The organism is Saccharopolyspora sp. NPDC003752, assembly GCF_053605825.1.
The window spans coordinates 171,882-227,542 of sequence record NZ_JBSGJZ010000005.1 but is presented as its reverse complement, the minus strand read 5'-3'; the positions used below and the strand labels follow the sequence as shown (position 1 = coordinate 227,542).

At 70.5% G+C, this 55,661-nt stretch carries 53 protein-coding genes, 3 tRNA genes and 2 pseudogenes (2 of these 58 cut by a window edge); 27 read left to right on the top strand and 31 right to left on the bottom strand.

What is annotated here, in order from left to right:
* Window positions 1-193, bottom strand: the beginning of a protein-coding gene (locus ACWEV3_RS09130) for an RNA polymerase sigma factor (protein WP_358576027.1). 392 nt of this gene lie to the left of the window's left edge; only the first 193 of its 585 coding nucleotides appear in the window; its start codon is at window positions 191-193; its stop codon lies off the left edge, out of view.
* Window positions 194-281: 88 nt separating this feature from the next.
* A complete protein-coding gene (locus tag ACWEV3_RS09125) occupies window positions 282-1,406 on the bottom strand; it encodes a S8 family peptidase (RefSeq protein WP_452613358.1) in 1,125 nt (374 codons plus the stop codon).
* A 267-nt stretch (window positions 1,407-1,673) separates the two neighbouring features.
* Here ACWEV3_RS09125 and ACWEV3_RS09120 point away from each other — a divergent pair, with 267 nt between their 5' ends.
* A complete protein-coding gene (locus ACWEV3_RS09120; protein ID WP_452613357.1) occupies window positions 1,674-2,390 on the top strand; it encodes a hypothetical protein in 717 nt (238 codons plus the stop codon).
* A 257-nt stretch (window positions 2,391-2,647) separates the two neighbouring features.
* Here the strand turns inward: ACWEV3_RS09120 and yczR are convergent, their stop codons facing one another.
* Window positions 2,648-4,093 (bottom strand): MocR-like transcription factor YczR, encoded by a 1,446-nt coding sequence (yczR, locus tag ACWEV3_RS09115; RefSeq protein WP_452613356.1) that lies wholly within the window; start codon window positions 4,091-4,093, stop codon window positions 2,648-2,650.
* 82 nt (window positions 4,094-4,175) lie between these two features.
* On the opposite strand from yczR, the gene yczE reads away from it, so the two are divergent.
* Complete coding sequence (gene yczE, locus ACWEV3_RS09110) at window positions 4,176-4,802, top strand: membrane protein YczE (RefSeq protein WP_452613355.1); 627 nt, start codon at window positions 4,176-4,178, stop codon at window positions 4,800-4,802.
* Between the two features lie 198 nt (window positions 4,803-5,000).
* Here yczE and ACWEV3_RS09105 read toward each other — a convergent pair whose 3' ends face one another.
* The 3 genes from ACWEV3_RS09105 to abc-f form a co-directional block, all read right to left on the bottom strand.
* Window positions 5,001-5,207 carry a hypothetical protein gene (locus ACWEV3_RS09105; RefSeq protein ID WP_093269367.1) on the bottom strand — a complete coding sequence of 69 codons (207 nt, stop codon included), beginning with the start codon at window positions 5,205-5,207 and terminating at the stop codon, window positions 5,001-5,003.
* 41 nt (window positions 5,208-5,248) lie between these two features.
* Window positions 5,249-5,881 carry a maleylpyruvate isomerase N-terminal domain-containing protein gene (locus ACWEV3_RS09100; protein WP_452613354.1) on the bottom strand — a complete coding sequence of 211 codons (633 nt, stop codon included), beginning with the start codon at window positions 5,879-5,881 and terminating at the stop codon, window positions 5,249-5,251.
* Between the two features lie 90 nt (window positions 5,882-5,971).
* Window positions 5,972-7,615 (bottom strand): ribosomal protection-like ABC-F family protein, encoded by a 1,644-nt coding sequence (gene abc-f / locus ACWEV3_RS09095; protein ID WP_452613353.1) that lies wholly within the window; start codon window positions 7,613-7,615, stop codon window positions 5,972-5,974.
* A gap of 278 nt (window positions 7,616-7,893) precedes the next feature.
* Between abc-f and ACWEV3_RS09090 the strand changes: the two genes are divergently transcribed.
* A complete protein-coding gene (locus tag ACWEV3_RS09090; RefSeq protein ID WP_452613352.1) occupies window positions 7,894-8,604 on the top strand; it encodes a GTP pyrophosphokinase in 711 nt (236 codons plus the stop codon).
* Window positions 8,605-8,741: 137 nt separating this feature from the next.
* Here the strand turns inward: ACWEV3_RS09090 and ACWEV3_RS09085 are convergent.
* From ACWEV3_RS09085 to ACWEV3_RS09065, 5 genes are all read right to left on the bottom strand, one after another.
* Window positions 8,742-8,815, bottom strand: a tRNA-Phe gene (locus ACWEV3_RS09085).
* A gap of 27 nt (window positions 8,816-8,842) precedes the next feature.
* Window positions 8,843-8,919, bottom strand: a tRNA-Asp gene (locus tag ACWEV3_RS09080).
* Window positions 8,920-8,941: 22 nt separating this feature from the next.
* Window positions 8,942-9,014: transfer RNA gene (locus ACWEV3_RS09075), tRNA-Glu, on the bottom strand.
* 316 nt (window positions 9,015-9,330) lie between these two features.
* On the bottom strand, window positions 9,331-9,927 hold the full coding sequence (locus ACWEV3_RS09070; RefSeq protein ID WP_452613351.1) for a ScbR family autoregulator-binding transcription factor: 597 nt from the start codon (window positions 9,925-9,927) through the stop codon (window positions 9,331-9,333).
* 200 nt (window positions 9,928-10,127) lie between these two features.
* The gene (locus tag ACWEV3_RS09065; protein ID WP_452613350.1) at window positions 10,128-10,367 is read right to left on the bottom strand and encodes a hypothetical protein; all 240 of its coding nucleotides are present in this window, start codon (window positions 10,365-10,367) and stop codon (window positions 10,128-10,130) included.
* 245 nt (window positions 10,368-10,612) lie between these two features.
* On the opposite strand from ACWEV3_RS09065, the gene ACWEV3_RS09060 reads away from it, so the two are divergent.
* Window positions 10,613-10,834 carry a heavy-metal-associated domain-containing protein gene (locus ACWEV3_RS09060; RefSeq protein ID WP_358576011.1) on the top strand — a complete coding sequence of 74 codons (222 nt, stop codon included), beginning with the start codon at window positions 10,613-10,615 and terminating at the stop codon, window positions 10,832-10,834.
* Between the two features lie 265 nt (window positions 10,835-11,099).
* A complete protein-coding gene (locus ACWEV3_RS09055; protein ID WP_452613349.1) occupies window positions 11,100-11,573 on the top strand; it encodes a hypothetical protein in 474 nt (157 codons plus the stop codon).
* A 178-nt stretch (window positions 11,574-11,751) separates the two neighbouring features.
* On the opposite strand, the gene ACWEV3_RS09050 is transcribed toward ACWEV3_RS09055, so the two are convergent.
* The 3 genes from ACWEV3_RS09050 to ACWEV3_RS09040 form a co-directional block, all read right to left on the bottom strand.
* On the bottom strand, window positions 11,752-12,909 hold the full coding sequence (locus tag ACWEV3_RS09050) for an acyl-CoA dehydrogenase family protein (protein ID WP_358576009.1): 1,158 nt from the start codon (window positions 12,907-12,909) through the stop codon (window positions 11,752-11,754).
* A gap of 3 nt (window positions 12,910-12,912) precedes the next feature.
* Window positions 12,913-14,970, bottom strand: coding sequence for an ATP-binding protein (locus ACWEV3_RS09045; RefSeq protein ID WP_452613348.1), 2,058 nt, complete (start codon window positions 14,968-14,970; stop codon window positions 12,913-12,915).
* A gap of 119 nt (window positions 14,971-15,089) precedes the next feature.
* Window positions 15,090-16,703, bottom strand: coding sequence for a carboxyl transferase domain-containing protein (locus tag ACWEV3_RS09040; protein ID WP_452613347.1), 1,614 nt, complete (start codon window positions 16,701-16,703; stop codon window positions 15,090-15,092).
* A gap of 87 nt (window positions 16,704-16,790) precedes the next feature.
* Between ACWEV3_RS09040 and ACWEV3_RS09035 the strand changes: the two genes are divergently transcribed.
* On the top strand, window positions 16,791-17,363 hold the full coding sequence (locus ACWEV3_RS09035; RefSeq protein WP_132489911.1) for an SACE_7040 family transcriptional regulator: 573 nt from the start codon (window positions 16,791-16,793) through the stop codon (window positions 17,361-17,363).
* On the opposite strand, the gene ACWEV3_RS09030 is transcribed toward ACWEV3_RS09035, so the two are convergent.
* On the bottom strand, window positions 17,269-17,889 hold the full coding sequence (locus ACWEV3_RS09030) for an MFS transporter (RefSeq protein ID WP_452613346.1): 621 nt from the start codon (window positions 17,887-17,889) through the stop codon (window positions 17,269-17,271). The two genes, ACWEV3_RS09035 and ACWEV3_RS09030, sit on opposite strands and share 95 nt — an antisense overlap.
* Window positions 17,890-17,951: 62 nt before the next feature.
* Between ACWEV3_RS09030 and ACWEV3_RS09025 the strand changes: the two are divergent.
* The 3 genes and pseudogenes from ACWEV3_RS09025 to ACWEV3_RS09015 form a co-directional block, all read left to right on the top strand.
* A pseudogene (locus ACWEV3_RS09025) lies at window positions 17,952-18,590 on the top strand (AraC family ligand binding domain-containing protein); the annotation flags it as partial.
* Window positions 18,591-18,794: 204 nt separating this feature from the next.
* Window positions 18,795-20,513, top strand: a complete 1,719-nt coding sequence (gene ctaD, locus ACWEV3_RS09020; RefSeq protein WP_452613434.1) for an aa3-type cytochrome oxidase subunit I — start codon at window positions 18,795-18,797, stop codon at window positions 20,511-20,513.
* A 21-nt stretch (window positions 20,514-20,534) separates the two neighbouring features.
* Window positions 20,535-21,002, top strand: a complete 468-nt coding sequence (locus tag ACWEV3_RS09015; protein WP_452613345.1) for a MarR family winged helix-turn-helix transcriptional regulator — start codon at window positions 20,535-20,537, stop codon at window positions 21,000-21,002.
* Between the two features lie 375 nt (window positions 21,003-21,377).
* Here the strand turns inward: ACWEV3_RS09015 and ACWEV3_RS09010 are convergent, their stop codons facing one another.
* On the bottom strand, window positions 21,378-22,784 hold the full coding sequence (locus tag ACWEV3_RS09010) for an arylsulfotransferase family protein (protein WP_452613344.1): 1,407 nt from the start codon (window positions 22,782-22,784) through the stop codon (window positions 21,378-21,380).
* 395 nt (window positions 22,785-23,179) lie between these two features.
* On the opposite strand from ACWEV3_RS09010, the gene ACWEV3_RS09005 reads away from it, so the two are divergent.
* The 3 genes from ACWEV3_RS09005 (at window position 23,180) to ACWEV3_RS08995 (ending at window position 25,742) form a co-directional block, all read left to right on the top strand.
* A complete protein-coding gene (locus ACWEV3_RS09005) occupies window positions 23,180-24,388 on the top strand; it encodes an MFS transporter (RefSeq protein WP_452613343.1) in 1,209 nt (402 codons plus the stop codon).
* 130 nt (window positions 24,389-24,518) lie between these two features.
* A complete protein-coding gene (locus ACWEV3_RS09000) occupies window positions 24,519-25,349 on the top strand; it encodes an aldo/keto reductase (RefSeq protein ID WP_452613342.1) in 831 nt (276 codons plus the stop codon).
* Between the two features lie 45 nt (window positions 25,350-25,394).
* Window positions 25,395-25,742, top strand: a complete 348-nt coding sequence (locus tag ACWEV3_RS08995) for a hypothetical protein (protein ID WP_452613341.1) — start codon at window positions 25,395-25,397, stop codon at window positions 25,740-25,742.
* Window positions 25,743-25,939: 197 nt separating this feature from the next.
* On the opposite strand, the gene ACWEV3_RS08990 is transcribed toward ACWEV3_RS08995, so the two are convergent.
* Both ACWEV3_RS08990 and ACWEV3_RS08985 read right to left on the bottom strand, forming a co-directional pair.
* On the bottom strand, window positions 25,940-27,085 hold the full coding sequence (locus ACWEV3_RS08990; protein ID WP_452613340.1) for an FAD-dependent monooxygenase: 1,146 nt from the start codon (window positions 27,083-27,085) through the stop codon (window positions 25,940-25,942).
* Between the two features lie 211 nt (window positions 27,086-27,296).
* A complete protein-coding gene (locus tag ACWEV3_RS08985) occupies window positions 27,297-27,494 on the bottom strand; it encodes a hypothetical protein (protein WP_093269316.1) in 198 nt (65 codons plus the stop codon).
* A gap of 154 nt (window positions 27,495-27,648) precedes the next feature.
* Between ACWEV3_RS08985 and ACWEV3_RS08980 the strand changes: the two genes are divergently transcribed.
* The 7 genes from ACWEV3_RS08980 (at window position 27,649) to ACWEV3_RS08950 (ending at window position 33,553) form a co-directional block, all read left to right on the top strand.
* Entirely contained in the window at window positions 27,649-28,269 is a 621-nt protein-coding gene (locus ACWEV3_RS08980; RefSeq protein WP_452613339.1) for a YigZ family protein, read from the top strand.
* A 120-nt stretch (window positions 28,270-28,389) separates the two neighbouring features.
* Window positions 28,390-28,869 (top strand): hypothetical protein, encoded by a 480-nt coding sequence (locus ACWEV3_RS08975; RefSeq protein ID WP_452613338.1) that lies wholly within the window; start codon window positions 28,390-28,392, stop codon window positions 28,867-28,869.
* Window positions 28,870-29,358, top strand: a complete 489-nt coding sequence (locus ACWEV3_RS08970; protein WP_452613337.1) for a hypothetical protein — start codon at window positions 28,870-28,872, stop codon at window positions 29,356-29,358.
* A complete protein-coding gene (locus tag ACWEV3_RS08965; protein WP_452613336.1) occupies window positions 29,358-31,493 on the top strand; it encodes a putative T7SS-secreted protein in 2,136 nt (711 codons plus the stop codon). Before ACWEV3_RS08970 ends, ACWEV3_RS08965 begins: the two co-directional genes overlap by 1 nt.
* A 3-nt stretch (window positions 31,494-31,496) precedes the next feature.
* A complete protein-coding gene (locus tag ACWEV3_RS08960) occupies window positions 31,497-31,754 on the top strand; it encodes a hypothetical protein (protein ID WP_452613335.1) in 258 nt (85 codons plus the stop codon).
* A gap of 385 nt (window positions 31,755-32,139) precedes the next feature.
* On the top strand, window positions 32,140-32,319 hold the full coding sequence (locus tag ACWEV3_RS08955; protein WP_452613334.1) for a hypothetical protein: 180 nt from the start codon (window positions 32,140-32,142) through the stop codon (window positions 32,317-32,319).
* Window positions 32,320-32,770: 451 nt separating this feature from the next.
* Window positions 32,771-33,553, top strand: a complete 783-nt coding sequence (locus ACWEV3_RS08950) for a hypothetical protein (protein ID WP_452613333.1) — start codon at window positions 32,771-32,773, stop codon at window positions 33,551-33,553.
* Here the strand turns inward: ACWEV3_RS08950 and ACWEV3_RS08945 are convergent.
* Window positions 33,511-34,122 (bottom strand): TetR/AcrR family transcriptional regulator, encoded by a 612-nt coding sequence (locus ACWEV3_RS08945; protein WP_452613332.1) that lies wholly within the window; start codon window positions 34,120-34,122, stop codon window positions 33,511-33,513. The two genes, ACWEV3_RS08950 and ACWEV3_RS08945, sit on opposite strands and share 43 nt — an antisense overlap.
* Before the next feature lie 117 nt (window positions 34,123-34,239).
* On the opposite strand from ACWEV3_RS08945, the gene ACWEV3_RS08940 reads away from it, so the two are divergent.
* Window positions 34,240-35,388, top strand: coding sequence for a DUF418 domain-containing protein (locus tag ACWEV3_RS08940; protein ID WP_452613331.1), 1,149 nt, complete (start codon window positions 34,240-34,242; stop codon window positions 35,386-35,388).
* 75 nt (window positions 35,389-35,463) lie between these two features.
* Here the strand turns inward: ACWEV3_RS08940 and ACWEV3_RS08935 are convergent, their stop codons facing one another.
* The 3 genes from ACWEV3_RS08935 to ACWEV3_RS08925 all read right to left on the bottom strand — a co-directional run bounded on the left by ACWEV3_RS08935 (window position 35,464) and on the right by ACWEV3_RS08925 (window position 37,050).
* Window positions 35,464-35,658, bottom strand: a complete 195-nt coding sequence (locus ACWEV3_RS08935; RefSeq protein ID WP_452613330.1) for a DUF397 domain-containing protein — start codon at window positions 35,656-35,658, stop codon at window positions 35,464-35,466.
* Window positions 35,655-36,014: a Scr1 family TA system antitoxin-like transcriptional regulator gene (locus ACWEV3_RS08930; RefSeq protein ID WP_452613433.1), complete on the bottom strand. Its 360-nt coding sequence runs from the start codon at window positions 36,012-36,014 to the stop codon at window positions 35,655-35,657. Before ACWEV3_RS08930 ends, ACWEV3_RS08935 begins: the two co-directional genes overlap by 4 nt.
* Before the next feature lie 226 nt (window positions 36,015-36,240).
* A complete protein-coding gene (locus ACWEV3_RS08925; RefSeq protein ID WP_452613329.1) occupies window positions 36,241-37,050 on the bottom strand; it encodes a helix-turn-helix transcriptional regulator in 810 nt (269 codons plus the stop codon).
* A 102-nt stretch (window positions 37,051-37,152) separates the two neighbouring features.
* On the opposite strand from ACWEV3_RS08925, the gene ACWEV3_RS08920 reads away from it, so the two are divergent.
* Window positions 37,153-37,587, top strand: a complete 435-nt coding sequence (locus ACWEV3_RS08920) for a nuclear transport factor 2 family protein (protein WP_452613328.1) — start codon at window positions 37,153-37,155, stop codon at window positions 37,585-37,587.
* Window positions 37,584-38,390: an NmrA family NAD(P)-binding protein gene (locus ACWEV3_RS08915; RefSeq protein ID WP_452613327.1), complete on the top strand. Its 807-nt coding sequence runs from the start codon at window positions 37,584-37,586 to the stop codon at window positions 38,388-38,390. The genes ACWEV3_RS08920 and ACWEV3_RS08915 overlap by 4 nt, the downstream gene beginning before the upstream one ends.
* 82 nt (window positions 38,391-38,472) lie before the next feature.
* On the opposite strand, the gene ACWEV3_RS08910 is transcribed toward ACWEV3_RS08915, so the two are convergent.
* Window positions 38,473-39,012 (bottom strand): phosphatase PAP2 family protein, encoded by a 540-nt coding sequence (locus tag ACWEV3_RS08910; RefSeq protein ID WP_452613326.1) that lies wholly within the window; start codon window positions 39,010-39,012, stop codon window positions 38,473-38,475.
* A 38-nt stretch (window positions 39,013-39,050) separates the two neighbouring features.
* Here ACWEV3_RS08910 and ACWEV3_RS08905 point away from each other — a divergent pair, with 38 nt between their 5' ends.
* Window positions 39,051-40,562 (top strand): sensor histidine kinase, encoded by a 1,512-nt coding sequence (locus tag ACWEV3_RS08905; RefSeq protein WP_452613325.1) that lies wholly within the window; start codon window positions 39,051-39,053, stop codon window positions 40,560-40,562.
* 8 nt (window positions 40,563-40,570) lie between these two features.
* Window positions 40,571-41,230: a response regulator gene (locus tag ACWEV3_RS08900; RefSeq protein WP_452613324.1), complete on the top strand. Its 660-nt coding sequence runs from the start codon at window positions 40,571-40,573 to the stop codon at window positions 41,228-41,230.
* Between the two features lie 144 nt (window positions 41,231-41,374).
* Here the strand turns inward: ACWEV3_RS08900 and ACWEV3_RS08895 are convergent, their stop codons facing one another.
* Complete coding sequence (locus ACWEV3_RS08895) at window positions 41,375-41,977, bottom strand: phosphatase PAP2 family protein (RefSeq protein ID WP_452613323.1); 603 nt, start codon at window positions 41,975-41,977, stop codon at window positions 41,375-41,377.
* Between the two features lie 263 nt (window positions 41,978-42,240).
* Between ACWEV3_RS08895 and ACWEV3_RS08890 the strand changes: the two genes are divergently transcribed.
* The gene (locus tag ACWEV3_RS08890) at window positions 42,241-42,783 is read left to right on the top strand and encodes a chorismate mutase (RefSeq protein WP_452613432.1); all 543 of its coding nucleotides are present in this window, start codon (window positions 42,241-42,243) and stop codon (window positions 42,781-42,783) included.
* Between the two features lie 349 nt (window positions 42,784-43,132).
* Here the strand turns inward: ACWEV3_RS08890 and ACWEV3_RS08885 are convergent, their stop codons facing one another.
* Window positions 43,133-43,963, bottom strand: coding sequence for an NAD(P)H-binding protein (locus tag ACWEV3_RS08885; RefSeq protein WP_452613322.1), 831 nt, complete (start codon window positions 43,961-43,963; stop codon window positions 43,133-43,135).
* Between the two features lie 147 nt (window positions 43,964-44,110).
* On the opposite strand from ACWEV3_RS08885, the gene ACWEV3_RS08880 reads away from it, so the two are divergent.
* A complete protein-coding gene (locus ACWEV3_RS08880; RefSeq protein ID WP_452613321.1) occupies window positions 44,111-45,025 on the top strand; it encodes an LLM class flavin-dependent oxidoreductase in 915 nt (304 codons plus the stop codon).
* Window positions 45,026-45,160: 135 nt separating this feature from the next.
* Here ACWEV3_RS08880 and ACWEV3_RS08875 read toward each other — a convergent pair whose 3' ends face one another.
* The 4 genes and pseudogenes from ACWEV3_RS08875 to ACWEV3_RS08860 all read right to left on the bottom strand — a co-directional run bounded on the left by ACWEV3_RS08875 (window position 45,161) and on the right by ACWEV3_RS08860 (window position 50,216).
* Window positions 45,161-45,403, bottom strand: coding sequence for a hypothetical protein (locus ACWEV3_RS08875; RefSeq protein WP_452613431.1), 243 nt, complete (start codon window positions 45,401-45,403; stop codon window positions 45,161-45,163).
* A 133-nt stretch (window positions 45,404-45,536) separates the two neighbouring features.
* A pseudogene (locus ACWEV3_RS08870) lies at window positions 45,537-45,587 on the bottom strand (hypothetical protein); the annotation flags it as partial.
* Window positions 45,588-45,885: 298 nt separating this feature from the next.
* On the bottom strand, window positions 45,886-49,107 hold the full coding sequence (locus ACWEV3_RS08865) for a BTAD domain-containing putative transcriptional regulator (protein ID WP_452613320.1): 3,222 nt from the start codon (window positions 49,105-49,107) through the stop codon (window positions 45,886-45,888).
* A 236-nt stretch (window positions 49,108-49,343) separates the two neighbouring features.
* The gene (locus ACWEV3_RS08860; RefSeq protein WP_452613319.1) at window positions 49,344-50,216 is read right to left on the bottom strand and encodes an SseB family protein; all 873 of its coding nucleotides are present in this window, start codon (window positions 50,214-50,216) and stop codon (window positions 49,344-49,346) included.
* A 107-nt stretch (window positions 50,217-50,323) separates the two neighbouring features.
* On the opposite strand from ACWEV3_RS08860, the gene ACWEV3_RS08855 reads away from it, so the two are divergent.
* Window positions 50,324-51,994 carry a right-handed parallel beta-helix repeat-containing protein gene (locus tag ACWEV3_RS08855; protein WP_452613318.1) on the top strand — a complete coding sequence of 557 codons (1,671 nt, stop codon included), beginning with the start codon at window positions 50,324-50,326 and terminating at the stop codon, window positions 51,992-51,994.
* Window positions 51,995-52,301: 307 nt separating this feature from the next.
* Here ACWEV3_RS08855 and ACWEV3_RS08850 read toward each other — a convergent pair whose 3' ends face one another.
* Window positions 52,302-52,478: a hypothetical protein gene (locus ACWEV3_RS08850; RefSeq protein WP_452613317.1), complete on the bottom strand. Its 177-nt coding sequence runs from the start codon at window positions 52,476-52,478 to the stop codon at window positions 52,302-52,304.
* A protein-coding gene (locus ACWEV3_RS08845; protein ID WP_452613316.1) for a WXG100-like domain-containing protein crosses the window boundary here: on the bottom strand, window positions 52,468-55,661 show its 3' portion. 7,126 nt of this gene lie beyond the right edge of the window; only the last 3,194 of its 10,320 coding nucleotides appear in the window; its start codon lies off the right edge, out of view — the gene reads right to left on this strand; the stop codon is at window positions 52,468-52,470. Before ACWEV3_RS08845 ends, ACWEV3_RS08850 begins: the two co-directional genes overlap by 11 nt.

Here is a 55,661-nt window from a genome sequence, read left to right as displayed (position 1 = left end):
GGTTTTCCGCCAGCAGCAACCAGGTGGCCTGGTAGATGTCCTCGGCGTCCGCGTTGTTCGTCGTGAACGCCCGCGACACTCCCCAGACCACCGGCGCGTTGCGGTCCACCAGTTCCTGCCACGCCTGCTGATCACCGGATGCCGCGCGGCGCAACAGCACCGCCGACGTCCGGGCCTCCCCGACCTCGTGCACGACCAAGCACCTCTCCCCGTTCGGCGATCTTCTTTCCTCCCGCGTAATAAGAGGAAGCAGAGGTGCTCGTAGATTCACTTCGCGCCGATTACCGCTCGAACGGGTAATGCCGACGAGCAAGATCGCGTGCCTCGTTCGGATTCAGGTCGTCCCGCAAGGCGTTCGCAGCTGCGGCGGCCACCTGCGGCGCGGCGAACGACGTCCCGCTCCAGCGCGCGTAGCCGAATCGGCGATCGCCGCCGGGAGTCATCCGCACGAAGCTGCTGGCCACATCCACCCCGGGCGCGGCGGCATCGACCCACGGTCCGGAGTTGGAGAACTCGGCGACCGCGCCGTCGGCCCCGGTCGCTGCCACCGCGACCACCGAAGGCAGCGCCGCAGGCCAGAACGGCCTGGTCTGCGCGTGATTCCCAGCGGCGGCGACAACGACGGTGTCCGGCCAGTTGCTCAGCTCCTCGCGCAGGATCGGCGGGCACTCGTCGTCCGCGGTGTGACAGCCGGCGGTCAGCACGGCAACACCGATGCGTTCGCCGCGCGCCTCGGCCGACCGCCGCAACGAACGTAGTCCGATCGCGACGGTGCAGTCATCGGTGAACCCGAGCGACGAAAGCACCCGGCGCGCACGGATCACCGCGCCCGGCGCGTGTTGCAGCACCACGCCGCTGACGAACGTGCCGTGGCCTGCCTGGCGGTCCTGGCCCGCGTCGCCGTCGGCGTCCAGCACCTCCGGCACTGCCTCGAACCACGGCCGGTCCTGGAACCACGGGTGCGGGTCGCACCCGGTGTCCAGCACCCCGACCACGACCGGCGGATCCCACTGCTGCGACGGCGGTTCCGGAAGTGCCGGGCCCGCCTGCGCATCCGCCCCGGTTCCCCACATCACCGGCATCCCGTACATGATCGAGCAGCCGAAGTGCACGTGGTTGGCGGCGACGCCCGCCTCCCGGGCGAGATCGACGCACCGGTCCCGCTCCGCGCCCCGCAGCCGCACCCTGGCCAGCAGCAGGTCGTCGTCGTGCTGCACGTCGTCGACCCAGCGGCGGTAGCGGTCGAGGACCGGATCCAAGTCGCTCGCCGGCGCGACGAGCTCGCCCCGCCGCACAAGGCATTCGCCGCTGCCGCCGGGATCGTGCAGCAGCAGATCGTGCCCGTGGGAAGCCCAGAACTCCTGGAGTTCGCCGATGCTCAGCCGGATTTCGCGCGCTTGATCCACAGCGGACACTGTGCCGGGCACCCGATCTGTCCACTGCGGACACGCCGTCGCCGGCCGCCGACCTCACCCGGACGACGACGCCGGAGATCTTTCCTGGTCGCCCGATTCCGTGGAGAATGCGAGGGCGACCGCCGCACCCGTCGCGGTCGATGCCCCGAAACCGCCACCTCAGGTGGTTGAATGCTCACACCGCGCCGATCACCCCGGCGCACCCGACGCCAGCGCCGCGCCCGGCCGCGCGGACCCGACCGACAGGCGGTGGTGACCGTGACGGGAGCCTGCGCGCAGCGCAGTCCCTGGTCCCGGCTCCGCGCGCTCGCGACGCGGGCGGCGTTCATCGGCGGCCTGGGCATCGGCGGGTGGCTCGGCATCACCGGCGCCGCCGAGGCAGTCGAGCTCGATCCTCCCCGGGTCGAGGTGGAGCAGGTCGTCGTCGACCTGGTGGCGAAGCCCGACGCCGAGCTCGATCCGGTGGCACGGCCCGTGGTCGAGCCGCCCGAACCGGCAGCACCCGCGATCGAACCACCTCGAATCGACCGCCCGGTCACGCCGATCGGCGAAGCCGACCAGCCCACCGCCATCGCCGACGACACCGACGATGTCCCGTCGGCTCCGGCGACGTCCGCGCCACCACCGCACGAGCGCGCCGCCGCGCCGGCCACCGACGACAGGGCGGCTCTGCTGCCGAAGCGGTCGCCGGTACCCACCACGGCGGCCCGGACCCTCCCGGAACCCCGGGCCCCGGCCGCCTCGTCCCACATCACGCCACCGACCAGCCCGGCGCCGGAACCACCGGCGCCCCCGGCACCGGCCACATCGCTGTCCGCAGGAACGACCTCCTGGGGCGGCGGGCTGCGAGGTCAGCTGGCGATCCTGCCGACCGGCCCCGACCAGGCCGGATCGGCCAACGCCGGCGTCGCCAGCCCGGAAGACCGGTCGGCGACCGGCGTCCCGTCATTCGAACCATCTACGTCGCCCGACTGACGCTGCACCGAGCCGCTCCGGCGGCAATCCTGGGGAACGTTCGCACCCACCAGCTCCGAGCCGGCCGTCTGCGCCCGGCCGGATCGGAATCGGGGCGCCCCGGCCTGTCCCCCGGCAAAGTCGGTGACCTGCCGGAAAGCCGAGGACTGGGCCCCCGGAGCCCCGGTGCCGCAATGCCCCTGCGGCACCGGGGCGGCGCCCGAGGTCGAACCGCCCGTCGGCACGACGAGGGGCCGTGCCGACGGGCGGTCGGCTGTTCAGGCGAGTGGCGCCGTCAAGGCGGTCGGGCCGGGCCCGTCCGGCATCGACGACGCCGCCGCCGCGAGACGGCGGATCGCCTCTTCCAGCTGATCGCCCGGCAACGTGTACGGGACGCGCACCCAGCGCTCCAACGAACCGTGCACCGAGAAGCGCACTCCCGGCGCCACCCGCACGCCGTGCTGCTCCGCAGCCACCGAGAGCCTGCTGCTGACCGGTGCGCCGATGTCGCACCACAGCGAAAGGCCGCCGTCCGGGACGCGGAAGCGCCAGTGCGGCAGGTGTTCGCGCAGGGCCGCGATGAGGTGGTCGCGGCGCTCGATCGCCTCGGCGCGCCGGCGCTCCAGCAGCCGGTCGGCGTCCCGCAGCAGCTCCGCCAGCACCAGTTGTTCGAGGACCGGGCTGCCGAGGTCCACCGCGGCGCGGCCGACCACCGCGCGCTGCACGAAGTCTTCGGACGCGCGGATCCAGCCGAGCCGGAGGCCACCCCAGAACGACTTGCTCGCCGACCCGACCAGCAGCGCCCGATCGGTGAACGAGGCCATCGGCAGCGGCGCATCGTCGCTGGTCAGGTCGATCTCGGCGAGCGTCTCGTCGATGACCGCGGTGGTGCAGGTGCGCGCCAGCTCCCGGGCGAGCCGCTCCCGGCCGGCCGCATCCAGCCGGATTCCGGTCGGGTTGTGGAAGTCCGGGATCAGGTACGCCAGCCGCGGCGAGGTCTGCCGCAGGCTCGCGGCCAGCAGCTCCAGGTCCCAGCCGTCCGCGACCATCGGCACCGCCACCGGGGCGACGTTGAGCCCGCGGATCGCCTCCAGCGCGTTCGGGTACGTCGGGTGCTCCACGAGCACCCGCTCGCCCGGCGACACCAGCATCCGGAGCAGGAGGGCGAAGCCGTGCTGCGCGCCGCTGGTGACGAGGATCTGGTCCGGGTTGGTCGGCAGCCCCCGTTTCGCGTAGCGCTCGGCGATCTGTTCGCGCAGCTCCGGCAGCCCGTGCGGCTGGTAGCCGTGGCTGGACAGCTGCTCGGCGAACCTCAGCCGCGCCTGATCCACCGCGGCGCACAGCTCCGGCGGCGCGCTCGGCGTGGCCTGCGCGAGGTTCAGCACCTCGCTGTCCGCGGCCGGGAACCACCCGCCGTGGGATTCGTTGCCGCGATCCCGGTCCGGCAGCTTCACCCACGATCCGGCCCCGCGCCGGCTCGCCACGAAACCTTCTTCGCGCAGCCGGTCCAGCGTGCGCGCGACCAGCGTCCGGCTGACTTCGAGGGCGTCGGCGAGCTCGCGTTCCGCCGGCAGCCTGGTGCCCGGCGGCAGTCGCCCGTCCAGCGCCAGCTGCCGCAGCGCCGCGGCCAACGCCTGGGATGACGGGCGCGCCGTGCCGTGCCAGGAACCGAGCAATTCGACGAGCTTGTGGCCGTGGATGTGCGCGGACGGAGTGAACGACATGTGACCAATATAGTTCAATTGGCTATCGACTTTAAGTCCAATAACAGGCTAGAAAGTCCACATGGCGTCAACATCAGCCCCAGTGGACCTCTCACCGCTCCCATTCCGCACCCGGCCGCTGCTCCGGTTCGGGCAGCTCTTCTGCGGCCTGGTGCTCTTCGGCGCCAGCATGGGGTTCATGGTGCGGGCCCAGCTGGGCCTCGACCCGTGGGACGTCCTGCACGAGGGCCTGTCCGAGCGGCTCGGCTGGAGCTTCGGGGCGGTCACCGCGCTGACCGGCGTGGCGGTGCTGCTCGCCTGGTTGCCGCTGCGCCAACGGCCCGGCATCGGCACGGTCGCCAACGTGGTGGTCATCGCGTTCGCGGTGGACATCACACTCGCCGTGACACCACCGGTCGACGCGCTACCGGGGCAAATCTTCCTGATGGCCGCCGCCATCGTGCTCAACGGAATCGCGACGGCGGTGTACGTCGGCGCGCGGCTCGGCCCGGGCCCGCGGGACGGCCTGATGACCGGCCTGCACGCTCGTACCGGCTGGTCTGTGCGCCTCGTCCGCACCGCCATCGAGCTCAGCGTCCTCGCCGCCGGATGGCTGCTGGGCGGCACCGTCGGCGTCGGCACCGTGCTCTACGCGTTGGCCATCGGGCCGCTGACCCAGTTCTTCCTCCGGTTCGCGGCGGTCCGGGAGAAAAAAGATCTCTGCCCCTAGAGACATCTCGGATACCACGAAGTAGCATGGACGCCGTCCACCTGACCCCCAGGGGTGGACCTTGACGCCCCCGCACTCCCGGTAACCCCCAGGCCGGTTGAGCGCGGGGGCGTCCCTACTTCTCCGGACCATCAGCGCTGTTCAGGACGTGGTTCTGCGGGGCCGCAGCCCCGCCACCGCCACGCAGGACGAGCCCTGTCAGGCCGGCGGGTGGAGGCCGGAGAGGTGGCCCTTGCCGCCGCACTGCGGGCAGGTCCGCCATTCCGCCATGGTCATGCCGGTCTGCATGTCCTCGGTGGCCTGCACGACGTAGATCCGCGGCTCGCTGAGCTTGCGGAGTCCGCCGCAGGTGAAGCACAGCGCGTTGGGGCCGCCCGCCAGGTCTGGCTCCTCGTTGTCCGGCATGCGCCGATCCTTCCACGCCCCGGAGCCCGGCCGATCCGCGGTCAGATCGCGGCGATCGTGTCAGGTGCGCGCTCCGCCCGGCTCAGCGCCCGCAGCACGGCCGTCTGCCCGTGCCGCCGCACCGCGAGCTGCGAGAGCAGCGCGAGCACGTGGTCGTAGACCTCCGGCGGCAGCTCCGGCGTGGCAATGCCCACGCTCGACGCCAGGTCGTCGGAGTGCACCGCGATCTCCATCATCCGGGTGATCAGGAAGTCGTCGATGTGCAGCACCCGCCGGGAGAACGCCACCGACCGGTCCACCGGCGTCGCGGGCAGGGCCGAACGAAGATCTCGAAGGGCCGAGTCGACCTCGGCGACCAGGGCCGCGGCCCCCTCGGTCGCGAGGTCCTCGCCCATCTCCCGGAGCCGGACGTTGACCTCCGCGTTGACGTCGGCGCCGATCCACTCGCTCTGCGCGTAGTAGCCGAGGAGGGGCACGGGTCCTTCTTCCGGTTCCGCGGCGGCGAGCACCCTGGGAACGAAGAGGACCTGCGAGGCCAGGTGCCCGGCCAGCCCACGGACGCTGAACTCCGCCAGGGCGCTGGGCTGGTCCCACGCAGCCGCGACCGCCGGATCGCCCAGCACCTTCGCGGTCGATGCGGCTGCCTGCAGATAAGCCTCTCGGATCTTGCTCATCCCAATCCCTTCCCGATACCGACGCCGTTGATCAAGCTATCGGCCGGGTACGACACCGGGACGACCAACACCGGGCGAGCAGGCGAACGCTCACCCCACGAGCTCGGTGAGCTTCCCGCCCGCCATCTCCAGGCGGCGGTTGGTGCGCACCGCGTCGAGCATCCGGCGGTCGTGGGTGACCAGCAGGAACGTGCCGCCGTAGGAGTCCAGCGCCGACTCCAGCTGCTCGATCGCGGGCAGGTCGAGGTGGTTGGTCGGCTCGTCCAGCACCAGGAGGTTGACGCCTCGCCCCTGCAGCAGCGCCAGCGCGGCCCGGGTGCGCTCGCCGGGCGACAGCGTGGCGGCCGACCGCAGCACGTGGTCGGCTTTGAGGCCGAACTTGGCGAGCAACGTGCGGACCTCGGCGGTCTCGGTTTCCGGCACGGCCGCGCAGAACGCGTCGAGCAGCGACTCCGAGCCGTGGAACAGCGCGCGGGCCTGGTCGACCTCGCCGACGACGACGCCCGAACCGAGCACGGCGGTCCCCGCGTCCAGCTGGATCCGCCCGAGCAGTGCGCCGAGCAGCGTCGACTTGCCCGAGCCGTTGGCCCCGGTGATCGCGACCCGGTCCGCCCAGTCGATCTGCAGCGTCACCGGCCCGAACGAGAAGTCGCCGCGCCGCACCTCCGCATCGCGGACGGTCGCGACGACCGCGCCGGAGCGGGGCGCCGCGGCGATCTCCATCCGCAGCTCCCACTCCTTGCGCGGTTCCTCGACGACGTCGAGCCGCTCGATGAGCCGTTCGGTCTGCCGCGCCTTGGCGGCCTGCTTCTCGGTGGATTCGGAGCGGAACTTGCGGCCGACCTTGTCGTTGTCGGTGTTCTTGCGACGGGCGTTCTTGACGCCCTTCTCCATCCACCCGCGCTGCATGCGGGCGCGCGCCTCCAGCGCGGACTTCTTGTCGGCGTACTCCTCGTACGAGTCCCGCGCGTGCCTGCGCGCGACATCGCGTTCCTCCAGGTAGGAGTCGTAACCACCGCCGTAGAGGTTGATCTGCTGCTGGGCCAGGTCGAGTTCGAGGACCTTGTTGACGGTGCGGGTGAGGAACTCGCGGTCGTGGCTGACGACGACGGTGCTGGCGCGCAGCCCGCGCACGAAGTCCTCCAGCAGCTCCAGGCCCTCCAGGTCGAGGTCGTTGGTCGGCTCGTCGAGGAGGAACACGTCGTAGCGGGACAGCAGGAGCGAGGCGAGCCCCGCGCGGGCGGCCTGGCCGCCGGACAGCGAGGTCATGGCCTGGTCGAGTTCGATGATCAGGCCGAGCGAATCCGCGACCCCTTCGGCGCGCTCGTCCAGGTCGGCGCCGCCGAGGTTCAGCCAGCGCTCCAGGCTCGCGGCGTAGGCGTCGTCGGCCCCGGGAGCGCCTTCCGCGAGGGCATCCGCCGCCGCATCCATCGCGCGCTGCGCCGCGGCGACGCCGGTGCGCCGGGCGAGGAACTGGGCCACCGTCTCCCCGGGCTTGCGGTCGGGCTCCTGCGGCAGGTATCCGACGGTCGCGGTGGGCGGGGAGAGCCGCAGCTCGCCCTGCTCCGGGTCGTCGAGCCCGGCGAGGAGCCGCAGCAGCGTGGACTTCCCGGCGCCGTTGGCGCCGACGAGCCCGATCACGTCGCCGGGCGCGACGACGAGGTCGAGCCCGGTGAACAGGGAGCGATTGCCGTGGCCGGCGGCGAGATTCGTGGCGACGAGGGTTGCAGACATCAGGTCGCCGAGAATAACAACCGGCGCCCGACGCACCTGCCGCGAAGCGAAGTAGCCCCCACCGTCCCAGCACCACCCCGCGTGTCGGCGAACCTGCTGCGCACCCGGAGGCCGAGGCGCAGGCGCGGGGCAAGCAGATCCCAGTGCGAGACCGGTCACCAGGGCCGCTCCTGAGGTCGGGAGATCGCGTCTTCGTCCTCACACCCCGCGCCTGAACGCGGGCTCGGTCGTCCGGTCCGGCCTAGGCTGGAGCCGAGCAGCCGGGGGGAGGAGCGTCGATGGGGCCCAGGGACAGATCACCGCGCGGTGGTTCACGCGGGTGGCCTTATCCGCAGCGCAGCGCCATCGAGCAGCTCGGCGACATGGACCGCGAAGACGCCCTCGCCTTCATGCGCCGGACCGGCGACCTGCTGATGGTGCACAAGTTCGGCGTCGACGAGCTCATGACCAAGCTGCGGATCTGGAGCGAGGAGTTCGACTACGCCCACGAGCACGATCCGATCGAGCACATCACCTCGCGGATCAAGCGTCCGGAGGCGATCGCGGCCAAGCTCGCCCGGCGCGGGCTGCCGGTCGACCCGGCGTCCGCCCGCGAACACCTCACCGACATCGCCGGCGTGCGCGTCGTGTGCCCGTTCATCTCCGACGTCTACCTCCTCCGCGATCTCATCCGCCAGCACCAGATCGAGATCGTGCAGACCAAGGACTACATCGCAGCGCCGAAGCCGAACGGCTACCGCAGCCTGCACCTGATCATCAAGGTGCCGGTGCACCTGTCCGACCGCACCGAGCTGGTCGCCGTCGAACTCCAGCTGCGCACCATCGCGATGGACTTCTGGGCCGCAGTCGAGCACGAGCTGCTCTACAAGAGCGGCGGCGAGGTGCCGGAGAGCTTCGCCGCCGAGCTCAAGGCGGCTGCCGAGGCCGCTGCCGGGCTCGACGCTCAGATGTCTTCGCTGCACGAGCGCAGCGAGGGGACACCCGGTTAGGGCTGACGTGCTGCGGACGTCCTTCGACGCGACCTCGCCGACCGGCTGAACGCGCCCTTCTGGACGGGCTGAGACGACAAGTGAGACGAAACAGCCCCCGCCGGTTCCGGCGGGGGCTGTTTCGCAGCTCTTAGCGGTGGCCAGGGGCGGGGTCGAACCGCCGACCTTCCGCTTTTCAGGCGGACGCTCGTACCAACTGAGCTACCTGGCCGAAGCGTCGGCACAATGCCGTTCGCCTTGGCGACCCAGACGGGACTCGAACCCGCGACCTCCGCCGTGACAGGGCGGCGCGCTAACCAACTGCGCCACTGGGCCATGCTCTATCTTCAGTTGTTCGTACCCCCAACGGGATTCGAACCCGCGCTACCGCCTTGAAAGGGCGGCGTCCTAGGCCGCTAGACGATGGGGGCTTGGCCGATTCGAAACCGACCCGGCCTTGCCTCCAACCGGCTTTCCCCTTTCGGAGCGCCCCGTTGGCAGTGATGAAAGCTTACGACACCCCTTCGCGGGCCCCGCAACGGGGGGTCCCTTAAACCGCGCACAGCCCTCGGGCGTCGCCGATCCGGCACGACCCGAAGCCCCACGATAGCCGTTCCACCTGCAGTTTTCATCGATCATGGAGGACCGCCGCCCGGCCGCGACAATGGGCGCTCAACAGCCTCCAGGGCTCACCCGGAAGCCCTGAACGCGACAAACGGGATCAATCGAAAACTTGTGATCCACGCCTCAGGGCTGGCCGGTCAGTTCAACGTCCGCGCGCCAGCCGTCCCGGGCGACTCCGGCGAGCACCACGCGCCAGATCTCCTCGAAGCGATCGACCAGCCCTTCGGGCTCGTCGCCGACCGTGTGCGCGCCCACCAGCGCCGCGTAGAGAACCCGCGCCGCTTCCGCCGGATCGACTCCCGGGCGCAGCTGTCCCGCCTCGGTCGCCTTCACCACCAGCTCGCAGATCGCCTCGTACCAGCCGTCGGACTCCGCGCCGATCCGATTGCAGGCCAGCAGCATGCCGGCCCGCAGGACGACGTCGCGCTCCAGCCTGCGGGCGGCTTCCGAGGTCAGGCCGACCAGCGTCGACAGCGGGTCCAGGGCGCGGCCGGACCACCGCCGCTGCATCGCCGCCAGGTTCAGCAGGTACTGCTGGGCCAGCGCCTCGGCGACCGCCTCCTTGGCCGTGAAGTGGAAGTAGAAGGCGCCCTTGGTGATACCGGAGCGCCGCAGGACCGAGCTCAGCGTGGCGGCTTCGTAGCCGATCAGGTCGAACTCCTCCGCCGCGGCGGCCAAGATGGCGCGGCGCGTGAGCTTGGCCCGATGCTGCTGGGGCATGGCGCGACTCCGGCACGAAGTGGGCGTCCGGGATCCGCCGCCCGAGCGACGCGGTCCACGAACGGTTGATCAACTACGCCACCGGAAGTTACCGCGAATCCGGCCGGTCCGCGCGCCGGGCGCGGCGTGGTGCCGGCTCGCCGGAGCCCTCCCGACGAGCACCCACCGAAGCACGACGCGGCGGCGCGGCCGACGCCCGGTCAGCGGACGACCGGCGGCTGCCCGTCATCGTCCGGTGCCAATCCCAGCATGTCCAGCAGGAGCTTGCAGTCCTCGGCGTTCTCCGCACTGCGGGCGACCGCCATCCTGGCGCGGTGCACCTGCTCCGACGAGATCCGCGAGGGCTCACCGGCGCGCGGCACGGGCACCGCGGACGGCTGCCGCGAGGTCCCGTCGTCCTGCTGCCACAAGAAATTCCGTACGTCCAGCGACCCGTACATGACGCCTCCCCGGCCTCGGGTTCCGGGCGCAGGTTATCCACAGGTTGTCAACAGCCGCAGCCCCCCAGAGAGTGATTTACCTTCGACGGAGAGTAATCATTCGGCGATTCTCGATCCACTTCGGATATTGGTCCCGCCGCCCCCGCCGGGGCTGCCCCCGCCTGGGCCGTCCACACTGGACGTTCGGGACAGTTGCGGCGGTATCCGCATCCGGTCGTGGCAGGAAGTGCCAGGAGGGAACTCGCATGAGCAATCAGACGTTCACGGTGGGCGGCATGACGTGCGGCCACTGCGCCAGGTCGGTCACCGAGGAGCTTTCGGAGCTGCCCGGCGTCAGCGACGTGCAGGTCTCGGTGGAGAACGGCCAGGTGTCCGTGACCAGTGCCCAGCCGCTCACCCTGGAGGCCGCGACCGCGGCGATCACCGAAGCCGGCTACACGATCACGGACTGGCCGAGCCCGAACTGAGCCGGTACCACCTCGGATCGTTGCGCAGGACCGCCGTCCGGTCCTCGTCCGACGGTGCCGGACGCACGAATCATGCGTCGAAGGCTCCCCACCACGACCTACGACGTGTCACAATCGGGTCGCTGACACACCCCCGGTCAGCACCTGTGGAGATCCCCTCCGGCCCCCGCGCACTCCCCCTGGCGCGGGGGCCCTCCGCGTTTCCGGGCCAGTGAGAGGGCTCACAGCGATTCGCGCGTCGCAACACAACCGTTATCGTGGGCCGGTGGCTCTAGGACGAACCAAGACCAGCAGGCGGCAGCAGAAGCCCGCCGAGCCGGCCGAACCGGATCATGAGTTCGAGTCGTACCTGGCTGCGCTGGCCCCGGAGGAGAACGTCGAGTCCACCGGGTCCGGACGCCGCTTCGGCGGCTCCCAGGTCTACCAGCTGCGGCTGCCGCTGATGGCCAACGAGCGCCTCCGGGAGCTCGCGGTCAAGCAGGGCACGTCGCCCGCGGCGCTGGCCCGGGACTGGGTGATGCAGCACCTCGCCGAGGTCGAAGCCGAGCAGGAATCGTTCGGCCAGGCGCCGGGCGGCCAGGCCCCGATGGGTCAGGCACCGGACGGCTACGGGCCCGTGTGGCCCGGCGAGGAGACCCAGCAGGACTTCCGGCCCTTGCCCGAGTACGGCGACCAGGCCGGTTACCCCGGCATCGAGCAGACCGACGAGATCACCGTGCCGCAGAAGCGGTTCCGCTGATCCCTCCGACCGAACCGACCCCCGAACCGAACAACCCCGACCGATGACGTACCGGCCGGCGGAGGCAACCCCCCGAAGCCTCCGCCGGCCGTCTTCGTTCCCGGCTCCGCGCCCGTTCGAAGCGGCGCAGGCCTGAGCCCGTCCCGCGCCGCGGCGCGGGACGGGCCTGGAACGAGCTCTAGGCCGGGAGGCCCAGCTCCCGGGCGATCAGCATGCGCTGGACCTCGCTCGTGCCTTCGCCGATCTCCAGGATCTTGGCGTCCCGGTAGAAGCGGCCGACCGGGGTCTCGTTCATGAAGCCGTAGCCGCCGAAGATCTGCGTGGCGTCCCGGGCGTTGTCCATCGCCGCGTTCGAGGAGGCGAGCTTGGCGATCGCGGCCTGCTTCTTGTACGGCTCGCCGCGCAGCATCCGCGACGCCGCGTCGTAGTAGGCCAGGCGTGCGGTGTGCGCGCGCAGCTCCATGTCGGCGACCTTGAACTGCATCGCCTGGTACTCGCCGATCTTCCGGCCGAAGGCCTCGCGTTCGCCCAGGTAGCGCAGGCATTCGTCGACGCAGCCCTGGGCGAGGCCGACGCCGACCGCGGCGATCGCGACCCGGCCCTCGGTGAGCGTGGCGAGGAACTGGGCGTAGCCGCGGCCGCGCTCGCCGAGCAGGTTCGCGGCGGGCACCCGGCAGTCGTCGAAGGACAGCGCGTGGGTGTCGGAGGCGTTCCAGCCGACCTTCGAGTACTTCTTCGCGACGGTGAAGCCGGGCGTGCCGGCGGGCACGATGATCGTGGAGATCTCCTTGCCGCCGCCCGGCTTCTGCCCGGTGACGGCGGTGACCGTGACGAGGCCGGTGAGATCGGTGCCGGAGTTGGTGATGAACGCCTTCGAGCCGTTGATCACCCAGTGGTCGCCGTCGAGCACCGCCGTGGTGCGAGTGCTGCCCGCGTCGGAGCCGCCGCCCGGCTCGGTGAGGCCGAACGCGCCGAGGATCTCCCCGGCCGCCAGCCGGGGCAGCCAGGTGCGCCGCTGCTCGTCGTCGCCGAACCGGTAGATCGGCATGACGCCCAGCGAAACCCCGGCCTCCAGGGTGATCGCGACCGACGAGTCGACCCGGGCGAGCTCCTCCAGGGCCAGGCACAGCGCGAAGTAGTCGCCGCCCATGCCGCCGTGCTCCTCGGGCACTGGCAGCCCGAACAGGCCCATCCGGCCCATGGTCTGCACCAGCGGGTACGGGAATTCCTCGCGTTCGTAGTAGTCGCCGATGACCGGCGCGACTTCCTTGCGGGCGAAGGTCTGCACGCTCTCGCGCAGGGCTTCGTGCTCTTCGCTGAGCCGGTGGTCCACCATCGATCAGGCCTCCTCTTGAGCGGCGAGGACAGCCAGCGGCTGGTCGAGTCCGACCGACTGCCCCTTCCTGGCGTGCACTTCGGCGACTACGCCGTCGATCGGGGCGGTGACGGTGTGTTCCATCTTCATCGCCTCCACCACGAACAATCTCTGTCCACTCTGGACTTCTTGGCCCGGGCTGACATCGGCGACCAGCACCGTGCCGGGCATCGGGCTGGTCACCACGCCGTCCGACCGGCCGCCGCTGCCGCCCCGGTCGGCGAGCATCCGGTGCTCGGCGAGCGCCCAGGTGCGGCCGTCGGCGGCGAGCCAGGTGGTGCCGTCGACGTGCGCGTACCGGTAGCGGCGGGTGCGGCCTTGATAGGTGACGGTCAGCTCGTCGCCGCGCGCCTCGACCGAGGCCCGGTGGATGGCAGTTTCAATTGAAACTGCGGTTTCCGGTGCTCCTCGGGGTGCGGTTTCAATTGAAACTGCCGCGTCGTGGGCGCGGCCGCGGATGCGCACCTGGACCTCGCCATCGGCCCCGGCGAAGCGCCAGGTGCTCCAGGCCGGTTCGCCGAGGCGCCAGCCGTCGGGGATGTCCCACGGGTCGACGACCTGCGCAGTCGGCTCGGCAGCCAGCAGCCGCTCCAGGGCTGCGGCGACGTAGGCGTCGTCCGGCGTCGTGTTGCTCTCCGCGATGAGTTCGGTCAGGTCGCGCTCGACGAGTCCGGTGTCGAGGCGGCCCGCCAGCACGTCTTCGTGCCTCAGCAGCGCGCGGAGGAACGCGACGTTGGTGTGCAGGCCGAGGACCGCCGTGTCGGCCAGCGCGGCGTCCAGGCGGCGCAGCGCGTCGGCCCGGCTCGGCGCCCACGCGATGACCTTGGCCAGCATCGGGTCGTAGTCCGAGCCGACGCGCCCGCCTGCTCGCACCCCGGAATCGACCCGCACGCCGGGACCGGAGGGCTCGTGCACGGCGAGGACGTCGCCGCCGGTCGGGAGGAAGTTGCGGGCCGGGTCCTCGGCGTAGACCCGCGCCTCCACCGCGTGACCCTCGATCGACAGGTCCTCCTGCGCCCACGGCAGCGGCTCGCCCGCGGCGACCCTGACCTGCTGTTCCACGAGGTCGACGCCGCGGTGCCCGCCGACCGAGGTGACCAGCTCGGTCACCGGGTGCTCGACCTGCAGGCGGGTGTTCATCTCCATGAAGAAGAACTCGTCCGGCCGGTCCGCGGAGACGATGAACTCGACGGTGCCCGCCCCGACGTAGCCCACCGAGCGGGCGGCGTCGACGGCCGCGCCGCCGATGCGGGCCCTGGTTTCGGCGTCCAGCAGCGGCGACGGGGCTTCCTCGATGATCTTCTGGTGCCGCCGCTGCAGGCTGCACTCGCGCTCGCCGAGGTGCACCACGTTGCCGTGCGCGTCCGCCAGCACCTGGACCTCGATGTGCCGCGGGCGGGCCACGAAGCGCTCGACGAACAGCGTGTCGTCGCCGAACGCCGACCGCGCCTCCCTGCGCGCCGAGGCGATCTGATCGTCCAGTGTGGACTCGTCGTGGATCAGCCGCATGCCCTTGCCGCCGCCGCCCGCGGAGGGCTTCAGCAGCACCGGGAACCCGATCTCGATCGCGGCCGCGTGCAGGTCGGCGTCGGTCATGTCCGGCTCGCTGCGGCCGGGCACCACCGGGACGCCGGCGGCGGAAACCGTTTGTTTGGCACGGATCTTGTCGCCCATCGAATCGATCGCCGAGGCCGGCGGGCCGATGAACTCGATGCCCGCCTGCGCGCACGCCTCGGCGAAGCCCGCGTTCTCGGCGAGGAAGCCGTAGCCGGGGTGGATCGCCTGGGCCCCGGTGCCGCGCGCGGCGTCCAGGATGCGCTTGACATCGAGGTAGCTCTCGGTCGCCGGGCTCGGTCCGATGTGGACGGCGGTGTCGGCCTCGGCGACGTGCCGCGCGCCGCGGTCGGCGTCGCTGAACACCGCGACGGAGCGGATGCCCAGCCGCCGCAGCGTCCGGATCACGCGCACCGCGATCTCGCCCCGGTTCGCCACCAGCACCGTGTCGAAGTGCCGCATCGTCATCCCTTCGCCTTGCCGAACGGCAGGATCGCAACGTTCTGCCTGGTCAGTGCCCGTGCGTACTTCGTGTCGCTATAGCAGCACAAAACGCGCACGGGACCTGAGCTGCGGAAACTCATGGCTCACATCCGGAATACGCCGTAGGAGACGGGTTCCAGGGGCGCGTTGGCGGCCGCCGAGATCGCCAGGCCCAGGACCGTCCGGGTCTGCTTCGGGTCGATCACGCCGTCGTCCCACAGCCTCGCCGTCGCGTAGTACGGGTGGCCCTGGTGCTCGTACTGGTCGCGGATCGGCTGCTTGAACGCTTCCTCGTCCTCGGCCGGCCAGTGCTCGCCGCGGGCGTCCAGCTGGTCGCGGCGCACCGTCGCCAGCACCGACGCCGCCTGCTCGCCGCCCATCACCGAGATCCGGGCGTTCGGCCACATCCACAGGAACCGCGGCGAGTAGGCCCGGCCGCACATCGAGTAGTTGCCCGCCCCGAAGGAGCCGCCGATGACGACGGTGAACTTGGGGACCCGGGCGCAGGCCACCGCGGTGACCATCTTCGCGCCGTGCTTGGCGATGCCGCCCGCCTCGTACTCCTTGCCGACCATGAACCCCGAGATGTTCTGCAGGAACACCAGCGGGATGGACCGCTTGTCGCACAGCTCGATGAAGTGCGCGCCCTTGAGCGCCGACTCGCTGAACAGGATCCCGTTGTTGGCGATGATGCCGACCGGGTGCCCGTGGATGCGGGCGAATCCGGTCACCAGCGTCTGGCCGTAGTCGTGCTTGAACTCGGCGAACCGGCTGCCGTCGACGATCCGCGCGATCACCTCGCGCACGTCGTACGGGGTGCGGCTGTCGGTCGGCACCGCGCCGTAGAGCTCGTCGGGGTCGACCGCCGGCGCCTCGACCGGCGCGACGTCCCAGGGCCGGGGTTCGCGGGGGCCGAGCGTGCTGACGATGGAGCGGACGATGCGCAGCGCGTCCGCGTCGTCGACGGCGAGGTGGTCGGTGACGCCGGAGGTGCGCGAGTGCAGCTCGCCGCCGCCGAGCTCCTCGGCGGTCACCTCAGCCCCGGTCGCGGCCTTCACCAGCGGCGGACCGCCCAGGAAGATGGTGCCCTGCTCGCGGACGATCACCGCCTCGTCGCTCATCGCCGGGACGTAGGCGCCGCCCGCGGTGCACGAGCCCAGCACGGCGGCGATCTGCGGGATGCCGCGGGCCGACATCGTGGCCTGGTTGTAGAAGATCCGGCCGAAGTGCTCGCGGTCCGGGAACACCTCGTCCTGCCTGGGCAGGAACGCGCCGCCGGAGTCGACCAGGTAGAGGCACGGCAGGTTGTTGTGCAGCGCGACTTCCTGCGCGCGCAGGTGCTTCTTCACCGTGACCGGGTAGTAGGTGCCGCCCTTGACGGTGGCGTCGTTGGCCACGACCACGCATTCCCGCCCGGACACCCGGCCGATGCCGGTGATGATGCCCGCCGACGGCGCTTCGTCGTCGTACAGGCCGTGCGCGGCCATCGGCGAGAGCTCCAGGAACGGCGAGCCGCGGTCGAGCAGCGCGTCGACCCGGTCGCGGGGCAGCAGCTTGCCCCGTTCGACGTGCCGGATGCGGGCCTTCTCCGGCCCGCCCAGCCGGGCGCGGCCGAGCTGGGTGTTGAGGTCGTCGACGAGTTTCGCGTGCTGCTCGGTGTAGCGGGCGAACTCCGCCGAGTCCGGGTCCACGGCCGTGCGCAGGGCGGGCGCATCCATGCGGGGGCACCTTCCACCGGGAGTTAGTCATCGTTAACGCGACCGATGTTAACGATGACTAACGGCTTGCGTCTAGTATCGACGCTGATGTCCACCGATGCAGCCAAGCCGTCCCGCCGCGAGCAGATCCTCACCGCCGCGGCGGAGAAGTTCGCGCGCTCCGGCTTCCACGGCGTCGGCATCGACGACATCGGCGCCGCCGTCGGCATCTCCGGCCCCGGCCTGTACCGGCACTTCCGCAGCAAGGACGCGATGCTCGCGGAGCTGCTCACCGGCATCAGCGACCGGCTGCTGCTCGGCGGGCAGGACCGGGTGGGCGCCGCCGCGGACCCGCGCGACGCGCTGGACCGGCTGGTGCGCTGGCACGTCGAGTTCGCGCTGGCCAACCCGGCGCTGATCACGGTGCACATGCGCGACCTGGACAGCCTCGCCGAGACCGACCGGCACAAGGTCCGCGAGCTGCAGCGCAGCTACGTCGAGGTCTGGGTGGACGTGCTGTGCCAGGTCCGGCCGGACCTGGACCGCCCGACCGCGCGCGCCGCCGCGCACGCGGTGTTCGGCCTGATCAACTCGACGCCCTACAGCGCCCACCTGGACGCCGAAGCGATGTCCCGGCTGCTGCACCGGATGGCCCTCGCCGCCATCGAGAACGCTGCCTGAGCAGGGTCACGTGCGGGAGCCCTTCCCGCGGCGACGAGCAGCGCGCCGAAGGCGAGGAGCGCGGCCGCGACGGTGAGCGCCAGCGAGAAACCCCCGACGGATCGGCGGTCTGGGCACGTGCGGCCATGGCGACCAGCACCGCCACCCCCACGGCGCCGCCGACCTGCTGGACGGAGCTCAAGATGGCCGAGCCGAGACCGGCGTCCTGCTCGGTGGTGCCCTCGACCGCGCCGATCGCCAGCGCGGGATTGCCCAGGCCGCATCCGAGGCTCGTGACGAGCATGCCGGGCAGCACGACCGTCGCGTAGTCGTCGCCAGGCGCCACGCCGGCCAGCAGGAGCAGGCCGACCGCGCCGATCAGGAATGACGCGACGAGCGTCCGGCGCATCCCGAACCTGAGCACCGCGCGGGACGAGAGCCACAGGCCGGCGAGCATGCCTGCGGCGTAGGGCGAGTAGGCGAGGCCGGCCGTCAGCGGCGGATAACCGAGCACGGTCTGCAGGTGCACCGTCAGCAGGAAGGCCACGCTATGCAGCTGCCAGCCTGTCCGGAATGCGCTACCAGGCCGAATGATGTCGTATTGAGGACATGGCCGAGGCAATCACGGGCGCCGTCCCGCCCGGAGTCGGGGCGATCGTCGTCGGCAACTTCCCGCTGTCATCGGGGCAGTGGTTCGAGGAGCACAGCCATCCGCAGCACCAGCTGGCCTGGACCCGGCGCGGCGTGCTCGGCGTGGCCGTCGGGGACGTCCACTGGGTCCTGCCGCCCACCCTGGCGCTGTGGCTGCCCGCCGGGGTCGTGCACCGGACCGGCGCGACCCGCGATGCGGTGCTGAGCAGCCTCTACTTCGAGCCGGACCGGTGCGCCCTCGACTGGGCCGAACCCACGCCGGTCGGAGTGGACGGGCTGTTGGCGCAGCTGATCGCGTACCTGGGTCGCGACGATCTCGCCGATGACGCGCGGCTGCGCGGCGAGGCGGTCGTGTTCGACCTGCTGCGCCCCCTGCCCACCACGCCCATCGACGTGCCGCGGCCCGTCGACGAACGCGTCCGCACCGTGGCGGATGCGCTGCTCGCCGACCCCGCGGACCAGCGGGGCATGGAAGCGCACGCCCGGGCCGCCGGGGTGAGCCGCCGCACCCTGACGCGGCTTTTCGTCCACGACACCGGCATGTCCTTCGACCGCTGGCGCACCCACGCGCGGCTCCGCGCCGCACTGGCCCTCCTCGCCGAGGGCCAGCCGGTCTCCCGGGTCGCGCACGCCGTCGGGTACGCGACGCCGAGCGCTCGCCGCGTTCAAGCGCACCGTCGGGACGTCTCCGAGCCGCTACCTCGGCGGCGATGCCTAGCCCGGCCGATTGCGGGTGGTCGTGGGCGGGTTGAGACTGGGTTGGTTCCGGCTCCGACGCTCGCGATGCCGCAGGAGACGAGCATGGCCACCGTCAGGATCGAACCCACCCAGGTTCCGACCCGGTCGCGCACCACGCCGCGACCGGTCAAGGGCAGGCACCTGGTCCCGTGGCTGCGCACCACCGATCCCAAGGACATCGGGATCCTCTACCTGATCGCCTCGTTCTTCTTCTTCATCGCCGGCGGCTCGATGGCGATGCTGATCCGCGGCGAACTCGCCGAGCCCGGCCTGCAGTTCCTCTCCCAGGAGCAGTACAACCAGCTGTTCACCATGCACGGCACGATCATGCTGCTGCTGTTCGCCACGCCCATCGTGTTCGGCTTCGCCAACGTCGTGCTGCCGCTGCAGATCGGGGCGCCGGACGTGGCGTTCCCGCGGCTGAACGCGCTGTCGTTCTGGCTGTTCCTGTTCGGCGGGCTGATCGTGCTGAGCGGGTTCCTGCTGCCGGGCGGCGCCGCCGACTTCGGCTGGACCGCCTACGCGCCGCTGTCGCGCGGGATGTTCAGCCAGGGGCCGGGCGGCGACGTGTGGGCGGCCGGGCTGATCCTCAGCGGGGTGGGCACGATCCTGAGCGCGGTCAACATGATCACCACCCTGGTCTGCCTGCGCTGCCCAGGCATGACGATGTGGCGGATGCCGATCTTCTGCTGGAACATCCTGGCCACCAGCCTGCTGGTGCTGATGGCGTTCCCGATCCTGGCCGCCGCGCTGTTCGGGCTCCTGGTCGACCGGCACCTCGGCGGGCACGCGTTCGACCCGGCCAACGGCGGCGCCATCCTGTTCCAGCACCTGTTCTGGTTCTTCGGCCACCCCGAGGTCTACATCGTGGCGCTGCCGTTCTTCGGCATCGTCACCGAGATCCTCCCGGTGTTCAGCCGGAAACCGCTGTTCGGCTACACCGGCCTGGTGTTCGCCACGCTGATGATCATGGGGCTGTCGATGATCGTGTGGGCGCACCACATGTTCGCCACCGGCGCGGTGCTGCTGCCGTTCTTCTCGTTCGCGACGTTCCTGATCGCGGTGCCGACCGGGATCAAGTTCTTCAACTGGATCGGCACGATGTGGCGCGGGCAGCTGACCTTCGAGTCGCCGATGCTGTTCTCGGTCGGGTTCCTGGTGACGTTCCTGCTGGGCGGGCTGACCGGCATCATCCTCGCGGCGCCGCCGCTGGACTTCCACATCACCGACACCTACTTCGTGGTCGCGCACTTCCACTACGTGCTGTTCGGGACGATCGTGTTCGCGGTGTTCGCCGGGGTGTACTTCTGGTTCCCCAAGATGACCGGCCGGATGATGGACGAGCGGCTGGGCAAGCTGCACTTCTGGCTGACCTTCGTCGGGTTCCACACCACGTTCCTGGTGCAGCACTGGCTGGGCGCCGAAGGGATGCCGCGGCGCTACGCCGACTACCTGACCTCCGACGGCTTCACCGCGCTGAACATCGTGTCGAGCATCGGCGCGTTCGTGCTGGGCGCCTCGATCCTGCCGTTCCTGTACAACGTCTTCACCAGCTACCGGTTCGGCGCGGTGGTCGAGGTGGACGACCCGTGGGGGCACGGGAACTCGCTGGAGTGGGCCACGTCCTGCCCGCCGCCGCGGCACAACTTCGCCGCGCTGCCGCGGATCCGCTCGGTCCGGCCCGCGTTCGAGCTGCACTACCCGCACATGGTCGAGCGCATGGACCGGGAGGCGCACGCCAGCCTGCGGCCCGGCGCGAAAGAAGAATCGTTCGGTTCGTGAACGATTCTGTACAGTGTTCGCGTGGCAGCAGACCTTCCCGCGCTCGGTGTTTCGTTCCTGCTCACGCAGCTGGGCGCGCACGCCACGGCGAAGTTCGCCGCCCGCGTCGGCGAGCTCGACCTGACCCCGCCCCAGGTGGGCATGCTGCGGGTGATCGCCGCGCAGCCGGGCCTGAGCCAGCAGGCGCTGGCCGGGAACCTCGGGATGCTGCCGAGCAAGGTCGTCACGTTCGTCGACGAGCTGGAGGGCCGCGGCCTGGTCACCCGCACCCGCAGCACCCGCGACCGCCGGGTCCACGAGCTCACCCTCACCGAGGAGGGGGCCGAGCTGCTGGGCGAGGTCCACGCGGTGGCGGCCGAGCACGAGGCCGACTTCTGTCAGGCCCTCGACCGGGACGAACGGACCCGGCTCAAGTCCCTCCTGGAGCGCCTGGCGAGCAGCCACGACCTGACGCCCGGAGTCCACCCCGGCTACCGCACCATCCGCTGACGCACACCCGACGCACTGCCCCACCCCGACAAAACCCGACCGAGAACGCGCTTCCGGCCCACATCCTGCCCCCGGCTCTCCTACTCCCCTCCCCTCCCGCTTCTCCCCTGTGCCGGTACCGGAATCCCGCAATTTCAATGGAAATCAGAGGTCCGATTTCCATTGAAATTGCGGGAGTTGTCCACAGGCGTCGGCGTGTCGGGGTGCGACACGCCGGTGATCCGCAAGTTCCATTGAAATTGGAGGTTCGATTTCAATGGAAATTGCGGGACACCGGACACCGGACATCAGGCACCAGGCACCAGGCGCCGGGTACCAGGCGGCGGGTACTGGGCGGCGGGTACTGGGGTGGAGACGTGGGTTGTGGGGGTTAGGTCATTCGGGTTGGACTGGTTCGGAGCGGGATAGGACCTGGCCGGCGGCGTCGAGGGCTTCGACTGCGGCGAAGGCCTCTGGGGCCGGTAGCGCAGCTTCGGTTTCGAAGCCGGTCCTGGGCACTTCGGTGATCGGCCGGAGTTGGTCCGGGGCCGGGCCCGCCAGGATCCTCCAGGCTCGGACTTCGGTGGCTCCGTTCCAGCTCGCGTACACCGTCGCGACGCCGTCCGCTTCGCGCAGCGCCGCCACCGGCGGCTCCGCGGGCGCTCCGGTCCAGCCCAGCCGGAAGGCCCGGTAGGAGGGCATGCCGTCGCCGAACGAGCCGTGCAGTGCCACCGCCCCGCTCTGGTCGAACTCGGTGAACTGCGGCTGCGAGCCCCAGCCGACGAAGCTGTTGCCGCCCGGCAGCACCTGGTGGTCGCCCTGGCTGACGCTGGTGCCGCCGCCGGGGTGCGGGAAGGCTCGCACCAGCCGAGCGGTGCGCGCTTGCTGGTCGACGCCCAGCACGATCGCCCGCGACACCGGGCCGGGCTCGCTGGCCGCGTTGTCGAACAGGCTCATGGTTCCGTCGGGCAGCCAGCGCGCGTCGTGTTGCCTGGCGAACGCCGCGTCCGGATCGACCGCGAAGTCGCTGCGGCTGCCGCCGAGCCGCCACTGCACCTCGCCGGTGGCGCGGTCCAGCAGGTACAGCGCGTCGGTGTGCCGGGCGGAGATCAGCAGGTTGCCCGCCGAGTCCTCGGTGATCGAGTTGAGGTGGATGTAGTCGTACGGCGCGGCGGGATCTTCCGGCAGCGGCGCCGTCGACTCCTCCGGCGCGACGTGGTCGAGGCTGCGCCAGTCGAACAGCACCTCGCCGGTGGCGATGTCGATCTCCTGCACGACGCCTTCCACGACGGGCCGGTCCCGCTGCACCGTGTGGTAGGCGATGATCAGCGCGGTGTCGCGCGGCGTGATGACCATCTCGTGCAGGTCGGCGCGCAGCCCACCGCCGGCGTCGACCTTGCCGATCTCCCGGAAGGAGCGGTCGCGGATGACGTACTCGCCCTCGCCGTAGCCGGGATGCGGCGCGCCCTGCCACCAGGTGAGCACGGGCTCGCCCCGGTAGGTCTGCGCCTTGAAGTCCATTGTGAACAGTCCGGCGCCGTCGCCGACCGGCTCGGACCACACCGGTTGCCCGGTGTCGTCGATGATCATCGGCCCGCTCTGGGCGGCGGTGCCGTGGGGCGCGAGGAAGATGTAGCCGGGCTCGGTTCCGTTCGCCGGGGTGTCGATACGCACCACCGGCGGGTTCAGGTCCGGCCTGGTGACGAAGCGGTGCGGTTCCGGCGGCGCGGCGACGCCGGGTGTGGCGACCGCCACCAGCAGCGCCAACGTCGCCGTCATGACCGCGAGGACTTTCGAGCGCATCGGACCTCCGTCCACCTGGGGATCGGTCCGAGAGCTATCACCGATCGACGGGCGGCCGACAGCCTGTTGCGAAAAGTTTCCACGTTCTGTTTTTTGCCAGAGTGCACAACGCGACCACTCCCCGGATGTGCACCGCGCACCGATTCAGGTCCACTGTGGATGGATGGTTTTCCTTGCCTGCTCGGCCGAACGAGCGGTTTCCGACGTGGCGCGGTTCATAACCGCTTCGGGAACAGCGGGGTGCCGGACTACTGTTGAACACGTCTGGGGAGCGCCACCGACAGTCGACTTCCTGAATCGTTCTCGAAGACCGGAATGCGACGCGCACCGCCGTGCGCCCGACCGGCGAGGACGCCAAGAACCAGTCCGGCACGTTCGTTTCAGGGGAGACTTCCTTGCCCATTGCCCTGTTGGCCCTGGCCATCGCCGCATTCGGGATTGGAACGACCGAGTTCGTGATGATGGGCCTGCTGCCCGAGGTCGCCACCGATCTGCAGGTGTCGATCCCCGACGCCGGCGGCTACATCTCGCTGTACGCGCTCGGCGTGGTGATCGGCGCACCGCTGCTGACCATGCTGGGCATGCGGTTCAAGCGCAAGACGATGCTGCTGAGCATGCTCGTGCTGTTCACCGTCGGGAACCTCTGCTCGGCGTTCGCGCCGACCCACGAGCTGCTGCTCGGCGCCCGGTTCCTCGCCGGCTTGCCGCACGGCGTGTTCTTCGGCATCGGTGCCGTGGTCGCCGCGAGCCTGGTCGCCACCGACAAGCGCGCGCAGGCCATCTCGATGATGTTCATCGGCCTCACCGTGGCGAACATCGTCGGCGTCCCGGTCGGCACGCTGCTCGGCCAGGCGCTCGGCTGGCGCTGGGCGTTCGGCCTGGTCGCGGTCATCGGCGTGGTCGCGCTGGCCGCGGTCGCGGCGCTGGTGCCCGACCAGCCCAAGCCCACCGACGTCAGCGTGCGCGGCGAGCTGCGCGCGTTCCGCCGCCCGCAGGTCTGGCTGGCGTTCGCGGTCGTGGTCTTCGGCTTCGCCGCGACGTTCTCCTTCTACAGCTACATCAAGCCGGTGCTGACCGACGTGACCGGCTACTCGCCGACCGCGGTCACGCCGCTGCTCGCGCTGTTCGGCGTCGGCATGACCGTGGGCACCGCGGTCGGCGGACGGCTCGCCGACAAGGCCCCGATGAAGACGCTGTACGTCTTCCTCGGCGCGCTGGCGGCCTGCCTGGCGCTGTTCGTGGTGACCGCGCACAGCGCGGTGCTGGCGCCGGTCACGGTGTTCCTGATCGGCGCGACCGGGTTCGCGGCGATCCCCAGCATCCAGGCGCGGATCCTCGACCAGGCCAAGGAGGCGCCGGCGCTGGGCTCGGCGAGCATCCAGTCGACCTTCAACATCGCCAACTCGCTGGGCGCCTACCTCGGCGGCGTGGTGATCGCGGCCGGCCTCGGGCTGACCGCACCGAGCTGGGTCGGCGCCCTGCTCGCGGTGGTCGGCCTGGGCTTCGCGCTGGTCTCCGGCTGGCTCGACCGGCGGCCGCAGCGGGCCGGGGCAGCCGCCTCGCACCGCGCCGCGCAGCCCACCGAGTCGGTCGAGGTCGGCTGAGGCTTCCCGCGGAACAGATCGGCTAGCCGGGGCCGACCGCACCTAATACGGTGGCCGCAGGGCGGACACCAGCCCGTGAACGCGGATTCGCGGGGCGAACCATCCGACATCGGCGGAGGAAAACACCCACATGACACAGGTTCCTAACGTCACGCTGAACACCGGCGCACAGATGCCGCAGCTGGGCTACGGCGTCTTCCAGGTCCCGGCCGACCAGGTCGTCGAGCCGGTGCGGGCGGCGCTGCAGGCCGGGTACCGCAGCATCGACACGGCCGCGGTGTACGGCAACGAGGAAGGCGTGGGCAAGGCGATCGCCGAATCGGGCCTCAAGCGCGAGGAACTGTTCGTGACCACGAAGCTCTGGAACGACTCGCAGGGCTACGACAGCACGCTGAAGGCCTTCGACGAAAGCCTCACCAAGCTCGGGCTCGACCACGTCGACCTGTACCTGATCCACTGGCCGGTGGCGCCCAAGGACAAGTACGTGGAGACCTGGAAGGCCTTCCAGCAGCTGCACGCCGAGGGCCGGGCCAAGGCGATCGGCGTGTCGAACTTCCAGATCCCGCACCTGCGTCGGCTGTTCGAGGAGACCGACGTGGTGCCCGCGGTCAACCAGATCGAGCTGCACCCGAACCTGCCGCAGGCCGATCTGCGCGCGTTCCACGCCGAGCACGGCATCGCCACCGAGGCGTGGAGCCCGCTGGGCCAGGGCAAGGGCCTGCTCGACGACGCCGCGCTGGCCTCGCTGGCCGAGAAGTACGGCAAGAGCCCGGCGCAGATCGTGCTGCGCTGGCAGATCCAGCTCGGCAACATCGCGATCCCGAAGTCCGTCACGCCGTCGCGGATCAAGGAGAACCTCGAGGTCTTCGACTTCGAGCTCGCCGACGACGACGTCGCGGCCATCACGGCGCTGAAGACCGGCGTGCGCGTCGGACCCGACCCGGACGTCTTCGGCAGCTGACCCGCACCTCGAAGGCCCTCCTCGCCGATCGGCGGGGAGGGCTTCTTGCTGCGCGGCGAACTCCGGCGAACGGACGGCGGCCGAAAGATCGACGCCGGGTTCCGATCTCCTGGAGGTTCTCCGGCCGCGCCGGATCAGGCGGACTGGCAGCTGGTCGGCGACGGGATCAAGTCCGGGATCAGCGGGATCGCGCTCGTCGGCGCCACGCCCGAAGCGACCGGGGCGATCATCGTCCGGGACAACGAGGAGAACGGCGAGAACCGGGCGGAGCCGGAGCCGCTCGGCGAGTTCCCCGGGCACAAGATCGAGGCGCTGAACGAGGTCGGCGCCGGCGTGTTGCTGGGCAGCGACGACGAGAACGCCGGAGGCTCGGTCCTGACGCCCGGGAGCTGAGTCGATTGAGAGGCGGGGTGAGTCAACGGCCTGTTCACCTCGCCTATCGGCGCGAACGGCCCGTTCACTCCACCCCAGGGACCTCGGGCGTGCGGCGCGAACGGCCTGTTCACCTCGCCAAACGAGGCGAACGGTCCGTTCACCTCGCCAAACGAAGCGAACGGTCCGCTCACCTCACATCAGCCAGCGAAGCGAGGTCAGGCGGCCTGGATGCTGGGGCGGGCCAGGCGGAGGACGTCGCTACCGGAGCGCAGCGACGCCACCTGGCTGCGGGTCGCCAGCCACCTCGGGAACTTCGCCAAGCGCTGCAGAGGCGTGCTGCGCTGCGCCGATGTCAACGCCGCGGTGCGCGACACCTTCAGCGCGCGGGGACGGCGCTCCTGCTCGTAGGCGCGCAGCAGCTCCGCCGGTTCCCTGTCGACAACGGACAGGAACTGGGTGAGCAGCCAGGCGTCTTCCAGCGTCTGGTTGGCCGCTTGCGCCACGGCGGGCGGCATCGCGTGCACCGCGTCGCCCAGCAGCGTGCTGCGCGGACCGCCCCAGACCTGCGGCACCTTGTGCCGGATGTGCGGGAAGAACCCCAGGTCGTCGTCGGTGACCGAGGCCAGCAGCGCCTCGACGGGATCGGGCCAGCCGCGGAAGGCCCGCTGCAGCTCGGCGACGGACAGCACCGGGTCGCCGTCCTTCCAGGGCATGTCGAACCACCAGTGCAGCAGCCCGTCGCCGGTCGGGATCAGGCCGCAGTGCGCGTAGCGGCCGGCGATGTTGAGCGTCTGGTGGCCGTGCGCGATCGGGAGGTCGCTGCGGGTCAGGCCCTGCCAGCTGGCCCAGCCGGTGGGCCGCGCCGGTTCGCCGCCCAGCACCTCGCGGCGCACCACCGAGCGCTGCCCGTCGGCGCCGATCAGCAGGTCACCGGCGACCGAGCTGCCATCGGCGAACTGGACGACGACGTGGTCCGGGTGCTCGGTGACGCCGACGCAACGGCGGCCGAAGTGCAGCACGCCCGGCGGCAGCGCGGCGGCCATCTCCGCGATCAGCTCGCGGCGCGGGATCTGCACCGTGGGTGACCCCAGGCGCTCGGTGACCTCGCCGAGGTCGGCCTCCCAGAGCAGCCGGCCGGATTCGGTGACCGAGCGGAGGCTGTGCAGCCGGTGACCGGCCGGTTCGATGTCGACGCCGAGGCCGCGCAGCGCCGCGGTGCCGTTGCTCCACACCGTGATGCCCGCACCCGTGGTGCGCAGGGCGTCCGCGTGCTCGAAGATCTGCACGTGGTGGCCCTTGCCGATCAATCCGTTGGCGATGGCGAGTCCCCCGACTCCGGCCCCGATCACGAGAACCCGCATCGTCTCCATCCGTCGTCCCGACGTCGGTTTTCAAGACGATTTTATCGACTCGACCGGAAGTACCGAATTGTCCTTGCTCACACCGCGTGCCCGCGAGAATCGATCAAGGAATCCGTTTCACCTGGTCAAGAGCCCGGGAGACATGTGGGGATCCGCCAGCAGACCGGCGGTCCACGGGTTGACAACGCTGCTCCAGCGGCCGGGGATGCCGTCAGGCCGCTTCCAGGAATCTCCCCGCGACCAGGCCGGGCTCGTCGCCTCCGTCGAACCGCACCCACAGGACGGGACCGTCGAAGACCTCCGGAAGACCGGTGGCGGTCTCCACCACCGTGCCGACCTGATCACGGAACCGGCCGAACGTGGCGCGCACCCGCACGCCTGGTTCAAACGGGCTCGATGACTGCTCCATGAGGGGGGACGTTACGTGCCCGCGGGCCGCAACGGAAATCGCCTCCGCCCCGAGCCCTCATCACCGCGCTGACCTGCACTGTTACCGGAGTGGGAGGATGAACGGGGAGGACCGCCGCGCGGCGGTGAGCGGCATCACCTGACGAAGGGGACGGATGCGGACGATCAAGCGGCCGGGCGAGCACGAGCTGGAGGTCAAGAAGTCCCGCTTCCTGTGCGCGCTGGCGCGGGTCACCAGCGAGGCCGAGGCCCGGGAGTTCATCCAGCAGCGACGCAGGCTGCACCACGACGCGCGGCACCACTGCTCCGCGTTCGTCCTCGGCGACGCCGGCGAGTTCCAGAAGTCCAGCGACGACGGAGAGCCTGCGGGCACCGCGGGCGTGCCGATGCTGGAAGTGCTGCGCCGCAACGAGATCACCAACTCGGTCGCCGTGGTGACCCGCTACTTCGGCGGGGTGCTGCTCGGCGCGGGCGGCCTGGTGCGCGCCTACGGCGGCGCGGTGTCGGCGGCGCTGGACCACGTCGGCCTGGTCGAACGCCGCCCGGTCCGCGTCGTCGAGACCACAGTGGACTACCTGCTGGCCGGGAAGCTCGACAACGATCTGCGTTCGGCCGGCCACCAGGTGGCGGACACGGACTACCGGGAAGAGGTCCGCTTCCGCATCAACGTCCCGGAGTCCGAAGTGGACGCTTTCCGAACCTGGCTGGCGGAGACCACCGGCGGCGCCGCCGAAGCAGAACTCGGCGACCTCGGCTATGCCGAGGTCGACATCTGACCCCTTACCGCCATTCGGCCCAATACTTTCTATGGTTCAGGCCACGTATTTTGGGCGGATTTTCCCTTGCTGATCGGCTAGCGTCGTTGCGCGCCGTGCACGAGCGGCTACGGGGGGATCATGAGTTCATCGGCGTCCATCGCGGACGCGCCACCACTGGTGCGCGAAGCGCTCCGGTTCCGGCGGGGCATGCAACGCCCGGAAGATCTGGTGGCCACTTTCCGCAGTGCCGACGTCTGCCTGGAATGCGTGTCCGACCCGCCGACCATGCCGGTCGTGCACGTGGACGGGATCCCGTGGCTCCCGGTGTTCTCGGATCTGCGGTACTTCGCGGAATACCGGCGGCAGCGCGGCGAAGGTGAGCTGGCCGCCGAGTACCTGGTGCTCACCGGCGCCCGGCTGCTGGACGGATACCTGCCGGGCATGCCGCAGGGCACGAGCCTGCTGCTGGATCCGCTTCAAGAGCACTCCGTGACGCTGCCCGCGCTGCGCGGAATCCTGGCCGAATCGATCGCAGTGGATCGCCAGCCGGATCGCCCGGTGTCTTCGCAGTCTCCGTACGAGAAACCCGTCAAGCGTGCTTGGGGAGGGACGCTGTAAGTGGGTAACGATGGATTCCGCGTCGATCTGGCGGCGCTGCAGCAAGCGTCGCAAGGCGTGAACGACGCCATCGCCGCGTTGGAGAACGAACTTCCGTGGCCCGTGCGGAAGATGGGCAACGACGGCCACGGCGTCACCATGATGAACCTCGACGCGGAGCAGTCCGGGTCGGCGCTGGTCACCGAGGCGCTGAAGCGGTTCTGCGGCCGGTGGGAATACGGGGTGAAGTTCCTGGTCGAGGAAGGTGCCGCCGCGGCTTCGGCGCTGACCGATACCCGCTCCGAGTACGAGAAGATGGAGCAGGCCGCGATCGACGCGTTCAAGAAGGTCCTGGGCGCCGGGTTCGACAACCCCACCGCCGATCTGAACGCCGCCCCGCAGAAGTCGTTCGCGCAGTTCGGGGTCGACATCGCACCAGAAGGCATGCCGCAGCAAGCCGCCTCGCACGTGTTGAACCAGGCGGGCTACCACACCAAGGTGGACGGCTGATGGCGCCGGACCCCCGGGAAGAGGTGCCGGGCGAGCTGCCCGCCGTCGACGAAACCCTGGCCACCATGACCAAGCTGGGCACCGCGTTCGAGAACGCCGCCCAGGGCTTCCAGAAGATCAACACCGCCGGCTGGGAAGGCCCGACCGCCGACGCGTTCCGGGACTACTACCAGCAGGAACCGCCCAAGTGGTTCCGGGCGGCGGACGCCTTCACCGAGTCCGCCGACGCCCTGCGCCAGTACCGCGAGGTGCTGGCCTGGGCGCAGCGGCAGGCCGAGCAGGCGTGCGCCGACATCGAGCGAGCGGACCGGCAGACCGCGCAGGCGGAGGCCAAGTACGAGCAGGCGGCCGACCAGGGCAACGCCACCGAGCCGTTCCAGGACCCGGGCGCCGCCGCCCGCAACCAGGCACAGGCATCCCTCGACGCCGCGAAGGAGCAGGTCGAAGAGGCGGCGAAGAGGGCTGCGGCAGCGCTGATCAAGGCGTCCGAGAAAGCACCTCCGCAGCCTGGGCCGCTCACCATGCTCGCCTCGGGAGTCGGGGACGTCTTCCAGAACGTCGCGGAGAGCTACGGAGACTTCTGGAAGGGCAGCTTCGACGGAGCACTGGACATGCTCCAGCAGGCGCGAACGCTGAACCCGTTCGACCCGTACAACGTGATGCACCCGCAGCAGTACGGCGAGAACATCAGCCAGCTGGCGGCCAGCACGGTAGCGGCGGGCAAGGCGTTCATCAGCGACCCGATCGGCACCGGCAAAGCGATGATCGGCGCCGGAATCGACAGCTTCACCAAGGATCCGTCCGGATTCATCGGACGCCTGGCCCCGGAAGTAGCAGCCGGCCTGGCCACCAGCGGCAGCAGCACAGCGGGGTCGCTGGGCCGTCGCGTGCTGGGCACTGTCACGGACTTCTTCGGCGACAAGAACAAGACCCCGGCTCATCTCCCGGACGTCGCCCCGAATGCCTCCACACACCCACCAATCCAGCCGAACGTGCACCCTGCCCCGCAGAACCCGAACCCTGTCCACCCGACCCCCCAGTCTCATTCCACGCCTAGCAATTGGGCTCCTGAACCACCATCGCAATCACCCACCGCGTCCTGGGGCCACCCCTCTTCGCCCCCAATGAGCCACTCGCCCGAACTCCAGTCAATCCCGGACAACGGGAAACCGTTCGGACCGCAGGGCAGCGGGTGGGACCGCGGGCCCGACCACGACACGCCCGCACGGGACACTCAGCCGGGCAACCAGGACCAGCCGCGCCCGACTTATGGACGCGGGGCGAACAGGAATGATGACCTCGACTGGGGTGACCCGTGGGATGACGCCGGGAGGGGCGAAACGCGGGAACATGGCGAGGAGCTCCCATCGCGGGAAACCCCGGAGCAGCCCAACGATCGTCCTGCCCACCAGCCGGAAACGCACCGCCATGAGGATCCAACCGGACAGCGCGACCAGGACGGGCCGGCTGAGACCGCGCCGCGCGGACCCGAGCCGGAACCGCACGGCGAGCCTCGCCACGAGCTGTCCGACGAAGACCGGCAGTCCTACCGTGAGCGCGTCGAGTCGCGTACCGGAGTCTCGTTCGAAGAGAGCGTGGCTCGGCTGCGGGAGGACCATCCCGAACTCGCCCACCTGGACGACGAGAAAGCAGTGGGGCTGCGCCGTTACATCGGCGAAGACGCCAACACCCTCAACCGTGTTCTGCGCGAAGGAGACGAGGTCGACCGAGACTACGTCGGGCCCGAGGCCAACGTGCTACGCAGCGCGCTCGACGAGATGTCCACGGTCGACACCACCGAGACGCCGCGAGTCTTTCGCGACATCGGAGTCAGTAAGCAGGAATTCGAGGCCATCTTGCAGCGCTACAAGCCCGGTGCGGAAGTAGAAGAACCGGGGTTCACCTCGGCATCAAAGGACATCCCACCAGCGATGTTCTCAGAACACGGCACCGAGAAGCCTTACAAAGTTCGGTTCGTCATCGAAGACCCCAGGAACGCCCGGGACCTGTCCGTGACGAATCCGGACGAGCTGGAGGTCATGTGGCAGGACGGCAATCGCTTCCTGGTACACGAAACGCGAGCCGCCGATGAAGAAATGTATGTTGTCATGCGAGACCTAGGGAAAGGAAACTAAGCCATGACCCCTGAAGAGCGTGAAGAGCGTGAAGCACTGCTCCGCAAGCACTTGCCCAAGCCGGAGGACATCGACCCAGAAATCAGGAAGAAGACCGACGAGGCAATCCGGTACATGAACGAAAAGATCGCTCGCGGCGAAGTGCTGAAGTCTTGGAGCAAGGAAAACTTCCCCATCGGACTGGACAGCAACATGGAGCCATTTCCCCTCACCGGACCAGACCAGGATCAGAAGCGAACGGGTGACGACGCCCAACCATGAGCGCACCGACCACACCCGCTGGCTGAAAACGCAGCACGGGACAAATTAAAAAGCCGTGAGAGACGAGCGAGTGGCTACGAAGGGTTGGCCTGTGGAGCAGCGGTACCGGCGCGACGGCAAGCTTTCACGCTGGCACTACGACTGGGCGCGGCGCACCGAGCACCGAGCGGATTTCCAGCCGCACGGCCGCAAGGAGGGCGTGACTACAACCTCCACTACGTCGATGTGCACGCCCCGCTGACAGCAAACGAGCTAGCGCCCCGTCGACACCACACACCCCGAATTCGGCCGCATCCCAGACGGGAGCCTGCTCGCTACCTCGCGCTACACGACGATCGAACATCAGGCCTGGAACGAGGCGCTTCGCGATGGCGACTTGGCCGAGATGGCCAAGCACGACACAGCCATGCGAAACTTCGCGTCCGCCCTGAATCAGATGCCCGACCACCACGGGACCGTCCACCGGGGGATCGACATCCCAGCGAACAAACTCGACGAGTTCCTGACCCGCTACGCACCCGGCGCCGAAGTCGAAGAACGCGGCTTCACCACCACGAAGATCTGATCCGCAAGTTCGATACGCCGTCGGATGACCCTGACGTGCAGGCGCGCAGGCAGCAGATCGGACAGCGCATCCAGGACATGCAGGAACGTGGCGAGGTCGTCTCCGAGTCGCTGGCACAACGTCATGCCGAGGTCCCGCTGCCGACCAAACCCAAGCCCTCCGCTCCCAGAATCGAGCCCGGGGCGGATAGTTGACCGTCAGGGAACCGAGATATCCGATGGCGACGATGCCGATCGACGCTTGACCGAACACCAAGTCGTTCGAGGGGTGGACGGGCTTTCCGACCTCCCGGTCTCTGGCGAGTCCGGTCACGTCGGGGTGGACATCTGATCACTTACCGCCGTTCGGAGTAGTCGGGGTTATGGTTCATACCACCTACTTTGGTCGGTTTTTGCCGTTCTTGATCCAGTAGCCTGGCCACTCTCTGTGCTCGCGCGACTACGGAGGAGAGATGGGTTCGGCTACGTGCGTTCCGGATGCGCCACCGCTGGTTCGAGAGGCTCTCCGGTTTCGGCGGACCGTGCAGCGGCCGGCCGATCTGGTGGCCACCTTCCGCCGCAGCGGCGTGTACCTGGAGTACGCGTCCGATCCGCCGGCCGTGCCCGTCGTGCACGTCGCCGAGGCTCCGTGGCTGCCGGTGTTCTCGGACCTTCGGTACTTCGCCGAGTACCGGCGGCGGCGCGGCGAGGGCGACCGGGCCGAATACCTGGTGCTCACCGGCGCTCGGCTGCTGGACGGGTATCTGCCGGGTTTGCCGCAGGGCACGAACGTGCTGCTGGATCCGCTGCAAGAGCACGCCGTGGCGCTGCACGGGATCACACCCGATTCGCTTCGCGCGACCGATGGCTTCACCGAATCCGCCCGGGCCATGCAGCGGTACCGCGACGTGCTGGCCTGGGCTCAGCGGCAGGCCGAACAGGCGCGCTCGGGTCCCGGAACCACCGAACCGTGCCGCGACCAGGCGCGAGCCTCGATCGACTCCGCGAAGGACCAGGTCGAGGACGCCGCGAAGAACCTCGTGAAGACCTTGCTGCTGACGGCCGACAAAGCTCCCGCGCAGCAGTACGGCGAGACCATCGGCGGGTTGGTGTCCGGGACTCTTTCGGCCGAGAAGTCGTTCGTCGGCGCCGGAATCGGCAGCTTTACGGAGGATCCGGCCGGTTTCGCCGGGCAGCTGACCGACGTGACTGATCAGTCCTCCGTGGACTTCCCGAAGAGCCGGTCGAGGTGGTAGTCGACGGCCGCTATCGCGCCCTCGCCGGTCCGGTGGCCCAGCAGCAGGCCGACCGACAGGCCGTCCGGGACGAGCAGCAGGGCTTCGGCCTCGCGCTCCGGGTCCCGGTCGGCGGGTAGCTCGCCGGACTCCTGCGCGGCGCGGAGCTCGGAGGCCACCCACGCCTCCAGCTGCGGCCACCACTCGCGGTAGGTCGCGGCCAGATCCGGCGCACCGAGCGCGCGCAGGAAGAACGCGATGTGCGTCAGGAACTCCATGCGGCTGTCGTCGGACAGCGCCAGCATTTCGAGCATCAGCGTCCGCAGCACCACGCGCACCTTCGGCCGTTCGCCCTCCTGACTCAGCCGCTGCGCGATCCGCTTCGAGGCCCGGTTGTTCACGTGCCCCATGGCGAAGCCCAGCATCTCGTCCTTCGACTTGAAGTAGTGCTGCACCGCGCCCATCGAGACGCCCGCTTCAGCCGCGACGTCGCGGAGGCTCACTGCTTCCAGGCCGCCGCGGCTCGCCAGCCGCATCAGCGCCTCGGCGATCTGGGTCCGCCGGGCCTCGTGGTTCACCTGCTTGGGCACCGTCTCGCACCTTTCCAATGCGATCGCATTGCAAACGGGCGCGCCACCCGTTTACCATGCACTTGCATCGTAACCCTCCGTGGTTGCGGAGGCGAGTTTCGAACGACTGGGGAATTCATGACCGAGGTACTACGGCAAGCACCCACCTCCAGCAGGATCACCGCGATAGACGTGGTCCGCGGCGTCGCCATCCTAGGCACGCTGGGCACCAACATCTGGATCTTCACCGACCCTGAGGGGCCGGCCGGGATGCTGACCATGGTGGAGACCGGCACCCTCACCGCGAACATCGAGGCGACCATCCGGTTCCTCGCCAACGGCAAGTTCCTGTCCCTGCTCACGCTGCTGTTCGGCATCGGCCTGGAGCTGCAGTACCAGTCGGCGCGGCGCCGGGGCGGGCGCTGGCCCGGCTGGTACCTGTGGCGGGCGGCGCTGCTGTTCACCGAGGGCCTGCTGCACTACATCCTGATCTTCGAGTTCGACGTGCTGATGAGCTACGCGGTGACGTCGATGCTGGTCGCTTACCTGATCGGGCGCAGCGACCGGGCGGTGAAGGGCTGGATCATCGCGATGGCCTCGCTGCACGTCGCGTTCATCAGCGTGGTCACACTCGGCCTGCTGACCGGGCACGCGTCGATGGGCGGTGGCGGCGCGCCGTCGCAGCTGTTCACCACCGGCAGCTGGCTGGAACAGGTGACCAACCGGATCACCCACTGGGGCGACTACCGGATCGAAGCGATCTTCATCATCCCGATGTCCGTGGCGCTGTTCCTGACCGGCGCCCGGCTGTTCCGCGCGGGGGTGTTCGCCGCCGAGGGGCAGCGGCTGCGGAACCGCCTGATGCTGTTCGGCTTCGGCATCGGGGTGCCGCTGAACCTGCTCACCGCCTTCTCGGGGCAGGGCTGGTTCATGGTCGACCGCTACATCCTGCCGCCGATCATCGCGCTGGGCCTGATCGGGCTGATCCCGACCGTGGTGGGCGCGCTGCGCGGCACGCCGGGCGTCCTGCGGCGCGGGCTGACCGCGGTCGGCCGGATGGCGCTGTCCTGCTACGTCTTCCAGAACCTCGTGGCTGCGATCCTGTGCTACGGCTGGGGATTCGGGCTGGCGGCGCGCTTCGACTGGGCCCGCCCGTGGTGGGTGCTGGTGATCTGGGCGGCGATCTGCGCGACGTTCATGACGCTGTCGACGTTGTGGCTGCGCCGCTTCGAACGCGGCCCGCTGGAAGCGGCCTGGAACTGGGCCTACCGCCTGCCCCAGCGCTGACCTAGGGCTCGTGAGTGGTTTGGAGTGCCCTGGCGCTCCAAACCACTCACGAAGCCTGACCAGCCAGAACAGCTCTCAGCCACGGAATCGATCGGCCTTCACAGCAGCGACGTACCGGGTCCAGGCCTCGCGAGGAACGGCCAAGGTCCCGCTGTCGCGGTCTTTCGTGTCGCGGACGCCGACCAGATCCGGCGCCGCACCGACCTCGACGCATCCGGTGTTGTGCCCGCTGTAGCTGCTCTTTCGCCAGCTTTCTAACGCGTGTGTCATGCGCCCTCGCTCTCGAACCTCGCCGCGTAGGTAGCGATGAGCCGCGCCGACTCTTCCGGGCTCAGCGCCACCTCTCCGAGCCTACTGATTGTGGCTCGGAACGGAGGTTCCTCGGCTGGATCGTTCAGCAGCAAACCGGAGTTGTGCGCCTCGACGTAGATGTTCGCGCTACCACGCGTGAACTCGAGCAACGAGAACCCGCCATCCAGACCGAGATGCGCCCCGAGAGCTGTGGGCGCGACTCGTATCTCGATGTTCTGCCGCTCGGTCTCCTTCAGCACATGCCGGAACTGCTCGGCGGCCACGCGCGGCCCACGAGGCCCTCGGCAGGGGCGGGATGCCTCCTCCCCCGAAATCCCGCCCCTGCCGGGCCCTCTGGGAAAGGACGAGGAAGTGATTGCCGTGTTTGGGTTTCTGCTCGCTGCGTCGGTTTTCGTCGTCGTTGGATTCTGCTGGATCGGTCGGTCGACCGGGCAGCACGCGGGCTCAGGCGAAAGCGCGCTCGGCGTTTGGCAGCTCTGCGCGCGGGTCGCGATGGAGCGACAACGCGAGATGGAGACCGAGGCCTACGGGCGGCACTCGCTACTCGGTCGCGGTTATTAGGTCTTCGAGGGCTTTGTGGGTCGTTGTTCCCGGTTCCGCCGAGAGGAGGATCAGGCGGTGCTTCTGGCCCGGGACGTGCAGGGTTTGGCAGTCCAGGTCCAGCGGGCCGAAGTCCGGGTGGTCGATCCGCTTGCGCAGCGTTGGGCGGGGCCGGACCTCGTGGTCTCGCCAGCTTTCCGCGAACTCCCGGCTGAACTCGGCGTATTCCCTGGTCAGCGCCGCTAGTGCCCGGTCGTCCGGGTGGCGGGCGGCGGCCAGGCGCAGCTCCGCCGCCGCCTGGCGGGCGAAGTGGTTCTCGCCGCTCGGCGAGCACAGTCCTCGCATGGACAGGCGCAGGGTGTTGCGCTCCTCGCGCGGCAGCTTCGAGAAATCGGTGATCAGGCCCGCGGCGAGGGTGTTCCACGCCACGATGTCGAGCCGCTCGTTCACCACGTACGCCGGGACCGGGCCGAGGCGGTCGAGCAGCCGCAGCACGCCTTCCGGTACCGGTTCCGCGGCCTCCGGGGCCAGCGGGGCCTGGCCTGCCAGCCGCGCCAGGTGCTCGCTTTCCGCCTCCGACAACTTCAGGGCCGCGCCCAGGGCCGCGAGGACCTGCGTCGACGGGCGCGGCGCGCGTGCCTGTTCGAGGCGCTCGTAGTAGTTCGTCGACACCCCCGCCAGCCAGGCGACCTCCTCGCGGCGCAGGCCGGGCGTGCGGCGGCGGCCGGACCCGTCGGGCAGCCCCACATCGCCGGGACGCCGCTCCTCCCGGCGGCGGCGCAGGAAATCGGCCAGCTCGCGCTTGTTCACCTCACCACCTTGCCACCGGGGCGGACCACCCAGCCACGGACCGCCGATCCGGGGCAAGCGCGGACCTGCTCGGTCCGCTCCCGGGCGACGAACCTGGGTGTCGTGGAAGCGAACCAACTCTTCGAGCAGGCCCTCGACCTGCTGCTGGCCAAGGACATGGACGGGTTCGTCGACCTGTTCGCGCCCGACTGCACCTTCGAGTTCCCGTTCGCGGCGGGCACCCCCGAGCGCCTGAACGGGCGGGCAGCGCTGCGCGAATACCTGGCGGACTACCCGCAGAAGCTGGACATCGCGGGCTTCCCGTCCGTGGTCGTCCACCGGACCACCGATCCGGCCACCATCGTCGCCGAGTTCACCGCGCGCGGCCGGACCGTGGCGACCGGCGCGGACTACGAGATGCGCTACGTCGCGGTGATCGTCGTGCGCGACGGCGCGATCGCCTCGTACCGCGACTACTGGAGCCCGGTCATGGGCGCCAAGGCGTCCGGGGAGCTCGCCGGCCTCGTGACCGCGCTGGGCGGCGAGGTGCGCTCGTGACCGTGCTGATCACCGGCGGCACCGGGAAGACCGGCCGTCCACTTGCGACGGTGCTGCGAGAGCGCGGGATCGCCGTGCGGATCGCGAGCAGGCACCCGGCCGACGCCCCGGACCACGTGCGCTTCGACTGGGCCGACCCGGACTCGCAGCGGCGCGCGCTGGACGGCGTCGACCGCGTCTACCTGGTGCCGCCGGTCGGGGCCATCGACCCGATGCCGCAGGTCGGGCCGTTCCTGGCGACCGCCGCCGGGCGCCGGATCGTCGCGCTCGGATCGTCCGCCATGATGCCGAACGCGCCGGGGCTGGAGGAGTACCGCGCGCGGATCGCGTCGACGCCGGGCTGCGCCGTGCTGCTGCCCACCTGGTTCATGCAGAACTTCACCGGCCGGCATCCGGTGGCCGACGGCATCCGGGAACGCGGCGAGATCGTGACCGCCACCGGTTCGGGACGCCTCGGCTGGATCGACGCCGCCGACATCGCCGCCGTCGCCGCACACGCGCTGACCTCGGACGAGGTGGCCGACGAGTACCTGCTGACCGGCCCGGAGACGTTGAGCTACGGCGAAGCCGCGGCGATCATCTCGGAGGTCGCCGGGCGGCCGGTCCGGCACCGGCACATCACCACGGGCGAGCTAGCCCGGCGGCTTTCGGCGGAGCTGCCCGCGGACTTCGCGGCGGGCTTGGCGGCCATGGACGAGCACATCCGGGCGGGTGGCGAGGACCGCACTACCTCGACCGTCCAGGAGGTCACGGGGCGCCCGCCGCGTTCCTTCCGCGACTTCATCCGCGCGGAGCTCGGCTAGGCGGCCGGGTGGCGGTTTCGCGCGAAACCGGCGTTCTCCACGCCTGGCGGCGACGGTTTCGCGCGAAACCGCCAAAAGCGGCTCACGATGTCTGGAGTCGAAGTCGCGAGTTGTTGCACGCGATGACGCTGATGGCTCCCAGGGCCGCGCCGAGGAGGAAGCCCGCGAGGACGTCGTGCGGGTAGTGGACCCCGATGAAGATCCGGGAGAAGCCTTCTAGCAGCGCGAGGAGCACCACGATCGCCGTGATGCGCCGCCACAGCATCGACAGCGCCACCGCGAACGCCGCGGCCGCCGCCGAGTGGCTGCTGGGCAGCGACCAGACGCCCACCTCCGCGCAGTCCTTGATCGTGCCTCCCGGTATCGGGATCGCCCGGCACGGCCGGTCCTGCCGCACGACGTTCTTGATCAGGTCGCTGAACAGCCAGGCCGCCCCGGCCGCGAGCAGCGGCGCGAGCAGCACCGGAAGTCGCCGGGTTCGCCACCACGCGAGCAGCGTCAGCACCGCGAACGCCGCCAGCAGCGCCTGGGTGCCGAACAGCGCGAGGCCGTGCACCCAGCCCGGTGACATCGCTCCCCACTCCGCGATCGCCCGGTACCACTCCGCGCTCAGCTCCAGCATCAATCCGACATTACCGACCTGCCGGTAGCGTCGACGCGGTGAAGGTGTCGATCCGGGACGTGCCGTGGTGGCTCGTCCTGTCCGCTCCCGTGCTGCTGGTCAACGTGGTCGCCGCGACCGATCCGCTCAGCGGCTGGGAGATCGCGCTCGGCGTCGGCGTGGTCGGCATCACCGTGGCGCTGCGCCGGACCTGGCCGCTCGTCGCCACGGTCAGCGCGCTGGCTGCCTGGGCCGGCGCGCTGATCCCCCGGCCGGACGCGGGCGTCATCGCGGCGTTCGCCTTCACCCCGATGCTGATCGCCACCAGCTACAACGCCGGGTTCCGGGTGCGCAGGCACCGCGACGCGCTGGTCCGGCTCGCGCTGGCCACCGGCGTGGTGTCGCTGCTCGTGCTCGTGCTGGCGCACGACGTCGGGGCCTGGCTGGTGACGCTGATCGGCGCGCTGCTGTTCGCGCTGATCCCGTGGCTGCTCGGGCGGCACCACCAGAAGTACCGGGCGCTGGTGCGGGCCGGCTGGGAGCGGGCTGAGCAGCTGGAGCGGCAGCAGCAGATCGTGGGCGACCAGGCGCGGCTGCAGGAACGCACCCGGATCGCCAGGGACATGCACGACCTGCTCGGCCACCAGCTCAGCCTGGTCGCGCTGCGGATCGGTGCGCTGGAGGTGGCGCCCTCGCTGGACGCCGGGCACCGGGAGGCGGCCGGGCAGGCGCGGGCCTCGGTGACGGATGCGGCCGAGCGGTTGCGGGAGGTCGTCGAGGTCCTGCGCGACGACTCCGGGCCGGTCACCGGCGAAAGCGTCGCGGAGCTGGTCGAGCAGGCGCGGGCCGCCGGGATGGCGGTGGCGTTGGCGGAGACCGGCGAGGTGGTGCAGTCGATGCGCGCCCGCGCGGTGTGCCGGATCGTGCAGGAGGCGCTGACCAACGCGGCGAAGCACGCCCCGGGAGCGGCCGTGACCGTCGAGGTGCGGCACACCGCCGACGAGAGCGAAGTGTCGGTGGCGAACCCGCTGACCGGTGATCGCGAGCCGGTTTCCAGCGGCGGGTACGGCCTCGTCGCCCTCGCCGAGCGGGTGCGGCTGGCGGGCGGCACCTTCCAGGCGGGCCCGGAGCGCGGGCGGTTCCTGCTGTCCGCGCGGATTCCGCAGGTCGCGCAGGCCATCGAGGCCTCGGAATCCGCGGCGCGCCTGGCCCGGGCCGAAGGTCAGGTGCGCAGCAGCCGCAACATCGCGGTCGCGGCGGCAGCGGCGAGCGCCGTCGTGCTGGGGTTGCTGACCGCGGGCATCACGGCGTTCGACACCATCACTTCCGTGCTGCCCTCGGCGGCGTACGACCGGATGCAGGTCGGGCAGTCCCGGTCGTCGATCGAGCACCTGCTGCCGGCGCGGACTCGGATCGACGACCCACCCGACGCCGACCCGCCCCGGCCGCCCGGTGCGAGCTGCGCTTACTACAGCACGCACCACGATCCGTTCGACGAGCGGAGCGGCGACCTGTACCGGCTGTGCTTCCGGCAGGACGTGCTGGTGGGCAAGGACTATCTGCGGCGGTAGGAGGAGACGTGCGACTGGTGCTGGCCGACGACGAGGCCATGGTTCGCGCCGGGGTGCGGGCGATCCTGGCCGCGGACCCGGACATCGAGGTCGTCGGGGAAGCCGCCAACGGGCGGGACGCGGTGGAACTGGTGCGGCGGCACCGGCCGGCGGTGGCGCTGCTGGACATCCGGATGCCGGAGCTCGACGGCCTCGGCGCGGCGGACGAAATCCGCCGCGTGGCACCGGAAACCGCGGTGCTCATCATGACCACGTTCGACGAGGACGCCTACGTCACGCGGGCGTTGCACGGCGGTGCCAGCGGATTCCTGCTCAAGACCGGTGATCCGCGGGAACTGCTGCTGGGCGTGCGGGCGGCGGCCGAAGGCGGCGCGTACCTCTCGCCTCCGGTGGCGCACCGGGTGATCCGGCAGCTGGGCGGGCCGCGGCTGCAGCAGGAGATCGCCGCGCGAGAGCACGTGGACGCGCTCAGCGACCGGGAGCGCGAAGTGCTCGCGCTGGTCGGGGCCGGGTTGTCGAACGCCGAGATCGCCCGGCGGCTGCACGTCGTGGAGGGCACGGTGAAGGCGTACGTGAGCGCCGTCCTGGGCCGGCTGGGCGTGAAGAACCGGGTGCAGGCCGCGATCCTGGCCTACGAAGCGGGCCTGGTGGAGCGCGGCGACACCTGAGCGTGGGGCCGAGTGAACGGCCTGTTCACCTCGTCTACCGAGACGAACAGGCCGTTCACCTCGAAAAGCCGCGCCGAACAGGCGGAGCGAACGGCCCGTTCGCTTCGGGCGTCAGTGGCGCGGCTGATTTCGAAGGTGCTGGCTTCAGCGGCGTTGTGGCGCGGCTTGGCGGGTCTTGGCCAGCGTCGCGGCTAGGGCCATGCCCGCTGCCGCGACGATCGCGCCGAGCAGGAGACCGCCGATCACGTCGTGCGGGTAGTGGACGCCGACGAAGACCCGCAGGAATGCCTCCAGCACCGCTAGGAGCGCGACGATGATCGCGAGCCGGCGCCATGCGACGGCCAGGCCGACCGCGGCCGCCGCGGCAATGGTGCTGTGGTTGCTGGGGAACGACCAGTCGCCCGGCTCCGGGCACTCCGCGATCGTCGCGACGATGTTGCGGACCTCGCGGCACGGCCTTTCCTGCTCGACGAACGTCTTCGTAACCTCGCTGATCGCGTAGGCGAGAACCGTGACAGCAGGGGCCGCGAACGCGAGGACGCGCAGCCGGCGGTCGGCCCGGCGGGTTCGCCAGAGGTTCGCCAGCACCAGGGCGCCGAACACCAGGATCACCGCCTCCGTCGCCACGTCCGCCAACGCCTGCACCCAGCCCGGCGCGTCGTGGGCGAGGCCCGTGACGGCGCGGTACCAGTCGATGCTGATGTCCGGCACGTCCTCGATCTCGTTGGTGGCCAACGACGAACTCATCGATCCTCCGCATCTGCTCGCAACGCGGTCGAAGGTATGGATCGGGGAGTCGCCCGGGCAGTGGTCTTTCGGCAGCGGCCGCCCTTACTTTCGGCAGAATCCCGGCACCGGGGGCCGCTTGCGGATGGTGACCCGGGTTGCGCGACGGTGTGGTCGCGTTCGGCGAGATGGCTGAAAGTCGCTGTCTTCGTCGGCGTTTCGGCGGTGGGCGCGCAGTACTCTGGCGCGGCTGGATCGTCGATCAGGAGGCACCGGTGCGTTCAATGCTCCTCGCCGGCGCGATCATCGCCGCGCTCGCGTCCCCGGCCCACTCCTGCGAACGGGAATCGCTCGACCCGCTGCTGCGGTCGGCCGCCGCGCGCGTCACCACATCGGACAAGGTCGCCGCGGCCAAGTGGGGCACCGGCCAGCCGATCGACGATCCGGTGCGGGAACAGCAGGTGCTCGACGCGGTCGCCCGCAAGTCTGTGGAGCTCGGCATCGACCCGGCGGAGTCGAAGCGGGTCTTCCGGGACCAGATCGAGGCCAGCAAGCTCGTCCAACGGGCCCTGCACGAGAGGTGGGCGGCGAACCCCGGCGAGCGGCCGGTGGAACGTCCGGATCTGGGCGAGATCAGGCCGATCATCGACCGGCTGAACGACGAGATCCTGCTGGAACTGCGCGACACCCGGCAACTGCGCGACGAGCCGTCCTGCGACGGCTACCTGACCAGCGCCTTCCACCACGCCAGCACCGACCTGCGGCTGACCGACCTGCACCGCCGCGGCCTCGTCCGAGCGGTCCCATCGATCTGCACCGGCCCCTGACCCGACGCCCTCCCCCGTCCCGGCGTCTCCCCGTCCCCGGTCCCGAGATCCCCCGTCGTCCCGAGGTCCCTGGTCCCGGCGTCTCCCGGGCTCGGCGCTTCTCCGGTCCCGGCGTCCGGGGATCCCCAGTTTCAATTGAAACTGGGGGTCCCCGGGTCGGCGCCGTCCGGCCTCCTGCGTCGGCTCGGACCGGTGCTCCGACCGCAATTTCAATGGAAATCAGAGGTCCGATTTCCATTGAAATTGCGGTGAGTTGTCCACAGGCGTCGGCGTGTCGGGGTGCGACACGCCGGTGATCCGCAATTTCCATTGAAATCGAAGGTTCGATTTCAATGGAAATTGCGGGACTTCAGCGGAAGTCGGCGATGTGGTCGTCGACCCATTCCCGGAAGGTTCTCGCCGGGCGGCCGGTCACCTGCTCCACGTGCGGGGACACCGGCTCCGGGTCACGGGAGATCCGCTCCCAGTAGTCGAGGGCCCCGTCGGCGAACGAGGCCGGCCAGCCGTTGTCCAGCAGTCGGCGCCGGGCGGCGCCCCGGGAGATCTCCTCCCATCGCAGCCGGCGGCCGATGGCTTCGCCGATCGTCCGCAGCTGCTCGCTCTGGGTCGACACCTCCGGCCCGGTCAGGGCGTACGTCGCCCCGCTGTGGCCTTCGTCGACGAGCACCCGCACCGCGACGTCCGCGATGTCCTTCTCGTGGATCAGCGGCCGGGCCGCCGCGCCGTACGCATCGCGGATCACGCCCTCGGACCGGATCGCGTCGGCCCAGCCCAGCACGTTGCCGGCGAATCCACCGGCGCGCAGGAAGGTCCAGTCCGCCTCGGATGCCTCGATGAGCCGCTCCACCTGGGTGTGGAACACCTCGTCGTCACCCGCGCTGGTGGCCGACAGGTAGACGATGCGCCCGGCCCGCTTCGCGATCGCGTCCACGACCGGCGGCGCGAGCTCCGCCGACAGCAACGGCCAGACCAGGAACACCGACCCGACTCCATCGAGCGGCAGCGAGTCCGGGGTCGTCACGTCGCCTCGGACCACCTCCACCCCGTCCGGTGCCGCAACCTCGTCCGGGTCGCGCGTCGTCATCGCGCGGACCTCAACGCCCTCCGCCAGCAGCCCCGCGACGACATGCCTGCCCACCTTGCCGGTCGCACCCACCACGAGAACCTTGTCGCCGCTCATCCTCAGCACCCCTTCGCTCGACTGGCACGAACGCTAAGAGTTCGACATAACTAGAGGTCAACACCGCATCCGGCGGCTTGACCTCTAGCGTGCTGGAGGTTCGATGCTGGGGACCAGCACTGATCCCGTGACCCTCGGGGGCGAACAATGCCGGTGGAAGTCGGAATCTTCTTGCCCAGCGCGGTGGAGGCAGAGATCCGGGAGGCGGCCTACCACGCCGTGGACGCCGAGCTGGACGCCATCTGGAGCGGCGATCACCTCGCCAACGGAGTTCCGTCGCTCGACGGAATGCTCGCGCTGGCCACGGCGGCTGCCGTGACCGAGTGCATCGACATCGGTTTCGCCGTCTACCTGCCCGCGCTGCGCCCGCACGTGTGCGCCGCCAAGCAGATCGCGACGCTGCAACACCTCACCGGCGGCGACCGCCTGCACCTCGGCATCGGCATCGGCGGCCACGACAGCGGCTACGCCGCCGTGGGCCTCGACGCCGCTACGCGCGGCCGGCGCACCGACGAGTTCCTGCAGCTCCTGCCGTCGCTGCTCGCCGGCGAGCCGACGGCGCTGCCGCACGGCGCGACCGCCCAGCTCGCCCCGGCTGCCGCCGTGCCGCCGCTGTGGATCGGCGGCTCCGCGCCCGCCGCGCTGCGCCGCGCGGCTCGCTTCGGCGACGGCTGGTTCGCCGAGCTGCACACGCCCGAGGAGATCCGGACGAACGCCGAGCGGCTGCGCGAGCTCGCCCAGCAGCACGATCGCCAGGCGCCACACCTGGCGATCGCGATCCAAGGCAGCCTGGTCCAGCGCCCCGACGACCGCGTGCACGACCGCTGCGCCGAGAACCTGGCGAAGTCCTTCGGCATTCCGGTCGACGAGGCCCGCGGCTACGTCGTCGCCGGGACTCCGGAGCAGGTCGCCGAGCAGCTCGCGGCGTATGCGGAGGCGGGTGTGGAGAAGATCGCGTTCGCCGTCGACGGCGACTGGCACGACTCCTGCGATCTGCTGGGCCAAGTCCGGCAGATCCTCACCCCGGGCGGGCGCCCGAAGTGCTCCCGATCGTCGAAGTGACAGTTCTGCCGTGCCATCCGCCTGGAACTGGTGCGGGTAGCGCCGCCCGGACCCGACTCCGGCCGAATGCTGCTGTCCCGAGAAGCCTCCTGCGCGAGGCCACGGCTCTTGCACCGCAGCCGCCGGATCCGACCCTCACCCGAGGGCATTGGTGGCGACGGTGGAGTTTCCGGTGTTGAGGACCGGGATGTGCAGGTAGGCGCTTTGCAGCCGGGTGCGGTCGGGGCCGGTGTCCCCAGCGCCCGACTGGCGGAGATCGGCAAGGCTGAAGCCGAGACCGGCGTCCGCGAAGGCGGCTTCGATGCTGCCCGGCTCGGGCTGTTCGAGCGTCGTGTTCTCGACGGTGAACCCGAACGGCGCCGCCTCGTCGGGTCGTATGTCCGCGGTGTGCCCGTCGGTGCTGGTCAGGCCGAGGGCGAAGTAGTCCTCGCCCAGGGCGCAGCGCCGTGAGGTGGCCGCCGAAGGAGATCGGGGACTTCAGGATGTGGGCGTTGTGGGCCGCCAGCACGACGCGGGTTCCAGGTACGAGCTGCTCCAGGTGCCACAGGAGCGACGCGGCCATGGACTGGTCCTGGGCCGGGTCCGCGCTGGCGTCGCTCCGCCGCGCCTTCGAAGCCACCGTCGCGGCGCAGGATCCGGTCGCGGGGTTCGCCGGCCCGGACTTCATCCACCCTGTCGGCCTGCCTGCACGACCAGCGCGAACAGGCGCTGGCCGAGGCCCTCGCCGGCGGCGGGCAGCGGTCCGACATCACCGGGCTGCTGGGCGCCGTGCACCGCGTCCAGGAGCTCACCCTGGCCGGGAACACCGGCGACGAGATCGCCGAGACAGTCGCGGGGGAAGCCGCCCGCGCCCTCGGCGACTACGCGGTGGCGTGAGGCGAGCCGGTTCGGGTGCTTGCGAGGGGCGACTCGGGCACGCGATCGCGGCCGTTGGTCGCGGCCGCCTCCTCGTCGGCTCGGCGCCAGGCTGCCTTCGCCAGGTCTTCGCGGCCCGCGCGGTGGTGCAGCTCTCCCAGCTCTCGCAGGGCCAGGGCTTGCTGGTAGCGCTCTCCTCGGTCGGTGGCCAGGCTCAGGCCCTGGTCGATCAGCACGCCCGCCCTCGCGAAGTCGCCGACGTCCCGGTGCGCCGCTCCCAGGTCGACCAGCACCTCGCTCTCCGCCGCCGGGCCCCCGACCTTCGCCACTATCTGGCGCGCCGCCTGGAGGTTCGCCGTCGCTTCCGAGTACCGCCCGAGCTCCCGGTACGCCTTGCCCAGGCGGTGGTTCGCGTAGGCGACCTTCGGCGTCAGGCCGTGGTCCGCGGCCAGCTCCAGCGCTCGGTGCAGGTATTCCAGCGCCGCTTCGTGGTCGCCCAGCCGGCGGTGCGCGTCGCCGATGTCCGCGAGCGCGCTGGACTCCCCGTCGATGTTGCCCGCCTGCCTGGACAGTTCGAGCCCGGTCTGCAGGCTCGCCAACGCCTCGCGGAGGAAACCCTTTGCTGCCAGGGCATTTCCGAGATTGCTGCGCAACACTCCCTCGCGGTACGGGTCGCGCCCGGCACACAGCGACGCGCCTTGCCGGAGGTGCTGCAGCGCCTCGTCGAACTCGCCCAACCGGAAGCACACGACCCCGAGCGACTCCAGCGTGCTCGTCTCCTGCGCGCGGTCTCCCGCCCGCCGGTGGAACTCCAGCGCCCGGTACAGGTGTTCGCGCGCTTCCGCCCCGCGGCCCAGCTCCAGGTACGTCGCCGCCAGATCCGCCCTGGTCATCGCCTCGCCTGCGGCATCCTGCGCGGCGATCGCCGCGGCCAGCGCGGCCTCGTGGGTGCGCACCCAGTCGTGGTCGTGCCCGTAGCCGTAGAGGTAGAGGTACTCGCGCAGCGACCGGGTGAGCTGCCAGGCGTGCGTCGGCCAGCCACGCGCCGCCGCTAACCGCACCGCCGCGATCAGGCAGGCGCGCTCGGCGTCGAGCCAGCTCCTGGCCTCCTCCCGGGTGCTCAGGGCCGGGAGGTGCTCTGGCTCGCTTCCCACCAGCGGCACCTCGGGCTGGTGCGGTTGCAGCAGGCGCGTCGCGCCGGCCGTGCTGTGCAGGTAGAAGTCCAGCACCCGGGTGATCGCCGCGGAGCGCTCCGCCTCGGGTTCCTCTTCCCGCACCAGGCCCCGGCCGTATTCGGCGAGCAGGTCGTGCAGGCGGTAGCGGTGCCTGGTGACCACGTTGGCCAGGTGCTCGTCCACCAGGCGGTCCAGCAGGATGCGGGCCTCGGTCGCGGTGATCCCGGCCAGCGCGGCCGCCGCGTCGGCGGTGAACTCGTCGCCCGGGTGCAGGCCGAGCAGCCGGAACAGCCGACGCTCGTCCTGCTCCAATGCCTGGTAGGAGAGGTCGAACACCGTCCGGAGCCGGCGGTTGCCCGCGACCAGCTCGTGCAGCCGGTCGTCGCTCTCCTCCAGGCGCGCGGCCAGGTCCGACACCGTCCACATGCGACGCGACTGCAGCCGCCGCGCGGCCAGCGCCACCGCGAGCGGCAGCCGACCGCACAGCTCCACCAGGCTGCGCGCCGCCGCCGGATCCACCTCGACCCGGGCGCGGCCGACCGCCTTGGCCAGCATGCCCTCGGCCTCCTCGGGCGTGAAGACGTCGAGCGGCATCGTCCGCGCCCCGTCCAGCGCCAGCGTGCAACGGCTGGTCACCAGCACCACGTTCTCCGGGCCGGACGGCAGCAGCGGCGTCACCTGGTCCTCGCTGGACGCGTTGTCCAGCAGCACCAACGCCTTCTTGTCGTAGAGCCGGTCGCGGAACAGCATCATCCGCTCGTCCACCCGGGACGGGATGTGGTCGTCGGGCACGCCGAGCAGCCGCAGGAAGGATGCCAGCACCGCGGCCGGATCGGCGGGCGGCTGGTCGGCGTGGCCGCGCAGGTCCACGTACAGCTGGCAGTCGCTGAACCGGCCGGTCGCCAGCAGCCGGTGCGCGGCGTGCACCGCGAGCCGCGTCTTGCCGACGCCGCCCATGCCTTCGATCAGCACGATCTTCACCGCCGAGCCGCCCGCCTGCGGCAGTTCCTCGTGCAGCGCGCGGAGTTCGGCTTCCCGGCCGGTGAATTCGCCGATGTCCGGTGGGAGTTGGCGGTGCGCGCTGACCGGCGTGAACTCCGGGCGCGACACCTCCTGCCGCAGCACCCGCTGGTACGCCGCGCTCAGTTCCGGGCCTGGATCGGCGCCGAGTTCGCCCGCCAATCTGCGCCGCAGCGCGTCGAAGACGTTGAGCGCGGCGGCCTGCTGGCCGCTGCCGGCGAGGGCGATCATCAGCGCGGCGTGCACTGCTTCGTGCAGCGGATCCGCATCGGCGACCCGTTGCAGGTGCGGGAGGACTTCCTGGTGGTGCCCCAGCTCCGCGGCGACGGCGGCGTATTCCACCAGCACGGCGTGGTATTCCCTGGTCAGGGCGGTGATCAGCGGATGCGCCTGCAGGCTGGCGAGCCCTTCCAGCGGTTCACCGCGCCACAACGCCACCGCGTCGGCGAACAGCCCGCGGGCTTCGGTGGCTTCCCTGGCCTGGCGCGCTCCGGCGACCAGCCGCCGGAACACCATCAGGTCGTGCTGGACCTCCGCGACCGAGAGCTGGTATCCGCCGCGGTCGGCCACCAGCACCGGCGTCTCGTCCGGATCGGCCTGCAACCGGCGCCGCAGCCGGGAAACCCGGGACTGCAGCAGATCCGCCGATCCGGACGTGGATCGCTCGCCCCACACCGCCTCGATCAGCGAATCCCGCGCCACCGGCGCGTTCGGCGACAGCGCGAGCAGGCCGAGCAGCACCCGCTGGGTCTCCGACCCGGGATCCACCGACTCGCCGTTGACCGCGACCTTCAGCGGCCCCAGCACCTCCACCCGCAGGCCGCTGCCGCCCTCGCCGCCTGCTTCGCGGATCAGCTCTTCCAGCTCGATCCGGGACAGCGCGAGGACTTCGGCCAATCGGCGCAGCGTGGTCACCCGCGGTCGAACCACCCTGCCCTGCTCCACATCGCGCAGTCCCGCGGCGCTCAGACCGGCCTGCTCGGCGACCTGGAGCTGCGTAAGACCAGCTCGCTTGCGGAATCCGCGAACCAAGCCCCCCAACTTGCTCCCGGTCGCGCCCACAAGACCACCTCAATCGGAGTTCGTTCGAGCCGTTGGTGATGAAGCGCCGCAGCGGACCGCGGAAGCCGGCGACGGCACGCTTTCACGTGTCCGCACGACAGTTCCGACGCAACGGGACCACTTTTGGTTCCACCGAACCGTTTCCAGCCTCGTCGCAGCGCAACGTCCTCGTGAGTGGCAATGGTCGTTCCAGCGACCATTGCCGCTCACGACGCCGAGTCGCCTTCGGACAGTGCCGCACCGGCCGCCGCGACGATTTCGCCGACACCGTCGCCGCCGATGATGAGCTCGGTGCCGCTGCCCGGGTTCAGGCACAGGACGTGCTGCCGTTGCGGCCAATTGGCGGCGAGGACGAGAAATGGCAATTGCGTGAAGTGCTCGACCTTCGCCGCGGCGCGGGAAAGCATCTCCGCCGAGGTGAACACCGGGATCGCCGAGCCCACCAGCAGCCAGGGGAAGTTCGTGTCGTCGACGTCGTCGGTCAGCGGACGCGACAGCGGCAGCACGACGTCGGCGTCGACCAGCGCCGCCAGGTAGGCGTCGAGGTCCTGCAGTTCGACGGCCGCGGCCAGCGCTTCTTCCAGCTCGTTCGCCGGCGGGACGACGCCGGGTTCCGCGCCGTCGCCGAGCTCCGCCAGGCAGTCGCGCCGGATCTGCGCCTGCACCACCGCTTCCGCGTCCTCGGCGGGCACCAGGAATTCCTCGCCCGCCGCCATTCGGGCCAGCGATTCCGGCGACATGGTTGCGCCGATCGGCAGATCGAAGTTGAGCGCGAAGCAGTAGTCCGGGTGCGGCCAGTTCTGCGCCAGCGCCGCGGCGTCGACTTCCCGGTGGCCCGACGAGAACGGTCCGAGCACGTGGGACAGCGCTTCCGGCGAGGTGAAGACGAAGACGTGCGCCCGCTCCAACGGGATCAGCTCGTCCAGCTCCTGCCGCAGTTCGGTGCCGGGCTCGGGCAGCACCGGCAGGTACAGCGGCGCGGACAGCACGATTTCCGCGAACCGCTTGCTGTCCCCCGCTTCCAGCGCCGCGACCAACTCGTGCTCCACGTCGTTGGCCGGTTGCCATTGCGCGTCCAACCGAAACCGCCCTTCCGGTAGGTCGTTCCACGAACAGTAGTACTTCCGGAGAGCCGTTCTGGGGTACTTTGTCCCCCAACGGTTCCCGGCGAGATTTGCTCGGAGTTATGGCACGCACCCTCTTGGTCTCCCCCGAACAGCGCGGTGCGCTCCCGACGATTCGCGACGCCCTGGAGGCCGCCGACGACGGCGCGGTCATCTCCATCGCGCCCGGCGAGTACGAAGAACCGGTGCACATCCGCCGGCAGCGCGTGACGATCTCCGCCCGTGAGCCCGGCACCGTCACGATCCGCTCGCCGTTCCGCGACCAGCCGACAGTTTCGGTCGTCGACGGCACCGTGGAGCTCAGCGGGCTCGCCGTGTTCGGCGACGTGCAGCCCGCGATCCGGATCTCCGGGGGCAGCGCGCAGATCTTCGACTGCGCCGCCACCGCCGGGTACTCCGCCGCGATCAGCATCGGCGACGGCGCCGACGTGACGTTGCGCGGCAACCGGATCAGCGACTCGCAGTGCGGGCTGATCGTCGAAAACGCCGACGGCGTGGTGGAAAGCTGCGAGATCCAGGACATCGTCGACGATGCCGTGATCGTGCGGCTCGGGGCGCGCGCCGCGCTGCGGCACTGCACCGTGCGCGGCGCCGGCTTCCGCGGCGTCTACATGTACCAGGCGAGCGGCTCCAGCATCGAGCGCTGCGACATCTCGCAGACCGGCGAGGCCGGGATCGCGGTGGCCGACCAGACCTCGCCGAACATCGTCGAATGCTGGGTGCACGACACCCAGGGCGTGGGCATCTCGGTCGGGCGCGGCTGCGGCGGCGTGATCGAGGACTGCCGGGTGGAGAACACCGCGCCGCCCGGCGTGCTGATCGACGAAGGCGCGCGCACCGAGGTCCGGCGCGGCGCCGAGTCGAAGCCGCCGGTGGGTGCCACCGCGACCAGCGGCAACAAGCAGGACCAGGAGAAGATCGACGAGCTGCTCGCCGAACTCGACGGCATGATCGGCCTCACCGGCGTGAAGTCCGAGGTGCGGGCGCTGATCGACGAGATCCAGGTGAACGAGTGGCGGCGCAGCGAGGGCCTGTCGGTCAACGCGGTCAGCAACCACCTCGTGTTCACCGGCGCGCCCGGCACCGGCAAGACCACTGTGGCGCGGACCTACGGGAACCTGTTGAAGGCGCTGGGAATCCTGCCCAACGGGCGGTTCAAGGAGGTCTCCCGCCGCGATCTCGTCGGGCAGTACATCGGGCACACGGCCGAGAAGGCCGCGTCGGCGTTCGACGACGCGCGCGGCGGCGTGCTGTTCATCGACGAGGCCTACACCCTGTCCCGGCCCAGCGGCGGCGGCGCCGACTTCGGGCAGGAGGCGATCGACACGCTGGTCAAGCTGATGGAGGACCACCGCGACGAGGTCGCCGTGATCGTCGCCGGCTACACCTCGGAGATGGGCGAGTTCCTGGCCGCCAACCCCGGCCTGGCGTCCCGGTTCGCCAAGACCCTGGAGTTCGAGAACTACACGCCGGAGGAGCTGGTCTCGATCAGCGGGCACCTCGCGCGCGGCGATGACTACCTGCTCGGCGACGACCTGGACCTGGCGCTGCTGGAGTGGTTCACGCAGGTCGACCGGGACGCGAACTTCGGCAACGCGCGCGAGGCGCGGAAGCTGCTGGAACGGATGCGCAAGTCGCAGTCGACGCGGCTGCGCAACCTCGGCCGCCGCCCCTCCCGGGACGAGCTGCGGACGCTGAGCCTCGACGACCTCCTGGACGCCATCCGCGAGTAAAGCCTGTTTCCAAACTCGTTCTGCGTGGCGGTGCGGGTGGCGGAACCTCAGATGCCGCCTGGACTGTGGGAGCCCCGACTTATGTATGACCAATACGCGGCATCGGGCTGTCCTCGCCAGACGACGACTGAGAACCCGCGGCGGTGCCGGTGTCGTAGGTGGGTTGTGCGCCTGCGGCGCATGCGACACCCGATCGACGTGCAGCTTTGCGACCCGCGGCGCCAGACCGGGGGTCGAACCGCAATTTCCATTGAAATTGAACCTTCGATTTCAATGGAAATTGCGGACCACCCCGACCCCGGCGGCGTTACCTCGTCTCCCGGTAGAGCAGCGTGGCAGCGGCGTGGGACGCCCGGTGGTACGGCGGCAGGTCGTCGCCGGTCCAGAACACCTCCACCTGCGGATGGTCTTCGCCCACCACCGCGAGTTCTTCGTGGGCCTTGAGGACGAGGTCCCATGCCAGTTCGGGCCACTCACCGGTCACGCCGGTCCTCCTCGGCGTTCTGCGGGGCACCTTCGCCCGCGTGGCCGGGGCGAACCGGCGACGCGGCTCGTCGGTCTTCCCTTGCCACGAACGCGTCGAAGTCGCGCGGGACCGCGTTCAAGATGTCACGCTCGTACAAGACCTCGGCCGCCCCGATGGCCTCCCGCCGAACCGCCCCCGCCAGCTCCGGATTCGACACCTGCCGGGTGCCAGACCTGGGCGGGAACACCGCCTCCCGGTCCGCCGCGGACTGTTGATCGGCAGGCTTCTCGGGGGTCGGCGCAGCGGCGTTGAGCTGCCGCAGCGCCATGCCCGCCATGAGGTCGAGCTGCGCACGGCTGTCCGGCATGCGGCGCAGCGGGACCGAGTCCGCCGACTCGGGTGACCTCGCCGCCACCAGCTTCCCGTCCTCGACCCGGAGCGCGACCCGCCGCCCGCCGGGCAGCTGCGCCTCCCATACGTCCGAGGAGTCCGGGTGCCGTTCGACGCCCAGCCTGCTCATCAGCTCCGCCACCGCTTCCGCGAGGACCGGCTCTGCGGGCGATCGCTCGGGCTCTCCCTTCGTCGCTGGTGGGCGCGCGTGGGCGGCCGGATCTTCGGGGTCGGAATGGTAGGCGAACGCGCCGTGCAGGGGGCCGGGCCGGTCGCCGGGCGTTCGCGGCACCGTCGACTTCCAGGACATGACCCCGTCGGCGTCCACTGTGAACTCCGCGTTCGATCCCGGCCGACCGGTGGTCGACGGAGCCATCGGCCTCGGCGGAGCCGGAGGCACCGGCTCGGACGCGGAATTCGGTGTGGAGGCGGGCTTTTTCGGGGTAAAGGATTTCGGGGCGAACGCCGGCTTCGGCGGAGCTGCGGGCTTCGGCGGAGCCGATGGCTTCGGCGGCACCGCAGGCTTCAGCGGATTCGCCGGTTTCGGCGGCACCGATGGCTTAGGCGGAACCATGGGCCTCGGCGGGTATGCAGGCCTTGGCGAATGCGCGGGCTTCGGCGGAGCCACCGGCCTCGGTGGAGCCGCAGGCTTGGGTGGCACCCCAGGCTTCGGTGGAGCCGGCGGCCTCGGTGGGGCCGCAGGCTTGGGCGAAAACGCCGGTTTCGGCGGGAACGGCGGCTTCGGGGGAGCCGACGGTTTCGGTGGGGCCGCAGGCTTGGGCGGAGCCGCAGGCTTCGGTGGGAACGGCGGCTTCGGGGGGAACGGCGGTTTGGGCGGCACCGATGGCTTCGGCGGGGCCGGGGGGCCTGCCGGTGGGGGTGGCGTCGGGGGCGCCGATGGTGGTGGCGGGGTCTGCGGTGGTTGGGGCGGGGTGCCCTGCTGCACCACCTGGCCGTCGCCGGTGATGCGGAACCGGGTGGTCGAGCCGTCCGGTGCCGCGACCGACAGGTCGACCTCGACCGCGGCCCGCTCGTCGAAGGACAGCTCAGCCGCCAGCCCGCGTGCGAGTTCGACCGGGTCCAGCCCCATCCCGTGGGGCATCAGGTCCAGTCCGGTCGGCAGCTCCCAGCGCTGCCCGGTGAGCTCCGACGCGGCCGCCAGGATCTCGTCGACCAGCCGGTACCGGGACGACGCGTCGGCGTCGAAGCGCGCCATCCAGGCCCGTTCCCGCGCGATCGCATCGACACTGCTCCCGGGGTCCTGGACGAGCATGGCGCGCACCTCGTGGAACGCGTCGTGCCAGCGCTGAACCGCGTCGTCGAAGCGATCCCGGCCCGCTGCGGGAAGTTCTTCCCGCGCCTGCGGCACAGCCGTCGCCGCCCGGTCCAGCTCGTCTACCGCGTCCCGCAGTTGCCGCACGCCGTCCTCGACCACCGGGTGCGGCGCGGCGCGGCCGATCTCGTCGAGGAATTCGCGCAGCTCCTCGGCCATCCGCTGGTGGTGCGCCACCAGGGCGGCCGTCTCGTCGCTGACCAGCCGGAGCTTCGCGCCGGGTCCGGCCAGCTCGGGATGCTGTTCGCGCACGTGCGCGGCCAGGGATCGGTGCGGCTGCTGCGGATCGTGGCCCGGGAGTTCCGCCGCCGTCCGCATCGCGGAGTCCAGGTCGAACGCGTTCTGCTCGGCCGCCCGCTGCCGCCCGGCCAGCGCGCGCAGCACGCCCTTGAGCTTGCCTTCCGGCAGCTGCGATTCCTGGGTGAGCTCCCACGCCCGCTGCTCCATGAGGCTGCGCTGCAGCTCGGGCAGCAGCTTCGCGGGGATGTCGACGAGCACGTCCACCGGTTCCGCGTTGACCTCGACCCGGCGGAGCTGATCGCCCGGCAGCCCGGTGTCGGTCAGCTCCTGCACGGCGGCGGTGACCGAGAAGCGGGTCCGCAGCCGGACCAGCACGTGCGGCTCGAAGCTCTCGCCTTCCAGCTGCGTCCAGGAGCCGACCTGCGCGCTCGCGGAGCTGTCGACGGTGCTGCTCGCGTTCACGCCCGGCACGCCCCAACCGGCGGTCAGGTCGCCGGGTCCGACGTCGCTCTCGCTGCTCGGCAGCGAGCCGGAGAGCCCCGCCGATCCCGTTCTGCTCTGCCCGTGCCCCGTCGTGAGGTTCCGCTGCGCCCGCTTCAGGGTGTACGGCCCGTGATCGCCGGGTTCGTAGCGGTGCAGCACCTCGACGTCGAAGTTCCTCAGCTGCACGCCGACCGCGACGCTGTGCTGCGGCGACACCGCGAACTCGTCCACGATCTTCGGCCGCCCGTCGGACAGGTCCGCCCAGAGCGATTTGCCGTGCCCCGGCGTGAACATCTGCTGCACGCCGCGGACGACGTTGTGCGCCTTGCGCAGGCCCAGCGGCCGCGCCCAGTCGGCGCGGAGCACCTGGCGGACGGCGGTTTCGGCTGATGAGAGCAGGTCGGTGAGGCTCCACTCGATGATGCGGCTCTCCGCCTCGGCGGGCAGTCCCGTCAGCCTGCGGAAGCCCGCGCGCTCGTGCGGGCCGAAGGCCGTCGGCTGGGCGCGGTGCATCGCGTACTTGAAGACCAGCGTTCCGTCCGAGGTCCTCGTGTGCACCTGCGGTTCGCCGGTCACCGCGCTCTTCACGGTGCCGAGCACGCCGACCGGAACCTCCTGCAACCGCGCGGTGAACCGGCCCTCGGCGGGTCGCTCGAAGCGGGCCAGGCCGCTCCCGTCGAGCACGCCGGGCTCGTTGACCTCGGCGTGCGAGGTGGACAGGCTGGTGCGCTGGCTGCCGCTGCCGCCGACGCTCC

What these genes read in the sequence shown, in the direction of transcription:
- ACWEV3_RS08965 (WP_452613336.1), top strand. Translation starts at nt 29,358, where the DNA reads ATGGCGCCGGACCCCCGGGAAGAGGTGCCGGGCGAGCTGCCCGCCGTC.
- ACWEV3_RS09105 (WP_093269367.1), bottom strand. Translation starts at nt 5,207, where the DNA reads ATGCCGGACAACGAGGAGCCAGACCTGGCGGGCGGCCCCAACGCGCTG.
- ctaD (WP_452613434.1), top strand. Translation starts at nt 18,795, where the DNA reads ATGGCCACCGTCAGGATCGAACCCACCCAGGTTCCGACCCGGTCGCGC.
- abc-f (WP_452613353.1), bottom strand. Translation starts at nt 7,615, where the DNA reads ATGTCTGCAACCCTCGTCGCCACGAATCTCGCCGCCGGCCACGGCAAT.
- ACWEV3_RS08855 (WP_452613318.1), top strand. Translation starts at nt 50,324, where the DNA reads ATGGCACGCACCCTCTTGGTCTCCCCCGAACAGCGCGGTGCGCTCCCG.
- ACWEV3_RS08935 (WP_452613330.1), bottom strand. Translation starts at nt 35,658, where the DNA reads ATGACACACGCGTTAGAAAGCTGGCGAAAGAGCAGCTACAGCGGGCAC.
- ACWEV3_RS09060 (WP_358576011.1), top strand. Translation starts at nt 10,613, where the DNA reads ATGAGCAATCAGACGTTCACGGTGGGCGGCATGACGTGCGGCCACTGC.
- ACWEV3_RS08890 (WP_452613432.1), top strand. Translation starts at nt 42,241, where the DNA reads ATGCTCCTCGCCGGCGCGATCATCGCCGCGCTCGCGTCCCCGGCCCAC.
- ACWEV3_RS09045 (WP_452613348.1), bottom strand. Translation starts at nt 14,970, where the DNA reads ATGACGATGCGGCACTTCGACACGGTGCTGGTGGCGAACCGGGGCGAG.
- ACWEV3_RS09040 (WP_452613347.1), bottom strand. Translation starts at nt 16,703, where the DNA reads ATGGATGCGCCCGCCCTGCGCACGGCCGTGGACCCGGACTCGGCGGAG.
- ACWEV3_RS09065 (WP_452613350.1), bottom strand. Translation starts at nt 10,367, where the DNA reads ATGTACGGGTCGCTGGACGTACGGAATTTCTTGTGGCAGCAGGACGAC.
- ACWEV3_RS08910 (WP_452613326.1), bottom strand. Translation starts at nt 39,012, where the DNA reads ATGCTGGAGCTGAGCGCGGAGTGGTACCGGGCGATCGCGGAGTGGGGA.
- ACWEV3_RS09100 (WP_452613354.1), bottom strand. Translation starts at nt 5,881, where the DNA reads ATGAGCAAGATCCGAGAGGCTTATCTGCAGGCAGCCGCATCGACCGCG.
- ACWEV3_RS08880 (WP_452613321.1), top strand. Translation starts at nt 44,111, where the DNA reads ATGCCGGTGGAAGTCGGAATCTTCTTGCCCAGCGCGGTGGAGGCAGAG.
- ACWEV3_RS08990 (WP_452613340.1), bottom strand. Translation starts at nt 27,085, where the DNA reads ATGCGGGTTCTCGTGATCGGGGCCGGAGTCGGGGGACTCGCCATCGCC.
- ACWEV3_RS09050 (WP_358576009.1), bottom strand. Translation starts at nt 12,909, where the DNA reads ATGGTGGACCACCGGCTCAGCGAAGAGCACGAAGCCCTGCGCGAGAGC.
- ACWEV3_RS09010 (WP_452613344.1), bottom strand. Translation starts at nt 22,784, where the DNA reads ATGCGCTCGAAAGTCCTCGCGGTCATGACGGCGACGTTGGCGCTGCTG.
- ACWEV3_RS09035 (WP_132489911.1), top strand. Translation starts at nt 16,791, where the DNA reads ATGTCCACCGATGCAGCCAAGCCGTCCCGCCGCGAGCAGATCCTCACC.
- ACWEV3_RS09000 (WP_452613342.1), top strand. Translation starts at nt 24,519, where the DNA reads ATGACACAGGTTCCTAACGTCACGCTGAACACCGGCGCACAGATGCCG.
- ACWEV3_RS09090 (WP_452613352.1), top strand. Translation starts at nt 7,894, where the DNA reads ATGGGGCCCAGGGACAGATCACCGCGCGGTGGTTCACGCGGGTGGCCT.
- ACWEV3_RS08950 (WP_452613333.1), top strand. Translation starts at nt 32,771, where the DNA reads ATGGGTTCGGCTACGTGCGTTCCGGATGCGCCACCGCTGGTTCGAGAG.
- ACWEV3_RS08980 (WP_452613339.1), top strand. Translation starts at nt 27,649, where the DNA reads ATGCGGACGATCAAGCGGCCGGGCGAGCACGAGCTGGAGGTCAAGAAG.
- ACWEV3_RS08955 (WP_452613334.1), top strand. Translation starts at nt 32,140, where the DNA reads ATGGCCAAGCACGACACAGCCATGCGAAACTTCGCGTCCGCCCTGAAT.
- ACWEV3_RS08985 (WP_093269316.1), bottom strand. Translation starts at nt 27,494, where the DNA reads ATGGAGCAGTCATCGAGCCCGTTTGAACCAGGCGTGCGGGTGCGCGCC.
- ACWEV3_RS08885 (WP_452613322.1), bottom strand. Translation starts at nt 43,963, where the DNA reads ATGAGCGGCGACAAGGTTCTCGTGGTGGGTGCGACCGGCAAGGTGGGC.
- ACWEV3_RS08940 (WP_452613331.1), top strand. Translation starts at nt 34,240, where the DNA reads ATGACCGAGGTACTACGGCAAGCACCCACCTCCAGCAGGATCACCGCG.
- ACWEV3_RS08960 (WP_452613335.1), top strand. Translation starts at nt 31,497, where the DNA reads ATGACCCCTGAAGAGCGTGAAGAGCGTGAAGCACTGCTCCGCAAGCAC.
- ACWEV3_RS09070 (WP_452613351.1), bottom strand. Translation starts at nt 9,927, where the DNA reads ATGCCCCAGCAGCATCGGGCCAAGCTCACGCGCCGCGCCATCTTGGCC.
- ACWEV3_RS08975 (WP_452613338.1), top strand. Translation starts at nt 28,390, where the DNA reads ATGAGTTCATCGGCGTCCATCGCGGACGCGCCACCACTGGTGCGCGAA.
- yczR (WP_452613356.1), bottom strand. Translation starts at nt 4,093, where the DNA reads ATGTCGTTCACTCCGTCCGCGCACATCCACGGCCACAAGCTCGTCGAA.
- ACWEV3_RS08895 (WP_452613323.1), bottom strand. Translation starts at nt 41,977, where the DNA reads ATGAGTTCGTCGTTGGCCACCAACGAGATCGAGGACGTGCCGGACATC.